Source organism: Janthinobacterium lyxosi (assembly GCF_051380665.1).
Taxonomy (GTDB): Bacteria; Pseudomonadota; Gammaproteobacteria; order Burkholderiales; family Burkholderiaceae_D; genus Janthinobacterium.
This window is the reverse complement of record NZ_JBNYXM010000014.1, coordinates 114464-163127: the sequence shown is the minus strand read 5'-3', so window position 1 is coordinate 163127 and position 48664 is coordinate 114464. Positions and strand designations below refer to the sequence as shown.

General features: G+C 60.3%; 45 protein-coding genes and 3 pseudogenes (1 of these 48 only partly in view). 39 read left to right on the top strand and 9 right to left on the bottom strand.

All coding sequences use genetic code 11. The features are described from left to right. A partial coding sequence (locus ACQ4WP_RS17110; RefSeq protein WP_436522667.1) for an integrase core domain-containing protein occupies positions 1 to 78 on the top strand: 78 nt, incomplete at its 5' end. 74 nt (positions 79 to 152) lie between these two features. Here the strand turns inward: ACQ4WP_RS17110 and ACQ4WP_RS17105 are convergent. Then, positions 153 to 2579, bottom strand: a complete 2427-nt coding sequence (locus ACQ4WP_RS17105) for a membrane-bound PQQ-dependent dehydrogenase, glucose/quinate/shikimate family (RefSeq protein WP_436522645.1) — start codon at positions 2577 to 2579, stop codon at positions 153 to 155. Positions 2580 to 3215: 636 nt separating this feature from the next. On the opposite strand from ACQ4WP_RS17105, the gene ppa reads away from it, so the two are divergent. Continuing rightward, the gene (gene ppa, locus ACQ4WP_RS17100; RefSeq protein WP_436522643.1) at positions 3216 to 3758 is read left to right on the top strand and encodes an inorganic diphosphatase; all 543 of its coding nucleotides are present in this window, start codon (positions 3216 to 3218) and stop codon (positions 3756 to 3758) included. A 50-nt stretch (positions 3759 to 3808) separates the two neighbouring features. Here ppa and ACQ4WP_RS17095 read toward each other — a convergent pair whose 3' ends face one another. Beyond that, positions 3809 to 4942: a GNAT family N-acetyltransferase gene (locus ACQ4WP_RS17095; protein ID WP_436522665.1), complete on the bottom strand. Its 1134-nt coding sequence runs from the start codon at positions 4940 to 4942 to the stop codon at positions 3809 to 3811. Between the two features lie 90 nt (positions 4943 to 5032). Here ACQ4WP_RS17095 and ACQ4WP_RS17090 point away from each other — a divergent pair, with 90 nt between their 5' ends. Beyond that, on the top strand, positions 5033 to 6649 hold the full coding sequence (locus tag ACQ4WP_RS17090; protein WP_436522641.1) for an NAD+ synthase: 1617 nt from the start codon (positions 5033 to 5035) through the stop codon (positions 6647 to 6649). A 41-nt stretch (positions 6650 to 6690) separates the two neighbouring features. After that, complete coding sequence (locus tag ACQ4WP_RS17085) at positions 6691 to 7029, top strand: P-II family nitrogen regulator (RefSeq protein ID WP_034758685.1); 339 nt, start codon at positions 6691 to 6693, stop codon at positions 7027 to 7029. 25 nt (positions 7030 to 7054) lie between these two features. Here the strand turns inward: ACQ4WP_RS17085 and ACQ4WP_RS17080 are convergent, their stop codons facing one another. The 3 genes from ACQ4WP_RS17080 to trxB form a co-directional block, all read right to left on the bottom strand. Next, positions 7055 to 7684, bottom strand: coding sequence for a trimeric intracellular cation channel family protein (locus ACQ4WP_RS17080; RefSeq protein WP_099393029.1), 630 nt, complete (start codon positions 7682 to 7684; stop codon positions 7055 to 7057). 121 nt (positions 7685 to 7805) lie between these two features. Next, on the bottom strand, positions 7806 to 8480 hold the full coding sequence (locus tag ACQ4WP_RS17075) for a Smr/MutS family protein (RefSeq protein ID WP_436522638.1): 675 nt from the start codon (positions 8478 to 8480) through the stop codon (positions 7806 to 7808). Positions 8481 to 8487: 7 nt separating this feature from the next. Continuing rightward, on the bottom strand, positions 8488 to 9441 hold the full coding sequence (trxB, locus tag ACQ4WP_RS17070; RefSeq protein WP_436522636.1) for a thioredoxin-disulfide reductase: 954 nt from the start codon (positions 9439 to 9441) through the stop codon (positions 8488 to 8490). Positions 9442 to 9656: 215 nt separating this feature from the next. On the opposite strand from trxB, the gene ACQ4WP_RS17065 reads away from it, so the two are divergent. The 4 genes and pseudogenes from ACQ4WP_RS17065 to ACQ4WP_RS17050 all read left to right on the top strand — a co-directional run. Continuing rightward, entirely contained in the window at positions 9657 to 12017 is a 2361-nt protein-coding gene (locus tag ACQ4WP_RS17065) for a DNA translocase FtsK (RefSeq protein WP_436522634.1), read from the top strand. Positions 12018 to 12022: 5 nt separating this feature from the next. Continuing rightward, positions 12023 to 12679: an outer membrane lipoprotein chaperone LolA gene (gene lolA, locus ACQ4WP_RS17060; RefSeq protein ID WP_436522632.1), complete on the top strand. Its 657-nt coding sequence runs from the start codon at positions 12023 to 12025 to the stop codon at positions 12677 to 12679. 70 nt (positions 12680 to 12749) lie between these two features. Then, a complete protein-coding gene (locus ACQ4WP_RS17055) occupies positions 12750 to 14057 on the top strand; it encodes a replication-associated recombination protein A (protein WP_436522630.1) in 1308 nt (435 codons plus the stop codon). A gap of 187 nt (positions 14058 to 14244) precedes the next feature. Then, positions 14245 to 14482, top strand: a pseudogene (locus ACQ4WP_RS17050) (DDE-type integrase/transposase/recombinase); the annotation flags it as partial. 65 nt (positions 14483 to 14547) lie between these two features. Here the strand turns inward: ACQ4WP_RS17050 and ACQ4WP_RS17045 are convergent. Beyond that, positions 14548 to 15405: an IclR family transcriptional regulator gene (locus ACQ4WP_RS17045; RefSeq protein ID WP_436522628.1), complete on the bottom strand. Its 858-nt coding sequence runs from the start codon at positions 15403 to 15405 to the stop codon at positions 14548 to 14550. A 181-nt stretch (positions 15406 to 15586) separates the two neighbouring features. Between ACQ4WP_RS17045 and ACQ4WP_RS17040 the strand changes: the two genes are divergently transcribed. The 27 genes from ACQ4WP_RS17040 to ACQ4WP_RS16910 all read left to right on the top strand — a co-directional run bounded on the left by ACQ4WP_RS17040 (position 15587) and on the right by ACQ4WP_RS16910 (position 43902). Then, positions 15587 to 16660, top strand: a complete 1074-nt coding sequence (locus ACQ4WP_RS17040; RefSeq protein WP_436522626.1) for a 2-dehydro-3-deoxygalactonokinase — start codon at positions 15587 to 15589, stop codon at positions 16658 to 16660. Positions 16661 to 16720: 60 nt separating this feature from the next. Beyond that, positions 16721 to 17869, top strand: coding sequence for a galactonate dehydratase (dgoD, locus tag ACQ4WP_RS17035; protein WP_436522624.1), 1149 nt, complete (start codon positions 16721 to 16723; stop codon positions 17867 to 17869). 233 nt (positions 17870 to 18102) lie between these two features. Continuing rightward, on the top strand, positions 18103 to 19020 hold the full coding sequence (locus ACQ4WP_RS17030) for an arabinose ABC transporter substrate-binding protein (RefSeq protein WP_436522663.1): 918 nt from the start codon (positions 18103 to 18105) through the stop codon (positions 19018 to 19020). A gap of 123 nt (positions 19021 to 19143) precedes the next feature. After that, on the top strand, positions 19144 to 20670 hold the full coding sequence (gene araG / locus ACQ4WP_RS17025) for an L-arabinose ABC transporter ATP-binding protein AraG (protein WP_436522622.1): 1527 nt from the start codon (positions 19144 to 19146) through the stop codon (positions 20668 to 20670). Continuing rightward, complete coding sequence (gene araH / locus ACQ4WP_RS17020) at positions 20667 to 21623, top strand: L-arabinose ABC transporter permease AraH (RefSeq protein ID WP_436522620.1); 957 nt, start codon at positions 20667 to 20669, stop codon at positions 21621 to 21623. Before araG ends, araH begins: the two co-directional genes overlap by 4 nt. A gap of 42 nt (positions 21624 to 21665) precedes the next feature. Continuing rightward, entirely contained in the window at positions 21666 to 22442 is a 777-nt protein-coding gene (locus ACQ4WP_RS17015; RefSeq protein WP_436522618.1) for an SDR family oxidoreductase, read from the top strand. Positions 22443 to 22489: 47 nt separating this feature from the next. Further along, the gene (gene araD, locus ACQ4WP_RS17010; RefSeq protein WP_436522616.1) at positions 22490 to 24223 is read left to right on the top strand and encodes an L-arabinonate dehydratase; all 1734 of its coding nucleotides are present in this window, start codon (positions 22490 to 22492) and stop codon (positions 24221 to 24223) included. A 14-nt stretch (positions 24224 to 24237) separates the two neighbouring features. Then, positions 24238 to 25134 (top strand): SMP-30/gluconolactonase/LRE family protein, encoded by an 897-nt coding sequence (locus ACQ4WP_RS17005; RefSeq protein ID WP_436522614.1) that lies wholly within the window; start codon positions 24238 to 24240, stop codon positions 25132 to 25134. Between the two features lie 23 nt (positions 25135 to 25157). After that, a complete protein-coding gene (locus ACQ4WP_RS17000) occupies positions 25158 to 25811 on the top strand; it encodes a bifunctional 2-keto-4-hydroxyglutarate aldolase/2-keto-3-deoxy-6-phosphogluconate aldolase (protein WP_436522612.1) in 654 nt (217 codons plus the stop codon). Positions 25812 to 25875: 64 nt separating this feature from the next. Beyond that, positions 25876 to 26772: a dihydrodipicolinate synthase family protein gene (locus tag ACQ4WP_RS16995; protein ID WP_436522610.1), complete on the top strand. Its 897-nt coding sequence runs from the start codon at positions 25876 to 25878 to the stop codon at positions 26770 to 26772. 14 nt (positions 26773 to 26786) lie between these two features. After that, positions 26787 to 27827, top strand: coding sequence for an aldose epimerase family protein (locus ACQ4WP_RS16990; RefSeq protein WP_436522608.1), 1041 nt, complete (start codon positions 26787 to 26789; stop codon positions 27825 to 27827). Between the two features lie 380 nt (positions 27828 to 28207). Beyond that, positions 28208 to 29218 carry a zinc-binding alcohol dehydrogenase family protein gene (locus ACQ4WP_RS16985; RefSeq protein WP_436522661.1) on the top strand — a complete coding sequence of 337 codons (1011 nt, stop codon included), beginning with the start codon at positions 28208 to 28210 and terminating at the stop codon, positions 29216 to 29218. Positions 29219 to 29221: 3 nt separating this feature from the next. Continuing rightward, complete coding sequence (locus ACQ4WP_RS16980) at positions 29222 to 30358, top strand: mannitol dehydrogenase family protein (RefSeq protein WP_436522606.1); 1137 nt, start codon at positions 29222 to 29224, stop codon at positions 30356 to 30358. Beyond that, entirely contained in the window at positions 30355 to 31296 is a 942-nt protein-coding gene (locus ACQ4WP_RS16975) for a sugar kinase (protein WP_436522604.1), read from the top strand. The genes ACQ4WP_RS16980 and ACQ4WP_RS16975 overlap by 4 nt, the downstream gene beginning before the upstream one ends. A gap of 66 nt (positions 31297 to 31362) precedes the next feature. Beyond that, a complete protein-coding gene (locus tag ACQ4WP_RS16970) occupies positions 31363 to 32277 on the top strand; it encodes a GntR family transcriptional regulator (RefSeq protein WP_436522602.1) in 915 nt (304 codons plus the stop codon). A 34-nt stretch (positions 32278 to 32311) separates the two neighbouring features. Next, positions 32312 to 32644, top strand: a complete 333-nt coding sequence (locus ACQ4WP_RS16965) for a UxaA family hydrolase (protein WP_436522600.1) — start codon at positions 32312 to 32314, stop codon at positions 32642 to 32644. Next, the gene (locus ACQ4WP_RS16960; RefSeq protein ID WP_436522598.1) at positions 32641 to 33864 is read left to right on the top strand and encodes a UxaA family hydrolase; all 1224 of its coding nucleotides are present in this window, start codon (positions 32641 to 32643) and stop codon (positions 33862 to 33864) included. Before ACQ4WP_RS16965 ends, ACQ4WP_RS16960 begins: the two co-directional genes overlap by 4 nt. A gap of 14 nt (positions 33865 to 33878) precedes the next feature. Beyond that, positions 33879 to 34889, top strand: a complete 1011-nt coding sequence (locus tag ACQ4WP_RS16955; RefSeq protein WP_436522596.1) for an aldo/keto reductase — start codon at positions 33879 to 33881, stop codon at positions 34887 to 34889. Further along, on the top strand, positions 34886 to 35716 hold the full coding sequence (locus tag ACQ4WP_RS16950) for an amidohydrolase family protein (RefSeq protein WP_436522594.1): 831 nt from the start codon (positions 34886 to 34888) through the stop codon (positions 35714 to 35716). Before ACQ4WP_RS16955 ends, ACQ4WP_RS16950 begins: the two co-directional genes overlap by 4 nt. Positions 35717 to 35748: 32 nt before the next feature. Then, the gene (locus tag ACQ4WP_RS16945; protein ID WP_436522592.1) at positions 35749 to 36063 is read left to right on the top strand and encodes an L-rhamnose mutarotase; all 315 of its coding nucleotides are present in this window, start codon (positions 35749 to 35751) and stop codon (positions 36061 to 36063) included. 55 nt (positions 36064 to 36118) lie between these two features. Next, a complete protein-coding gene (locus ACQ4WP_RS16940; RefSeq protein ID WP_436522590.1) occupies positions 36119 to 36874 on the top strand; it encodes an SDR family oxidoreductase in 756 nt (251 codons plus the stop codon). 42 nt (positions 36875 to 36916) lie between these two features. Then, positions 36917 to 37783 carry a fumarylacetoacetate hydrolase family protein gene (locus tag ACQ4WP_RS16935; RefSeq protein WP_436522588.1) on the top strand — a complete coding sequence of 289 codons (867 nt, stop codon included), beginning with the start codon at positions 36917 to 36919 and terminating at the stop codon, positions 37781 to 37783. Positions 37784 to 37902: 119 nt separating this feature from the next. Then, complete coding sequence (locus ACQ4WP_RS16930) at positions 37903 to 39459, top strand: sugar ABC transporter ATP-binding protein (protein WP_436522586.1); 1557 nt, start codon at positions 37903 to 37905, stop codon at positions 39457 to 39459. 101 nt (positions 39460 to 39560) lie between these two features. Continuing rightward, the gene (locus tag ACQ4WP_RS16925; protein WP_436522659.1) at positions 39561 to 40535 is read left to right on the top strand and encodes an ABC transporter permease; all 975 of its coding nucleotides are present in this window, start codon (positions 39561 to 39563) and stop codon (positions 40533 to 40535) included. Between the two features lie 89 nt (positions 40536 to 40624). Then, positions 40625 to 41557: an ABC transporter substrate-binding protein gene (locus tag ACQ4WP_RS16920; RefSeq protein ID WP_436522657.1), complete on the top strand. Its 933-nt coding sequence runs from the start codon at positions 40625 to 40627 to the stop codon at positions 41555 to 41557. Positions 41558 to 42297: 740 nt separating this feature from the next. Beyond that, positions 42298 to 43524: a maltoporin gene (locus tag ACQ4WP_RS16915; RefSeq protein WP_436522584.1), complete on the top strand. Its 1227-nt coding sequence runs from the start codon at positions 42298 to 42300 to the stop codon at positions 43522 to 43524. A 198-nt stretch (positions 43525 to 43722) separates the two neighbouring features. Then, positions 43723 to 43902 carry a transposase gene (locus ACQ4WP_RS16910; RefSeq protein WP_436522582.1) on the top strand — a complete coding sequence of 60 codons (180 nt, stop codon included), beginning with the start codon at positions 43723 to 43725 and terminating at the stop codon, positions 43900 to 43902. Between the two features lie 98 nt (positions 43903 to 44000). Here the strand turns inward: ACQ4WP_RS16910 and ACQ4WP_RS16905 are convergent. Beyond that, positions 44001 to 44324: pseudogene (locus tag ACQ4WP_RS16905) on the bottom strand (IS5/IS1182 family transposase); the annotation flags it as partial. Between the two features lie 213 nt (positions 44325 to 44537). Here ACQ4WP_RS16905 and ACQ4WP_RS16900 point away from each other — a divergent pair. After that, a pseudogene (locus ACQ4WP_RS16900) lies at positions 44538 to 44702 on the top strand (recombination factor protein RarA); the annotation flags it as partial. A 2-nt stretch (positions 44703 to 44704) separates the two neighbouring features. On the opposite strand, the gene ACQ4WP_RS16895 reads toward ACQ4WP_RS16900, so the two are convergent. Continuing rightward, a complete protein-coding gene (locus tag ACQ4WP_RS16895) occupies positions 44705 to 45439 on the bottom strand; it encodes an NAD-dependent epimerase/dehydratase family protein (RefSeq protein ID WP_436522579.1) in 735 nt (244 codons plus the stop codon). Next, positions 45436 to 45726 (bottom strand): DUF2917 domain-containing protein, encoded by a 291-nt coding sequence (locus ACQ4WP_RS16890; protein ID WP_436522577.1) that lies wholly within the window; start codon positions 45724 to 45726, stop codon positions 45436 to 45438. Before ACQ4WP_RS16890 ends, ACQ4WP_RS16895 begins: the two co-directional genes overlap by 4 nt. Before the next feature lie 180 nt (positions 45727 to 45906). Between ACQ4WP_RS16890 and ACQ4WP_RS16885 the strand changes: the two genes are divergently transcribed. The 3 genes from ACQ4WP_RS16885 to serS all read left to right on the top strand — a co-directional run. After that, on the top strand, positions 45907 to 47328 hold the full coding sequence (locus tag ACQ4WP_RS16885; RefSeq protein WP_436522575.1) for an aminotransferase-like domain-containing protein: 1422 nt from the start codon (positions 45907 to 45909) through the stop codon (positions 47326 to 47328). A gap of 149 nt (positions 47329 to 47477) precedes the next feature. Then, the gene (locus ACQ4WP_RS16880) at positions 47478 to 47681 is read left to right on the top strand and encodes a hypothetical protein (protein ID WP_436522573.1); all 204 of its coding nucleotides are present in this window, start codon (positions 47478 to 47480) and stop codon (positions 47679 to 47681) included. 146 nt (positions 47682 to 47827) lie between these two features. Next, positions 47828 to 48664, top strand: partial view of a serine--tRNA ligase gene (serS, locus tag ACQ4WP_RS16875; RefSeq protein ID WP_436522571.1) — the 5' portion only. It continues 453 nt past the right edge of the window; 837 of the gene's 1290 nt are visible here — the first part of the coding sequence; it begins with the start codon at positions 47828 to 47830; the stop codon falls past the right edge of the window.

The window sequence follows — 48664 nt, the reverse complement described above, 5'->3', positions numbered from 1 at the left end:
GTGCGGATATACAACCAGGAACGGCCGCATATGGCCCTGCAATACAAAACGCCCGATGCGGTGCATCGGGCGTTCTAACAGCAATAAATACTGTCAACCTATTTTAGGACTGGACATGCACTCCATGGCGGAGTGCGCTCAGGCTTACGCTCTTACTTCTTCGGCACGGCAGTGCCTTCCGGCAAGGCATACGCGATCAGGGTGTCGCTCATCTTCGTGCCCAGCGAACCGTGGCCGCCGGCCATGATGACGACGAACTGGCGTCCCGACTTGTTCGAGACATAGCTCATCGGCGTAGCCTGGCCGCCGGCTGGCAGGCGGGCTTTCCAGATCACTTTACCGTTGCTGACATCGTAGCCTCGGATGTAGTAGTCGAGCGTGCTGCTGAGGAAGGTCACGCCGCCACCCGTGGTGACCATGCCGCCCAGGCTGGGCACGCCCAGTGGCAGGGGAATCGGCACGGGACCGCTATCGCGCGTGGTGCCGTTCTTGTGCATCCACACTTTTTTCATGGTGCGCAGGTCGACGGCGGCCACATAGCCCCACGGCGGTGCCTGGCATGGGAAACCCAGCGGCGACAAAAAGGCCTTGATTTCCACGGCAAACGGGACGCCCGTCTGTGGCTGCAAGCCCATTTCGCCACCGGTGCCGCCCTTGGCCGTGGTCTCGGCGCGCGGCACGAGTTTTTCCAGGAAGCCCATGTAGTCGGGATTGACGATCAACAACTGGCGCACGGGGTCGATGGCGGCGCCGCCCCATTCGAAGATGCCCAGCGGGCCCGGCGAGATGACGGCGCCCTTGCCAGCCGTTTGCGGCGTGAACGGGCCTTCATAGCGGCGTTCCTTGAAGATGATGCGGCAAGCGAGCTGGTCGAACGGCGTCGTGCCCCACATGTCCGCTTCGCCGATATTGCGTTCAGGCAAGAAGGTCAGGGCCGAGAACGGCTGCGTGGGCGACAGGGTGTCGCCAGCGGCAGGATTGCTCGTTGGTACGGGTTTTTCCGGCGCCGGCACGACCAGGCTGCCATCGCGGCGATCGATCACATAGATGTCGCCGCGTTTTGTCGTGGCCACGACCGATGGAACTTTGCCTTTCGGCGTGTCGATGTCGACCAGCGAAGGTTGGCCGCCGATATCCATGTCCCAGATATCGTGGTGCACGGTCTGGTAAGCCCAGCGCACTTTACCGGTCGCCAGGTCCAGCGCGACGATGGCGCTGTTGAATTTCTCGCCATTTTTGTTGCGGTTGCCGCCCCAGGTATCGGGGGTTTCATTGCCCATCGGAATGTACACCATGCCCAGTTTTTCATCGATGCTGGCCACGCCCCAGGAATTGGGCGAATTGTTGGTGTAGTTCTTGCCTTCAGGGAAGGGCTTGGTATCTTCCGGCGTGGCGGGGTCCCAGTTCCACAGCAGCTTGCCGGTGACGGGATCGTAGCCGCGGATCACGCCCGATGGCTCTTGTGTCGAATGGTTGTCCGTCACGCTGGCGGCGATCACGGCCACGTTTTGCGCCACGGCCGGCGGCGAAGTTGGCATCAGGAAACCGCGCTTGATCATGGCCATGTTTTTATACAGGTTGACGACGCCGTTGTTGCCAAAGCTCTTGCACGACTCGCCCGTATCGGCGTTGACGGCGATCATGGTGCCGTCCATGGTCGGCGCCAGGATGCGGCGCGGGCATTCCATGCTGGCAGCTTCGGGTGCCGGATTGTTCTTGGTGCGGCCCGCGTTGACGTCCCAGTACGCTACGCCGCGGCAGATCATGTGCTGGTAGCTGGCCGCATCGCGGTTGATCTTCGGATCGTGACGCCAGATTTCCTTGCCCGTGTCCGGATTCAGGGCGATGACGATATTGTGTGGCGTGCACAGGTACAGCATGTCATTGACCTTCAGCGGCGTGACTTCGTTGGCGATCTCGCCCGGGTCGTTCGGACCCTTGAAGTCGCCCGTGTGGTAGGTCCAGGCTTCTTTCAGACCAGAAATATTGGCCGGCGTGATTTGCGCTGCCGGGGCATAGCGGTCGCCATAGCCGGAACGGCCATACGCGGACCAGTCGTTGTGCTCGACGCCGGGCGCCAGGGCGCCGGTGGCCGTGGCCGCCATGTTTTCGGCAGGCACCTCGCCATGCAGGTCATGGTAGTCCTGGAACAGGGCGATGACGCCGGCGAGGACGGTCAGGGCCACGGCGGCGCTCAAGGCCATCTTGCCCACTTGCGGCTGTTTCGCTACGGCGGGTGGCGCCAGGCGGCGGCTGACGAAGGGCAGCAGCAGCCAGACGGCGGCGGCAAACCAGATGTCGAGGCGCGGCAGCAATTGCCACCAGTCGAATTTCACTTCGATGACGGACCAGATGAGGGTGGCGAGCAGCAGCAGCGCCATGAACGGTTGCGCGCTGCGCTTGCCCTGGAACACCAGCACGCCTGCGATCAGCATGCCTATGCCGGCCAGCAAGTAGTACCAGGAGCCGCCGAGCGTGGCCAGCCAGATGCCGCCGCCCAGCAGGGCGAGGCCAAACAGAATGAAAATAACGCCGGTGACCTTTAATAAAGGCCCGGACCGGAAAGAGGGAATCATCATATTCCTTTTTGCAAGGATTTATCGGTGGCGCGTTGAAAGTGCCATATTGAATTCAGGGAAGGCGTCGATTGCAGAATATACAAAGTTTGGAATCACCAGAATGTGATAGTTTATCAGAATTGTTGATTGTCTTCTGGTCGTGCCATTTTTTGGTGGGGCCGCTATTTGAATCAAATGAATACTTCAAATAAAAACAAATATTATGCTGGATGAGGAGTTTATCGGGCTGGCAGGTCGCCTGCGGGGAATGGTCGGGGGGTATTGAAATGGCAGCGTCATAATGGGGGATGCAAGGTGGGGAGAATAATGGAAGACTGTTGTTATAAGTGGCTGCAAAAAATGCAATGCCGTTCATGATAACCATGTTTGTGGAATGGTGATATTGAAATGAGAATGCGAAGATATTCCGCCGACATTAATTCAAGGTGACGGTAGTATTACTTAAGTGTTTCTGCTTATTATTTCCGGCAGCCTGTTTATTCTCTCGCTGACAGGCTGCGCGTGCCTGTGGGCTGTGCATGGCACTGTTGTTGGCGTGAGGCGCAAATCGCAGGCGGGCCGCTGCTGCATCGCACAAGCTGCCTGTACTTCGCTATAATTACGCGGTTAAAACACCATCCGCTAATGAGGAACCCCATGAGTTTGAATAACGTCTCTTCCGGCCGCGACCTGCCGAACGATTTCAACGTCGTCATCGAAATCCCGATGAATGCCGATCCGATCAAGTACGAAGTCGACAAGGAAAGCGGCGCGATTTTCGTCGATCGCTTCATGGGTACCGCCATGCATTACCCGTGCAACTACGGCTACGTGCCGAACACCCTGTCGCCGGATGGCGATCCGGTCGACGTGCTGGTCATCACCCCGTTCCCGCTGATCCCGGGCGTGGTCGTGCGCTGCCGTCCTATCGGCGTGCTGAAAATGACCGACGAGTCGGGCGAAGACGCGAAAGTGCTGGCCGTGCCAGTCGACAAGGTCCTGTCGATCTATAGCCACTGGCAAAAGCCGGAAGACTTGAACGAACTGCGTTTGCGCCAGATCCAGCATTTCTTTGAGCACTACAAAGATCTGGAAAAAGGCAAATGGGTCAAGATCGACGGCTGGTATGGTCCTGAAGTGGCCAAGGAAGAAATCCTGAACGGCGTCGCCGCGTTCAAGGCTGATGCCGAAAAAGCATAAGAACACCCAGTAAAAAAACGCTCCCCGCCAGCAGGCCGGGAGCGTTTTTTTTATGCGCGAAACGGACTGTGCTCGTTCAATTCATCGAGGTAGGCATCGATGCCGCCCCGTTCGCGTTCGAGGAAGCGTTGTACGGCGTCGGCAAAGGCCGGGTGCGCCAGCCAGTGGGCGGACCAGGTCTTTTGCGGCAGGAAGCCGCGCGCCATCTTGTGCTCGCCCTGGGCGCCCCCTTCGAAGGTGGCGATGCCGTTGGCGATGCAAAACTCCAGCGGCTGGTAATACGCCGTCTCGAAATGCAGACAGGGTACGTGCTCGAGCGCGCCCCAATAGCGGCCATACAGGGTGTCAGCTGTATGGATCACCAGCGAGGCGGCAATGGCCCGGCCTTCGCGCTCGGCGATCACCAGTAAAATGTTTTGCGGCATGCTGGCACCGATGCGGCGGAAGAACTCCAGGCTTAAGTACGGCGACGAGCGATGTTCCGCATAGGTATTGCTGTAGCAGCGGTGGAATAGTTGCCAGTCGGCCTCAACAGCATCCACCCCGCGCACCTGGCGCAGCGTCACGCCCGCGTCCTGTACCTTGCGCCGCTCGGCGCGGATATTCTTGCGCTTCTTGTGTTCCAGGGTGGCGAGGAATTGCTCGAAATCCGCGTAGCCGGGATTGAACCAGTGAAACTGCACGCCACTACGCATCAGGTAGCCGGCTTGCGCCAGCTGGCGCGCCTCGCTCTCCGGCGGGAACAGGATGTGGCAGGACGAGACGGCGCTGGCTTGCTGCTGTGCCTGCAGGAAGGCCAGCAGGGCCGCGCGGGCCTCGCCATCGCGGGCCAGCAAGCGCGTGCCGCTGACGGGCGTGAACGGTATCGCGGACAACAGTTTCGGGTAATATTCAAGGCCATGCTGCTGATAGGCCTCGGCCCAGGCCCAGTCGAACACGTATTCGCCATACGAGTGCAGTTTCAGGTACAGGGGCAGGGCGGCGGCCAGCGCATCGCCTTGCCACAGCACCAGGTAATTCGGCTGCCAGCCCGTGTCTGCGCTGGCGCAACCGGACTCGTGCAGTGCGTGTAAAAAGGCGTAGGAAAGGAAGGGAGTGGCATCCGCCTGGCTTGCCAGTAGTTCAGACCAGGCCGCTTCGCCAATTTCAGCCAGGGTAGAGACGATAGCCGTGCGATAATTCATTGTTGTAGTGTGCATTCATCACTCTCGGGGCGCCGCCGTCGGCCTGCGCGCCCCTGTCTTGTTTAATAGAACGAAATATCCATCATCATCATGACAGTCAAAGTCGCAATTGCTCAAATGAATAGTACGGTCGGCGATCTGGCCGGCAACCGTGCCAAGATCTTCGACCTTTCCCGCCGCGCCTTTGAAGCGGGCGCCGATATCGTGCTCACGCCGGAACTGTCGCTGGTCGGCTATCCACCCGAGGACCTGTTACTGCGCAATGCATTCTACGCAAAAACGCAGGAAGCGTTTGCGGGGCTGGCCTTGGAGCTGGCCCAGTTCAAGGATTTGCACGTGGTGGTGGGCTTGCCCCTGCAGGATGAGAAGGGCCTGCGCCACAATGCCGCCTCCGTGCTGCTCAATGGCGAAGTGCTGGGCACCTACCGCAAGCACGACTTGCCGAACACGACCGTGTTCGATGAAAAGCGTTACTTTACGTCGTCGGACCAGGCTTTCGTGTTTGGCGTGAAGGGTGTGCGCTTCGGCATCAATATCTGCGAAGACACGTGGTTCGAGCACGCGCCGATGCGCGCCCGCGCGGCCGGCGCGCAAGTGCTGTTGGTGCCGAACGGCTCGCCGTACCACATGAACAAGCAGCATTTGCGCTATGAAACCATGCGCCAGAATGTCAGCGCGCAAGGCATGGCCCTGGTCTACGCCAACCTGGTCGGTGGCCAGGATGAACTGATTTTCGATGGCGACTCGTTCGTCATGGATGCGGCCGGCACGATGTGCGCCCAGCTGCGCCATTTCGAAGAAGACTTGCAGCTGGTCGAGTTCGCCGGCGCCACGCCCGTGCCGCAGCCGCTGGCCGCGCCGTTGACAACGGAGGCGCAGGTGTACCAGGCGCTGGTGCTGGGCGTGCGCGACTACATAGTCAAGAACGGCTTCCCGGGCGTGCTGATCGGCATGTCGGGCGGCGTCGATTCCGCCCTGACCCTGGCCATCGCCGTCGATGCGCTGGGCGCCGACAAGGTGCGCGCCGTGATGATGCCGTCGCAATTTACGGCCGATATCTCGTGGATCGATTCGCGCGACATGGTAAAACGCCTCAATGTGCGCTACGATGAAATTCCGATCAAGCAAACCTTGGACGCCTTCCGCGCTACCCTGGCTGACGAGTTCGCCGGACTGGCGGAAGACGCGACGGAAGAAAACATCCAGGCGCGCATCCGTGGCACCCTGCTGATGGCCCTGTCGAACAAGCATGGCAGCATCGTGTTGACGACCGGTAACAAGAGCGAGATGGCGGTTGGCTATTGCACTCTGTACGGCGACATGGCGGGCGGCTTTGCCGTCATCAAGGATATCGCCAAGACCCTGGTGTACCGCCTGTGCGCCTGGCGCAACAGTATCTCAAGCGTGATTCCCGAGCGCATCCTGACGCGCGGACCGTCGGCCGAGCTGCGCGCCGACCAGCTGGACCAGGATTCCTTGCCGCCATACGACGTACTCGACGGCATCATGCAGCTGTACATGGAAGAAAACCGGCCGATCGCCGAAATTGTCGAGGCTGGCTACCCGCCGGCCGATGTGGCCCGGGTCACGCGCCTGATCAAGATCAATGAATACAAGCGGCGCCAGTCGCCGGTGGGCATCCGCGTCACGCACCGTGGCTTCGGCCGCGACTGGCGTTATCCGATTACCTCCAAGTTTTACGAATAAGCAGCCATCTGTCCACAATCCAACAATTTTAAGGAGTAGCCATGAAACAGATTACCGCCATCATCAAACCATTCAAGCTAGATGAAGTACGCGAGGCCCTGGCCGATGTGAACGTGACGGGCTTGACCGTGACGGAAGTGAAGGGCTTTGGCCGCCAGAAGGGCCATACCGAGCTGTACCGTGGTGCCGAGTACGTGGTCGACTTCTTGCCGAAAGTCAAAGTCGAAGTGGTGGTGGACGATAGCGTGTCGGAGCTGGTGGTCGACGCCATCATCAAGGCAGCCCGCACGGGCAAGATCGGCGACGGCAAGATCTTCGTGCGCGACGTGGAACAGGTCATCCGCATCCGTACAGGCGAGACGGGCCCAGACGCGGTGTAAGTGTTCCGGCTTGGGCCGCTGATTTTCAGCGCCCCAGCCGCATGTCGAATTTCCAGCATATCAGGCGCAAGATCGTGATGCCGCTGGCGCTGGTCCACAGCGCGAAGTCATGCTCGGCGCCGAAGTGCATTTGCAGCAGGTAGGCCCAGCATCCGAAGAAGGCGCAGATGGCGTACGGTTTGCCGTCGCGAAACACCATCGGAACCTCGTTGCAGACAATGTCGCGCATCACGCCGCCAAAAATCCCCGTAATTACCCCCATCATGGACGCGATGAAGAGCGGCATCCCGGCGCGCGTCGCTTCGGCCACGCCCGCGATGGCGAACATGCCCAGGCCAATGGCGTCGGCCACGATGATCAGGCGTTCCGAGACGATCTGGCGCAAATGCTGGATCAATGGCGCGGCCGTCAGGGCCAGCACGAAGATGAGAATGGCGTATTCCTGGTGCGAAACCCAGAACAGGGGCCGCTTGTCGAGCAGGATGTCGCGCAAAGTCCCCCCGCCAAACGCCGTGATGAACGCCACGACGAACACGCCGACGAGGTCCATGCGCTTGCGGCGCGCTTCGATGAAACCGGAAAACGCGCCCACCAGGATAGCGATGACCTCGATGATCTTGATCAGCGAGCCAGGCGGCAATTGGGGTGGCATCATGGGCGGAGCGCTAGGACAGGAAATAATTGTCACAGGTTAACATGACACGGCCCCGAATGGTGACAAACGGGGCCGTGTGCAGTGCGGAACTTGTTATTGAATTGTGATCTTGCTGTCAAGGCTAGCGGATGGGCTGCAGGGCCGCTGAAAGTAAAACTACCAGCGCGCCATCGCCCCCTTCGGAGCGGCGCGCCTGGCAAAAGGCGATGACTTCATCCTTTTGCACGAGCCAGCTGTGCACCATCGATTTCAAGACCGGTTCCTGGCCTTTCGAGCCGAAACCCTTGCCGTGGATCACGCGCACACAGCGCAGCTTGCGCCGCGTCGCATGGCTGAGAAAGGCGCCGATGCCGTCGCGCGCCTCGTCGCGGCGCAAGCCGTGCAAGTCCAGCTCATCCTGGATGGGCCAGTGGCCCTTGCGCATCTTCTTCACCACGTCCGGTCCCACGCCGGGGCGGGCGTAATTCAGGGCCGGATCGTTTTCCAGGTAATGGTCGACCTCGAACAAGTCCGATAGCGACTCGCGCAGCACGGCCGCATCGTCCTCGTCCGGCGTCAGCTTGCGCGCCGGCTGCTGGGCGCTTGTCGCGCCCGCCTTGGGCAGGCTGGGCACGTAGCGGTCCGACTCGGGCAGGCGCTTGACGCCGCCGATGCTGGCCTTGAACAGATTGCTCTCCACGGCCTGCACCTTGACTTGCTGGACGCGCTCAGCCGCGGCTTGCGCGCGCGCGTCCGCTTGCTCCTTGAGCTGCTTGCTGACCGCTTTCAGGTCGGCAAAGTCTTTCATCGACGCCATGCGACGCTTACTCCTGGCCTTCCAGGTAGCGCTGGGCATCCAGTGCTGCCATGCAACCCGTGCCGGCGCTGGTGATGGCCTGGCGGTAGATATGGTCTTGCACGTCGCCAGCGGCGAACACGCCCGGCGCGCTGGTGGCGGTGGCCATGCCTTCCAGGCCCGTCTTGGTCTTGATGTAGCCGTTGTGCATTTCCAGCTGGCCTTCGAAGATGCCCGTGTTCGGCTTGTGACCGATGGCGATGAACACGCCATGCGCGCTCAACGCTTCGACCTTGCCGTCGATGGTCGATTTGATGTTCAGGCCCGTCACGCCGCCTTCGTTGCCCGTCACTTCGTCCAAAGTGTGGTTATATTTCAACACGATCTTGCCTTCGGCAACCTTGGCATTCAGGCGGTCGATCAGGATGGCTTCGGCGCGGAACTTGTCGCGGCGGTGGATCAGGGTGACTTTATTGGCGATGTTCGACAGGTACAGCGCTTCTTCGACGGCCGTATTGCCACCGCCGACGACGGCTACTTCCTGGTTGCGGTAGAAGAAACCATCGCAGGTGGCGCAGGCGGACACGCCCTTGCCCATGAATTGCGCTTCCGATGGCAGGCCCAGGTATTGCGCGGACGCGCCCGTGGCGATGATCAGCGTGTCGCACGTGTATTCGTGGCTGTCACCCTTCAGGCGGATCGGTTTTTCGTTGAGGAAGGTGGTGTGGATGTGGTCAAACACGATTTCCGTATTGAAACGCTCGGCGTGCTGCAGCAAGCGCTGCATCAGGTCCGGGCCTTGCACGCCCATCGGGTCGCCGGGCCAGTTTTCCACGTCGGTGGTGGTCATCAGCTGGCCACCCTGTTCCACACCGGTGACCAGCATCGGGTTCAGGTTGGCGCGGGCGGCGTAGACGGCGGCGCTGTAGCCGGCTGGGCCGGAGCCGAGGATCAAAACGCGGGCGTGTTTGGTAGTGGTCATGGGAGGCTTCTCTATGAGTGGGGTCTATCCGAATTGGGGACATACGCGCGAAGAACAAGGGTGTATTGCGCTTGCGCAAGCAATCCCGAATTATAGACCAAGCCGCCTGTAGCGACGAATCGTGGGGCCGCCCAGGGCATATATGGCTTAGAATACTTCCTTATTATGGGAAATTCCCTTTCAGAAACATTTTTCACCTTGCAGCGCTTCCCAGAATGACTAAACCAGCCCAGGCCAATCAAAATAGCTACACCCGTAAACCGGTCGAACGCCGGCCCCTGCCCAACCGGCTGGTGCGGCTGCTGTCCGAGGCGCGCTGGTTCGCGCTGGCCGCGTTCGCCCTGTATTTCGTGCTGATCCTGGCCAGCTTCAACAAGCTCGACCCAGGCTGGTCGCACGCCACCAACGTCGACAAGGTGGCCAACCTCGGTGGCAAGCTGGGCGCCACCTTCTCCGATTTGTTGCTGTATATCTTCGGCTTTTCCGCCTGGTGGTGGTGCGTGTGGCTGCTGCGCACGGTGTGGAATGGCTATCGCCGCCTGAGCCGCCGCTTTCTGCTGGAAGAGGAAGAGGTGGAGCGCGAGCACCATGTCGAGATGCTGATCCGCATCGTCGGCTTCTCCATCATGCTGATCGGCAGCATGGGCCTGGAATACCTGCGCATGGCGAAAAGCCTGCACGTGCAGTTGCCGCGCGAGCCGGGCGGCGTGCTGGGCCAGCTGGTGGGGCACTCGGCCCACGTGGCCTTCGGTTTCACGGGTGCCACCTTGCTGCTGCTGTTGCTGTTCGGCCTGGGCTTTTCCCTGTTCTTCCATGTGTCCTGGCTGCAAGTGGCCGAGCGCATCGGCGGCGCCATCGAAGACGCCTTCAACTGGTTCGTGCTGCGCTACCAGGACCGCGAAGACCGCCGCCAGGGCGAAGTGGCTGCCGTGCGCCGTGACGAGGTGGTGGTGATCGAGCGGGCCAAGCACGTGGAAAAACATGTGGCCGCGCCGCCGATGAAGATCGAGCCGCAAGTCGTGACGGTGGTGAAATCGGAGCGCGTGGAAAAGGAGCGCCAGGCCCATTTGTTCGAGGGACTCGGCGATGGCAAGTTGCCGCCTTTGTCGCTGCTCGATGAAGCGCCGCCCGTGGTGGAGACGGTCTCCGTGGAAACCCTGGAATTCACGAGCCGCCTGATCGAAAAGAAATTGTCCGACTTTGGCGTGGATGCCAAGGTAGTGGTCGCTTACCCCGGCCCTGTCGTCACGCGTTACGAAATCGAGCCGGCCACGGGCGTCAAGGGCAGCCAGATCGTGGGCCTGGCGCGCGACCTGGCCCGTTCGCTGTCGCTGACGTCGATCCGCGTGGTGGAAACCATTCCCGGCAAGAATTACATGGCGCTGGAGCTGCCGAATAGTAAACGCCAGATCGTGCGCCTGACGGAAATCCTCGGCTCCAAGGTCTACAACGATGGCGTGTCCAGCCTGACGATTGCGCTGGGCAAGGATATCGCCGGCAAGCCCGTCGTGGCCGACCTGGCCAAGATGCCCCACTTGTTGGTGGCCGGTACCACCGGTTCCGGTAAATCGGTCGGCATCAACGCGACGATTTTGTCGCTGCTGTACAAGTCCGACCCGCTCGACGTGCGCCTGATCCTGATCGATCCGAAGATGCTGGAAATGTCCGTCTACGAAGGCATTCCGCATTTGCTGGCGCCCGTCGTCACCGACATGCGCCAGGCGGGTCACGCGCTGAATTGGGCCGTAAACGAGATGGAACGCCGCTACAAGCTGATGAGCAAGATGGGCGTGCGTAACCTGGCCGGCTATAACGCGAAGATTGCCGACGCGAAAAAACGCGAAGAACACATTCCGAATCCGTTCAGCCTGACGCCGGATTCGCCCGAGCCGCTGGAAAAGCTGCCAACCATCGTCATCATCATCGACGAGTTAGCCGATTTGATGATGGTGGTGGGTAAAAAAGTCGAGGAATTGATCGCGCGTATCGCGCAAAAGGCGCGTGCCGCTGGTTTACACTTGATTCTGGCCACGCAGCGCCCATCTGTAGACGTGATCACGGGTTTGATCAAGGCCAACATTCCCACGCGTATCGCCTTCCAGGTATCGTCGAAGATCGACTCGCGCACCATTCTCGACCAGATGGGGGCGGAAGCGCTGCTGGGCATGGGCGACATGCTGTACATGCCGCCCGGTACCGGTTTGCCGATGCGTGTGCACGGCGCGTTTGTTTCCGATGAGGAAGTCCACAGAGTCGTCAGCTATTTGAAGCTGCAGGGCGAACCGAATTACATCGAGGGCATCCTCGAAGGCGGCACCCTGGAAGGCGATGGCGCCGAAGGCGGCGCGCCGGGCGAGGGTGGCGGCGAGGCCGATGCCTTGTACGACCAGGCGGTAGCGGTGGTGCTGAAAAACCGCCGCGCCTCGATTTCGCTGGTGCAGCGACATTTGCGCATCGGCTACAACCGCGCCGCCCGTCTGCTCGAGCAGATGGAGCAGAGCGGGGTGGTATCAACCATGCAATCCAATGGCAACCGGGAAATCCTGGTGCCGGCGGCCAGTGCCGAACAAGGGTAAACAGAATGAAGAACACGACTTTCGCAACAAAAATGATGATCGGCGCGGCCAGTGTCGCCTGCGGCCTGCTGTTCGCCGCCGGCGCCTCGGCCAGTGCGCTGGAGCAATTCAAGAGCTTTGCGGCCGGCACCAAGTCGGCCAAGGGCGAGTTCGTGCAGCGGCAAGTCAAGAAGGCGGACGCCAGCGGCAAGGCCAAGGTATCGACGCCGGCCAGCGGCACGTTCGAGTTTGCCCGCCCGGGCAAGTTCATCTGGACCTATCTGAAACCGTACGAGCAGCTGCTGCAAGCCGATGGCGACAAGTTGTATATCTACGACAAGGACTTGAGCCAGGTGACGGTGAAGAAACTGGGCGACGCGCTGGGTTCCTCGCCAGCCGCCATCCTGTTCGGCAGCAATGACCTGGAAAAGAATTTCACCCTGGCCGAAGCGGGTACGCGCGATGGCCTGGAATGGCTGAAGGCAACGCCGAAAGCCAAGGACACGACGTTTGATGAAATCACCATCGGCCTGCGCAATGGCGTGCCGGAAGCGATGGAATTGCGCGACTCGTTTGGCCAGACTTCGGTGCTGGCGTTCAAGAACTTCCAGAAAAATCCGGCCTTATCTGCCAATCACTTTAAATTTGTCATGCCTAAGGGCGCCGACGTGATTAACAATTGATTATTGACGTCCTGTTATTGACCGGCCTCGCAGCGATGCGGGGCCTTTGCATTCTTACCGGATAAATATTATGGCGGATCTCTTTTCCACCGCACCGCGCCAGCCGCTGGCCGAGGCCTTGCGGCCGAGCACCTTGAACGAAGTCATCGGTCAGACGCATCTGTTGGGCGTGGGCAAGCCGCTGCGCCTCGCGTTCGAGGCGGGCAAGGCCCATTCGATGATCTTGTGGGGCCCGCCCGGCGTGGGCAAGACGACCCTGGCGCGCCTGATGGCGAATGCCTTCGACAGCGAATTCATCGCCCTGTCGGCCGTGTTTGCCGGCGTGAAAGATATCCGCGCGGCCATGGACCAGGCCCGTCATAGCCTGGACCAGTTCGGCAAGCACACTTTATTGTTCGTCGACGAGATCCACAGGTTCAACAAGTCGCAGCAGGATGCCTTGCTGCCGTTTGTCGAATCGGGTCTGGTAACCTTCATCGGCGCCACCACCGAAAACCCCAGCTTCGAAGTCAATTCGGCGCTATTGTCGCGCGCGCAAGTGTATGTGCTCAAATCGCTCAACGAAGACGAGATGAAGCAGTTGCTGGCCAAGGCGCAGTCGACGGCGCTGACGCACCTGAGCTTCGACGAAGCGGCCGCCGATACCCTGATCGGCTACGCGGACGGCGATGCGCGGCGCTTTTTGAACTTGCTGGAGCAGGCCGAGACGGCCGCCAGCTCGACAGGGACGACCAAGATCGACGCGGCTTTTGTCGACAATGCGCTGACCCTGAACTCGCGCCGCTTCGACAAGGGCGGCGACAATTTCTATGACCAGATTTCCGCCCTGCACAAATCTGTTCGTGGATCGCATCCTGACGCGGCCCTTTACTGGCTGACACGCATGTTGGATGGTGGTGCTGACCCTCGATATCTGTCACGTCGTATCGTGCGCATGGCTTGGGAGGACATTGGACTTGCTGATCCAAGGGCTATGCAGATTGCTAATGATGCAGCCCTGACCTTTGAGCGTCTCGGAAGCCCAGAGGGGGAACTGGCTTTAGGGCAGGCCGTGATCTATCTGGCGGTGGCGGCTAAAAGCAACGCGGGCTACAACGCCTATAACCAAGCCAAAGCATTTGTGAAGAAGGACAAGAGCCGGGAAGTGCCTGTTCACCTGCGCAATGCGCCGACGAAGCTCATGAAAGAACTAGGCTATGGGCATGAATACCGATATGCTCATGATGAACCCAATGCTTATGCCGCTGGCGAAACTTATCTGCCTGATGACATGAAGGAACCTGGTTGGTATCAGCCAGTGCCTAGAGGTTTGGAGATGAAGATTGCGGAAAAGCTTGCTGTGCTTAAGCAGTGGGACGAGGAAGCGGGGAAGAAATAAATGGCGATCTCGCGCAATGTCTGCTGTTCAGCCTGCCGCAATATCAGTAGTTTCATCACATCAATTCCTGCGTCGTGCCTATCTGGCTTTGACAGCAAAATTGACGAACTACTTGACCCTCATTCACTCCGAAGAGTAAAAATTCACATCAAAGATTGCGCAATGCGAAGCGCTTCTTCAATCAAACGATAGGAGCGTGCCGATTTTCGCGCACCAGATCAAATACCTAAACTACATAGTGGAACAGGAGCATCGGGCCATCGAGCGGATGGCCAGGCCAATATTCAACTTTAAGTCATTCCGTTGCGCCGATAATTTTCTCACAGGCATCGAACTCATGCACATGATCCGCAACGGATGGCACAGTTGTGATGTCGTTCGCCGACCAATTTTATGCGCTGGCAGGAGTGGACCGTCCAGTTTGAGGGCAGCACTGCCATTCAGGGGAAATTTCGCCCTCTGATCAACAACGCGACAGAACCCGAAATGGTCAGGAAACATCAACATGCCCATCAAGCGTTCGACGGTTATTCTTCGTTGCGCTAGGTGCGCCCAACTCGGCGGAGATTTTGGAAGCAGCTTGCTTGACGGTGTCAATCAACGATTGCATGCGCTTGAGCGACATATAGGGTACGGTGCTGGAAACGCTGACCGCAGCCACCAGTACCTGGCCAGCATCGTAAATTGGCGCCGATACGCAACGAATCGACGGCTCATTGTCCTCTAGATCGAAAGCATAGCCACCCTCCGCATACTGGCGCATCCGGTCGCGGAACTCGGTCCAGCTGTGCTTTGGCACCAGCTTGGCTGCGCCAGCACTCGTCGCTACAGTGGCTTTCTGGTAAAAATATTTCCAATCGGTCTCCGGCATTTCCAGCATCAGTGCCTTGCCGACGCCGGTGGTCGCCAGTGGCATGCGATGACCGACCCTTGAGCGCATTTCCAGGCCTCGTTTACCTGGGATCTTGTCCAGGTAAAGCACATCGTCCGCATCGCGCAGGGCCAAATGGATGGTATCTCCCGACTGCTCGGCCAATTGATCGAGGTAAGGGCGCGCAGCGACCGCCAGCGATACCTCTTCACGTGCCTGAAAACCCAGCTCAATCAATTTCGGTCCCAGTACATAGCCGGCATTCGCCGTAAAACGCAAGTAGCGCTCCTGCACCAAGCAACTCGCCAGCCGGTGCGTCGTGCTGCGCGAGGTGCCGACTACCCGCGAAATTTCCATTAACTCGCGTGCACCGCCAGCGACCGCTTGCAGTACTGCCAACCCGCGCGTCAATGTTTGTGTGCCAGTTGGGGTGCCATTATTTTGATGGGTGGCGGTCGAACTAGAGGGTTTTGGCATTGTAAAAGTCTATATGGGAAATATGCATAGGATACCCGTTTCAACGAAAATCGGCGGGAAAATGGCGAATTTATGTAATAAATCCCACATATTGGTATTCAATATCATATATTGACAGCGGGTTTAACTTCACCTAGACTACGTCAAAATCCTTTCCACGGAAAACTTTCCAAACATGCCAATGAATCAGATACAGCATCAAACACAGCTAATCGCACTCGACTGGGGCACCTCGTCGTTGCGGGCTTATCGCCTTGGCGTGGATGGTCAGGTATTGGACTTGCGCTCGTTGCCGTGGGGCGTGATGCGGCTGCCGGAGGTCGCGCCGGTTAAAAAAAGCGGAGTGGATGATGCGGATGGCAAGGCGGGCTTCGAACTTGCCTTTGAGCAGGCTTGCGGCGATTGGCTGCGTGCCACGCCAGACGCTCCCGTGATCGCGGCCGGCATGGTCGGTAGCCGTGAAGGCTGGCGTGAAACACCCTATCTATCGATTCCGATTACTGCCGGCCAGATTGGCAGCACGCTCAATACAGTACGCACCCGTAGCGGGAAAGTCGTGCATATCGTGCCTGGCCTGATCCAGAACTCCGCGCTGCCCAATGTCATGCGTGGCGAAGAAACGCAAGTGATCGGTGCGCTCAGCATGCTCGATGCCGCTCAGGATGGGGCGCGCTCCGAGCAGGAGGAAACTCTGATCGGCTTGCCTGGCACTCATTCGAAATGGGTAGGAATACGCAGGCAGAGTGGCGACATGCAGAATCACATCACGCATTTCAGCACCTTCATGACTGGCGAGCTGTATGCCATGCTGTGCGCGCACTCCATTCTTGGGCGCGGCATGCAAACGGGCGACACTGGCGGTGATGATCATATTGCCTTCGACCGTGGCGTGCTGGTGGCGCAAACCTCGGCCGGACGTGCGGGCGTGTTGTCGACCATCTTCAGCACCCGTACGCTGGGATTGACGGGCGTACTCGATGGGGCTGGCCAGCGCGAATACCTGTCCGGGCTGTTAATTGGCCATGAAATTGCGGCTTTGAAAATCTTGCTGCAGGAGCAAGGCGAGCAGCTTCCACGCGTCATACTGATCGGTGATGCCGCCTTGTGCGGGCGTTACATGCGTGCCCTCAGGGCCCATGGCATCGAACAGATCGACGTGGCGGCGCAAGCGACTGAACGCGGCTTGTGGCAACTGGCGCTGGCGGCCGGTCTGCTGACGCGGGTTGCCGATAAAAGGGCCAGCAATAGAAGTTAAGCTGAATCATACAAAATGGCGCGGCATTGCGCCGACGTCACGACCAAGGAGAGCGCAGTAATGAAGATCACCAAGTTGACAACTTACCTCGTACCCCCGCGCTGGTGTTTTCTGAAGATAGAGACGGATGAAGGCGTGGTTGGCTGGGGCGAGCCTGTTGTCGAAGGCCGTGCCCACACCGTCGCTGCAGCGGTCGAAGAGCTGGCCGATTACCTGATCGGCAAGGATCCGCGCAATATCGAAGATCACTGGACGGTGTTGTACCGCGGCGGCTTTTATCGCGGCGGCGCCATCCACATGAGTGCCTTGGCGGGCATCGACCAGGCACTGTGGGATATCAAGGGCAAAGCCCTGGGCGTCTCGGTCAGCCAGCTGCTGGGCGGCCCGGTACGCGACAGCATCCGCATGTACTCCTGGATCGGCGGCGATCGCCCTGCCGATACGGCTGCGGCGGCCAAGGATGCCGTGGCGCGCGGCTTTAGTGCCGTGAAAATGAACGGTACCGAGGAACTGCAGTTCGTCGATTCTTATGCAAAAGTGGAAGCGACATTGGCTAACGTCGCTGCGGTGCGTGAAGCCGTCGGCCCGCATGTCGGCATTGGCGTCGATTTTCATGGCCGGGTGCACAAACCGATGGCAAAGATCCTGATCAAGGAACTGGAGCAGTACAAGCTGATGTTCATCGAAGAGCCGGTGCTCAGCGAAAATTATGAAGCGTTGAAGGAACTGGCCTCGCTGGGCTCCACGCCACTGGCCCTCGGCGAACGGCTGTATTCGCGCTGGGACTTCAAGCGCATCTTGAGCGAAGGCTATATCGATATTATCCAGCCCGACGTTTCCCACGCCGGCGGCATTACCGAGACTCGCAAGATCGCCACCATGGCCGAAGCCTATGACGTAGCGGTGGCACTGCATTGTCCGCTGGGACCGATTGCCCTGGCTGCCTGCTTGCAGGTGGACGCGGTGTCGTATAACGCCTTCATCCAGGAGCAAAGCCTGGGTATCCATTACAACGAGAGCAACGATTTGCTCGACTACGTGAAAAACCCCGAGGTGTTTGCCTACGACAAGGGCTACGTGACCATTCCGCAGGGGCCGGGCTTGGGTATCGAAATCAACGAAGAATATGTCAAGGAGCGCGCCGCTGTCGGCCACCGCTGGCGCAATCCGGTCTGGCGCCACAAGGATGGCAGTTTCGCTGAATGGTAGACACGCCATTTCCGGGCCAGGGGGCACCGGGGCGCTAGTGTCACGCTGATGAATGACTGGACCGGTGCTGTCGCGGCCATCGGTGCAGTGTTGCAGGACGCCCGACGTGGGGGAGTTGCCATAATGCAGCCCCGTTTTGACATCAATAAGGAGACGTTGACATGAAAAAAATAATTCTAAAAACAATCGCCACATTGGGTTTTGCCACGATGGCCCTGGCCAGCTAAGTTGCGCTGGCCGAGGACATCAAGATCGGCTTCCTGGTCAAGATGCCTGAAGAGGGCTGGTTCCAGGAAGAATGGCGCTTTGCCGAGCAGGCGGCAAAGGAAAAAGGCTTCAAGATCATCAAGATCGGCGTACCTAACGGCGAAAAAGTCATGAGCGCGATTGACAATCTCGCCGCGCAGCAGGCGCAAGGCTTTGTCATTTGCGTGCCCGATGTCAAGCTGGGAACGGCCATCGTAAACAAGGCAAAACAAGCGAAGCTGAAGTTTTCCACTGTGGATGACCGCCTGATCGACGGCAAGGGCAAGCCCATCGAAAGCGTACCGCACATGGGTATCTCCGCTTTTGAGATCGGTAAACAGGTCGGCACAGGCATGCTCGACGAGATGAAAAAGCGCGGCTGGAACATGAATGAAGTCGGTGCCTTGCGCATTTCCTTCGATGAACTGCCGACGGCCAAGGAGCGCACCAGCGGCGTGATTGAGGCGCTGACGGCAGCAGGCTTTCCGGCGGCCAATATCATTAATGCGCCGCAGGTGAAGACGGACACCGAAAGTGCCTTCAATGCCGGCAATACCGCCTTGCTGAAAAATCAGAAATTCAAGAAATGGCTGGCATTCGGCTTGAACGATGAAGCAGCGCTCGGTGCCGTGCGCGCCGCCGAAGGCCAGGGCATCAAGGCTGACAGCATGATCGCCATCGGTATCGGCGGCAGCGCTTCGGCCATCAGCGAGTTTGCCAAGAAAGATGTGACGGCCTTCCTGGGCACGGTCTTGATCAGCCCCAAGCGCCACGGCTATGAAACGGCGATGAATATGTACGAATGGGTGAAGAACGGCAAGGCACCGGCCGCTTTGACTTTGACCAGCGGCAAGATCATGTACCGCAATAACCAGAAAGAAGTCAAAGCTGAAATGGGTTTATAAGCACCATTGCAAGCGGGTTTGTGCCCGCCTGCAAACATAAACCAGGTTGCGCCGGAGCGCTGCGGTGGCCGGCGCCGCCCTTCATCCTGAAACAGCAGATCGCCCAGTGCGAGGAGACTGCCAGTGAGTCCATATTTACAATTTTTATCCATCAGCAAGCAGTTTCCCGGCGTGAAAGCCCTCGATGGCATTTCGTTTGACGTAGTCGAAGGACAAGTCCATGGTTTGATGGGCGAGAACGGGGCCGGGAAGTCGACTTTGCTCAAGATCCTGGGCGGCCAGCATGCGCCCACGGCCGGTCAGATCCTGATTGCGGGCCAGGAGCGGCGCTTCCATGGCGCCAGCGATTCGATTGCCGCCGGCATCGCGATCATCCATCAGGAATTGCAATATATTCCAGACATGTCGGTAGCCGACAACCTCATGCTGGGCCATTTCATTTCCAAGTTTGGCTATCTGCGCGAAGCGGCTGCACTGGAACTGGTCAGCTCGGAGCTGGCGCGCATGGGCGTCGATATCGACCCGCGTGCAAAGCTGCGCAACCTGTCCATCGCGCAGCGCCAGATGGTCGAGATTTGCAAGGCCTTGATGCGCGATGCCAAGATCATTGCCCTCGATGAACCTACCAGCAGCCTGTCCCATCGCGAGACAGAAATCCTGTTTCGCATGGTCGATGACCTCAAGCGCAAGAACAAGGCCCTGATTTACATCTCGCACCGCATGGACGAGATTTACCGTTTGTGCGATAGCTGCACCGTCTTCAGGGATGGGCGCAAAGTGGTGTCCTACCCCTCGCTCGGCACGGTATCGCAGCATGAGCTGATCAATCAGATGGTGGGGCGCGAAATTGCCGATATCTATGATTACCAGCCCCGTCCTCTGGGGCTGGAGATGCTGCGCGTCGAGGGTGTCCAGGGCAAGTCCGTGCCCCATCCACTGAGTTTCAAGATACGCCAGGGTGAAATTGTGGGCTTTTTTGGCTTGGTGGGTGCGGGACGCAGCGAATTGATGAAGCTGGTGTACGGCGCCGACAGGATGCATGCCGGAAAGATTTTTCTGCAAGGGCAAGAGTTGCAGAAGGTGAACATTCAAAACTCCATTGCCAGGGGCATCGTGCTGTGTCCGGAAGACCGCAAGGAAGAAGGCATCGTGGGTGGGCGCTCGGTGTCGGAAAATATCAACATGAGCGTGCGGCGCCACGATCGCAAGTTCCGCTTTTTCGTCGACGACATGAAGGAAGCCGCCACGGCGGACCGCTTCATTCAACTGTTGAAAATCAAGACGCCCAGCCGGTCGCAGGAAATTCGTTTTCTGTCGGGCGGCAATCAGCAAAAAGCCATTCTGTCGCGCTGGCTGGCCGAGCCTGACCTGAAAGTCATCTTCATGGACGAGCCTACGCGCGGTATCGATGTGGGCGCCAAACATGAAATTTACGCCGTGATGTATGAGCTGGCCCGCAAAGGCTGCAGCATCGTGATGGTATCGAGTGAATTGCCCGAGGTACTGGGCGTATCGGACCGTATTGTCGTGATGTGCCAGGGGCACATCGTGGGCGAGGTAAGCCACGATGAGGCCAATGAAAATAAGGTGCTTGCCATGGCTTTGCCTACAAGCGCTACCGCTTCAACATTGGAGTTTGAAACAATATGAATACACAGCCATCCTTGATGCGACGGGTGATCGCAGACTACACAGATTACAGCCTGCTGCTGATTTTTGTCGTCATGTTCGTGGTCCTGTCCCTGACCGTACCATACTTTTTTTCGCAGCAAAATCTGATAGGCCTGGGCCTGTCGGTTTCGCAAATTGGCATGGTCGCCTGCACCATGATGTTTTGCCTCGCTTCGCGCGATTTCGACCTGTCGATCGGTTCCATCGTGGCATTTGCCGGTGTGGTGTGCGCCATGGTGCTGAACAAAACCGACAGCATTGCCATCGCGCTGGCAGCCAGTCTGGCTTGCGGCATGATCGTGGGCTGGATTAACGGCGCCGTGATCGCCTATCTGCGCATCAACGCGCTCATTACCACCCTGGCCACCATGCAGATCGTGCGCGGCATGGCCTTCATTGCCTCCGATGGGCAGGCCGTCGGCATCACCAATGAAAGCTTTTTCAGCCTGGGCACCAGCATGCTCCTGGGCATTCCGACGCCGATCTGGATCACGGTACTGTGCTTCGTGGTGTTTGGCGTGATGCTGAACAAGACCGTGTACGGACGCAATACGCTGGCCGTAGGCGGCAATCCGGACGCATCGCGCCTGGCAGGCGTCAGCGTGACCAAGACCCGCGTGTACATCTTCCTGATACAGGGTGGTGTCGCCGCCCTGGCCGGTGTCATCCTGGCCTCGCGCATCACCAGTGGCCAGCCCAATGCGGCGCAGGGTTTTGAACTCAGCGTGATCTCGGCCTGCGTGCTCGGTGGCGTTTCCCTGATCGGCGGACGCGCCACCATCACGGGTGTCGTCGTGGGCGTGCTCATCATGGGCACCGTGGAGAACGTGATGAGTCTGCTCAACGTCGATTCTTTCTACCAATATGTGGTGCGTGGCACGATTCTGTTGCTGGCCGTGTTGATGGACCAACTCAAGAGCCGCGCCGAATGAGTACCGCCAACAAACTTAGCCCTTACTGCATCGGAAACTGACATGACGCATCGACTTGAAGGAAAAATTTGCATTGTGACCGGTGGCGGCCAGGGCATTGGCGCTGCGGTGGCGGACTGCTTTGGCCGCGAGGGCGCCAGCCTGGTGATTGCCGAACTCGATGAAGCGATAGGCGCAGCCAAGGTGCGCGAACTGTCAGCGCTGGGCGTGCCCGCCATGTTTGTGCGCACTGACGTGGCGCAAGCCGAGTCGGTGCAGGCCATGGTGGTGGCGACACTGGCGCGCTTCGGCCGCATCGACGTGTTGGTCAACAATGCGGGCATCAACGTGTTCCGCGAACCTTTGAAAACGACCGCCGAAGACTGGAAGCTGTGCATGTCGGTCGATCTCGATGGCATGTGGCACTGCTGCCAGGCGGCGTTGCCCGCCATGCTGGAGGGTGGCGGTGGCAGCATCATCAATATGGCTTCCACGCACTCGTTTTCCATCATCCCCGGCTGCTTTCCGTATCCGGTCGCCAAGCACGGCGTGATCGGTCTGACCCGCGCGCTGGCGCTCGAGTATGCGGCGCGCGGCGTACGCGTCAATGCCATTGCGCCTGGCTATATTGAAACGCGCCTCAATACCGAATACTGGAACAGCTTTGCCGACCCTGTCGCTGCCCGCCAGGCCACCTGTGACCTGCTGCCACCGAAGCGCGTCGGACGCCCCGAGGAAGTGGGCATGACGGCGGTTTTCCTTGCATCGGACGAAGCGCCATTCATCAACGCCAGTACCATCGTCATCGATGGCGGAAGATCGGTCGTGTATCACGACTGAGCGCGGCAGGACGGCATCGCATAATAAATATCTATATTGGAGACACCATGACAGCACCAAAAGATCCAACGCGCCGCCTGCGCTCGCAGGCCTGGTTCGGTGGCGACGACAAGGATAGCTTCATCCACCGCAGCTGGATGAAAAACCAGGGTTATCCGAATGACGCCTTTGATGGCCGGCCGGTGATAGGCATCTGCAACACCTGGTCCGAACTGACGCCGTGCAATGGCCATTTCCGCGACCTGGCTGAAGCTGTCAAGCGCGGCGTGCTGGAAGCCGGTGGCTTCCCGGTCGAGTTTCCCGCCATGTCGCTGGGCGAATCGAATTTGCGTCCGACCGCCATGCTGTTCCGTAATCTGGCCAGCATGGACGTGGAAGAATCGATCCGTGCCAATCCTATCGATGGCGTGGTGCTGCTGACGGGGTGCGACAAGACGACGCCAGCACTACTGATGGGCGCGGCCAGCGTCGATTTGCCGACCATCGTGCTGTCCGGTGGCCCCATGCTGAACGGCAATTATCGCGGCAAGCCTATCGGTTCCGGCACCGACGTCTGGAAGTTTTCGGAAGATGTGCGCGCTGGCCGCATGACTCCGGCCGATTTCAAGCTGGCCGAATCGTGCATGTCGCGTTCGACCGGGCACTGCATGACCATGGGCACGGCTTCGACCATGGCCAGCATGGTCGAGGCGCTGGGGGTGACCCTGCCGGGCAATGCGGCGATTCCGGCCGTCGATGCGCGGCGCAAGCTGCAGGCGCAAATGACGGGACGGCGCATCGTCGCCATGGTGCACGAAGACTTGAAGCTGTCGCAGATACTCACCAGGCAGGCGTTTGAAAACGCCATCATGGTCAATGGCGCCATTGGCGGTTCAACCAATGCGGTGGTGCATTTGCTGGCCATTGCCGGGCGCATCGGCGTCGACCTGACCCTGGCTGACTGGGACCGTTTGGGACGCGATATTCCCTGCCTGCTGAACCTGATGCCGTCAGGCCAGTACCTGATGGAAGATTTCTATTACGCGGGCGGCTTGCCCGTCATCATCCGCGAACTGCTGGGCAGCCTGCATGGCGAGGCCCTGACCGTGACTGGTGTCAGCTTGGCAGCCAATGTCGCAGATGCGGAAAATTTCAATCCAGACGTCATCCACCCGCTGGCCGCGCCATTCAAGGACGATGGCGGCATTGCTGTTCTGAAAGGTAATTTGTCGCCACGCGGCGCCATCATCAAGCCATCGGCCGCCACGCCAGCGCTGATGCAGCACCGTGGCCGCGCCGTCGTGTTTAACAGCATCGAACATTACAAGGCACGCATCGACAGTCCTGAGCTCGACATTGACGCCAGTTGCGTCATGGTGCTGCAAAACTGCGGCCCGAAAGGCTATCCGGGCATGGCGGAGGTGGGTAATATGGGTTTGCCGAAAAAGCTGCTGGAGCAGGGCGTGCGCGACATGGTGCGCATTTCGGATGCACGCATGAGCGGCACCGCGTTTGGCACCGTGGTGCTGCACGTTGCGCCGGAAGCGGCGATGGGCGGGCCGCTGGCGCTGGTCCGCGACGGTGACATGATCGATCTCGACGTGGCCGCGCGGCGCCTGCACCTCGATGTCAGCGATGAGGAACTGGCGCGCCGGCGCGCCGCATGGCGGGCGCCCGAGCCAGCCATGCGCGGCGGTTACCAGTCCATGTATATTCAGCATGTCTTGCAGGCCGATCAAGGTGTCGACCTGGATTTCCTGGTCGGCTGCCGTGGCTCCGCCGTGCCGCGTGAGTCGCACTGAGCATGGATGTTGAGATGAACGAGATGACACAACTTGCGCTGCTGGTCGATGCCCGCAACACGCTGGGTGAAGGCGTGCTGTGGTGTGAGCGCAGCGGGCGCGTGTACTGGACCGATATCGGCGCGCAACGGCTGCATTGCCATGGCACCGGCACTGGCGTGCATGATACGTGGGAAATGCCTGAACGATTGTCCTGTTTTGCGCTCACGCAAGATGAAAATATCCTGTTGCTGGGACTGGCATCAAGGCTGGCTTTTTTCAATCTGCGTACCCGGGCCGTGACCGAGATCTGCGCGGTAGAGGCCGAATTGCCAATGACGCGCGTGAATGACGGCCGTTGCGACCGCCAGGGCCGCTTCGTCTTCGGCACCATGGACGAGCGGGAAGACAAGGAGGCGACCGGCAGTTTTTACCGGCTCAATGGCGACCTGACGCTGGAGCGCCTGCCCCTGCCGGGAATCGCCATCGCCAACAGCATCTGCTTTAGTACCGATGGCAGCGCCATGTACTTTTGCGACTCGGCCGAGCGCATCATCTACCGCTGGGATGGTTATGCGCGCGGCGATGCGACGCAGCTCAGCGTCTTTGCCGGTGCCGACGCCGGTTCGGCTGCGCCCGATGGCGCGACTATCGACGCCGATGGCTTCCTGTGGAGCGCGCAATGGGGCGGCGCCCGCATCGTGCGTTATGCGCCAGATGGCAGCGTCGAGCGCACCGTGTCCGTGCCCGTGTCGCAGCCAAGCTGCGTCTGCCTTGGCGGCGCGCTGCTTGACGAATTGCTCGTGACGACGGCGCGCGAGTCGCTGCCGGCCGCCATGCTGGCCAGAGAGCCGCTTGCCGGTGGCTTGTTTCATGCACGGCTCGAGGATGTACGCGGCTTGCCCGAGGTGCGCTTCGGCGGCCACGTTTAACTATTTCAAAGGACGGAAACCCCATGTTGAAACACGCAATTTTTCAAGGCATCCTGGAGCGACGCATGGTGGCGATCGTGCGCGCCGGAAGCACTGACGCGGCATTGCAAATCGCCGAAGCCTGTATTGCCGGCGGCATCACGGCGCTCGAGGTGGCCTTCACCACGCCCGATACGCTCGACGTGATCAAGACGCTGCGCCAGCGTCATGGCGCCGATGTGATGCTCGGCGCCGGCACCGTACTCGACCCCGAAACGGCGCGCCTGGCCATCCTGGCCGGCGCCCAGTTCATCATCTCGCCCAGCGTCAACGTGGACACCATCCGCTTGTGCCAGCGCTACCAGGTGCTGGCCATGCCCGGCGTGATGACGCCGACCGAGATCGTCACGGCGCTCGAAGCGGGGGCGGACATCATCAAGATATTCCCGGCAGAAGTGTTCGGGCCCGCGTACATCAAGGCACTGCGCGCACCGCTGCCGCAAGCGCCATTGATGCCGACGGGTGGCGTCAGCGTGGAAAACCTGGCCGCCTGGTTCGACAATGGCGCGCTGGCGGTCGGCATCGGCAGCAGCCTGACCGGTCCGGCGGCAAACGGCGATTACCAAGCCGTGACCCAGCGTGCACGGGCCTTCGTCGAGCAGCTGGCGTTGATCAAGCAGGGCTGGTCAGGAAACTGATACGCGGCCAGTATGCGAGGGCATCAGCGAGCTTTTACCTAATGAGAGACAGCATGGAGTCAGCATGACAAATTATCACGGCATTTATCCGATTCTGTATGCATTCTTCCAGGCCGATGGCGCGCTGGACCGCAACGCCATGCGGGCCCAGGTCGAGGCAAGCATACGTCATGGCGCGCACGGTATCGCCATCCTCGGCCTGGCGACCGAAGCCAACAAGCTGTCGACTGGAGAACGACGCCAGCTGATGGAATGGGCGGCCGAGGATATCGCAGGCCGCGTACCGCTGGCCGTGACCATTAGCGAGCCCAACATTGCAGAGTATGTGGCGTTTGCCAAGGCGGCGGCCGGGCTGGGCGCGGACTGGCTGGTGCTGCAACCGCCTGCCGGGCGCAGCGTGCCTGAATCTGAATATATCCGCTTTTTTGGCACAGTGGCCGATGCCTGTCCGGTGCCGGTGGCGATCCAGAACGCCGCGATGTATCTGGGCACGGGCCTGTCGGATACGGGCTTGAAAACCCTGGGCCACAACCATCCCAACGTCAGTATCTTGAAGGCCGAAGGTTCTGCTGCCGCGATCGGCCAGACCATTGAAACCACGGAAGGCATGTTCACCGTCTTCAATGGCCGTGGCGGCCTGGAGTTGCCGGACAACTTGCTGGCTGGCTGCGCCGGACTGATACCCGCGCCCGAGTGTTTCGATGTGCAGGTCAGGATATACAACTTGATGCGTGAAGGCGGCGCGGACAATCAGCAGCAGGCGCTGGCGCTGTACCGCGAGATACTGCCGCTGATTGTGTTCCTGATGCAGTCCATCGATAATTTCCTGTGCTACGGCAAGCGCCTGACGGCGCGCCGCCTTGGGCTGGGGCAGGTGTTCGACCGCGCCCCGGCCCTGGCGCCGAGCGCATTTGGCCTGGCGACCTTGCAGCGTTATGGCGACCATCTGCCGGCCTGGTAAGTGTGGGGTCGAGCATGGAAGTCTGGCATGAAGCACTCGACGCGGATGCACCTGGCTTGTTTCGCATGCATGTGCGCGGAGAGCGGGTCTGGCTGACCTTCCTGAATGTCGGCGCGCGCGTGGAACGCTGGCGCCGCCTGAACAAGGACGGTGCTTGGATCGACCTGTGTCTTTTCTATCCGGACCCCCGCTGTGCGTTGGCGGACCAGGTATGCATGGGTGTGACGGTGGGGCGATTTGCCAATCGTATCGCCAGGGGCGAGTTTCCACTGCATGGAAAAACGGTGCGCCTGGAGTGCAACGACGCGGGTAAACACCATATTCACGGTGGCGCGCAGGGCTTTGGCCAGCGCCTGTGGCAGCTGAAAAGCATGGACCGGAACGGCGTGACCTTCAGTTTGCATTCCCCCGATGGCGACCAGGGCTATCCGGGAGCCGTGGACGTGGTGGTGCATTATGCGCTGGAGTCCGAAGAACAGCTGCGCATCGTGCACCAGGCCCAGTGCGCACAAGATACGGTCATCAATACCACCAGCCATGTTTATTTCAACCTGCATGGGGTGTCGCACGCAGAGGGTGCGTCGCCACAGCATGGTGTCATGGATCACCAGTTGCAGATTATGGCGGACCACTACCTGCACGACCGTGGCGATTTTGTCCCTTCCGGGGCGGTGCTGCCGGTCGATGACACCGCTTTTGACTTTCGGGCGCCTCGTGCCTTGTCCGGGCAAGTGGCGCGCATGCCTCATGGCCGCCTGAACACCACGTATGTGAACCGCCAGCGCGCGCCCCGTCACATGTGGGCACACGTGAGTGCGCCAGGTTCTCCGTGGACACTCAGCGTGGGAAGCGATGCACCCGCTGCCATTTTGTATAACGGATTTGCCCTGTCCAGGGAGCAGACGTTTGGCCTGTATGAACCGTTGGCCGGATTGTGCATTGAGCCTCAACACTATCCTGACTGCGTCAATCATCCGCAGTGGCCATCGGCTGCATTGAGTCCTACGCACGCGTATTCGCGCACCATCATTTATCGATTGGCAGAGAGAACATGAGGCATATCGCCAGCCCTGTTGTTGCGTTGTCCGGCGTTCTCCCGAGATCGTTCTCTGCGCGCAATGTGCGGCAGGATGCTTGCAGAATCGACTCGTATCAATTTTTGAAAGAATTCGTTGACCTTCATTTTTTTGTACGGTATATTTATAAAACCATGCGGATGACTTTGCTCGGCTGACTTTCCAGGGTGGCAGGCAGGGACAGTTTTCTGAGAAAGCCCATCCTTGCAAGCTTATCTTCGCTTAGCTTGGGCAATGTAGCCAAATCGTGGTGTGCCGATGACATGAAAGATGCTGTTAAAGACAGCATTTTTTTAACGATCAAATTGTACGTTAAATATAATAATCAACATAAAAACCGCAGCAGGAGACAGCTAATGATGAAAAGTGTCGTATGTGATACGCCCGGCACGCTGCGCATGGAGCAGCGTCCGATTCCCGTGCCGGAGGCCGGCGAGGTGCTGGTACGCATCCGCCGCATCGGCATTTGCGGCACCGACATGCACATCTTTCGCGGCACCCAGCCTTTTCTCAGCTATCCACGCGTGATGGGGCATGAACTGTCTGGCCAGGTGGTATCGGCCCCGGATGGATCGGCATTGGCCGCCGGTGACCAGGTGTACGTGATGCCCTATCTGTCCTGCGGCACCTGCGTCGCCTGCCGCAAGGGCAAGACCAACTGCTGTACCCGGATCGAGGTGCTGGGCGTGCACCGCGACGGCGGCATGAGCGAATACCTGGCGCTGCCGGAGCGTTTCGTGTTCAAGACCGAGGGCATTTCGCTGGACGATGCGGCCATGATCGAATTTCTCGCCATCGGCGCCCATGCGGTCACGCGTGGTTCGGTTCAAGCCGGAGACAATGTGCTGGTGGTGGGGGCCGGCCCGATTGGCATGGCGGTCATGCTGTTTGCCAAACTGAAAGGTGCCAGGGTGACGGTGCTTGATGCTCGCCAGGATCGGCTGCAATTCTGCCGCGACACCTTCGGCATCGAGCGCACGGTGCAAACCGGTCCGCAGGACAAGGACCAACTGGCCGCCTGCAGCGACGATGAGTTCTTCGACATCGTGTTCGACGCTACTGGCAATATCAAGGCCATGGAGCGCGGCCTGGAATTTGTCGCCCACGGCGGCACCTACGTGCTGGTGTCCATCGTGCGCGATATTCTGTCGTTCTCCGACCCTGAATTCCACAAGCGAGAAACCAGCCTGCTTGGCAGCCGCAACGCCACTGCAGCCGACTTTGAGGAGGTGGTGGCGGCAATGAAGGCAGGCCTGGTGCCGACTGCGCTACTCAATACCCACCGTACCACGCTGGATGAATTCACGACGGTGCTGCCGCTGTGGATGGAGCCGTCGGCCGGCGTGATCAAGGCGATTGTCGAGATCTGAATCATGCTCAATCCCGTGGTCAACCCCATCCTCCAATTCGGCACCAGCCGCTTCCTGCAAGCGCATGCCGACCTGTTTATCAGCGAAGCGCTGGAAAGCGGCACCGCCCTGGGTGCTATCACGATCGTGCAAAGCACCGGCAATCCTCACAGCGCGCGCCGGATCGATGCTTTCAAGCAGCCGGGTGGTTTTCCTGTACGTATCCGGGGATGGCAAGACGGCGCCGCGGTCGACCAGGAGAGGCGCGTGGTGTCGGTGACGCAGGCGCTGCAAACGAGCCGCGACTGGCCGCGCATCCGGGCCGAGGCTGCCAGCGGCGTGCAGGTGATACTGTCAAACACGGGTGACGCCGGTTATGCCTTGTCGGCAGAGGACCATGCGGGGCTGCTCGATGGCGATATCGCGCCGCAAAGCTTCCCGGCCAAGTTGCTGGTGCTGTTGCATGGCCGCTTCCTGTGCGGTGCTGCGCCGATCTCGATCTTCCCGTGCGAACTGGTGGCCAACAATGGTACGGTGCTGCGCGAACTGGTACTGCAACTGGCGCGTGACTGGCAGTTGGACGCTGCGTTCGTATCATGGCTGGCCGAAGGCTGCGTGTGGGTCAATTCGCTGGTTGACCGCATCGTTTCCGAGCCACTCGATCCAATCGGTGCCGTCGCCGAACCCTATGCCTTGTGGGCCGTCGAGGCGCAGCCGGGCATGCTGCTGCCATGTAGCCATCCGCAACTGGTGGTGACTGACAGCCTTGAACTTTACGAGCGGCGCAAGCTGTTCCTGCTCAACCTCGGCCACACCTTCTTAGCCGAGCAGTGGCTGGCAGCAGGTGGGCCGGAAGACCTGACGGTGCTGCAGGCGATGGCCGATCCGGCCATGCGTGAACCGCTGGAAGCGGTGTGGGCGGACGAGGTGCTGCCGCTGTTCGCCGCCCTCGGCGAGGCGCAGGCCAGCGGCGACTATCTGCAGCAGGTGCGCGACCGTTTCAACAATCCCTTCCTGGCGCATCGCCTGGCTGATATTGCGCAGAATCACGGGCAGAAGAAGCAACGCCGTTTTGGCCCGCTGCTGGCCCTCGCTGCGCAACTGGGACTGGATCTGCCACAGCGCCGTCTGCGGGCTGCCATGGAAGGAGTGCCAGCATGAAGCACGCCATGCAATTCTGGGCGATCGGCGAATGCATGCTGGAGCTGCGCCAGGGCGGCGAGAACGTCCTTCACACCAGTGCCGCCGGCGATACCTATAACACCGCCGTTTATCTGAAGCGCCTGCTGCCCGCGCTGACCGTGGTCTATGTCAGCGCACTTGGCGACGACGCCATGAGCGGCAGTATTCGTGCCCAGATGCGCGGCCATGGCATCGATGAACGGCTGCTTGACATCTTGCCCGGCCAGTTGCCTGGCCTGTACCTGATCGAGACCGATGAGGGCGGCGAGCGTGGTTTTCGCTACTGGCGCGCGCAATCTGCGGCGCGCTCGATGCTGGGCGCGGCGCACCTGGAGCGCTTGTACGCAGCACTGCCCACCTGCGGCGCGCTGCTGCTGACTGGAATCACACTGGCGATCCTCGATGATGGGCGCCGTGCCGCGCTGCTGGAACTGGCCGCCAGGGTGCGAGAGCAGGGTGGCTGGGTGCTCCTGGACAGCAATTACCGCCCCGCGTTGTGGCAGGCCGATGTCGCCCGCCATTGGCTGGCGCGGGCACTCAAGATCAGCAGCCATGCCCTGCTTAGCGCCGACGACGAGGCGCTGCTGCACGGCGATGCCGACGCTGCGGCTACGCTGGCCAGGGTGCTGCGTTCCAGCGAGGCGGAAGTGGTGATCAAGATGGGCGCGCAGGGCTGCCTGCTGGGCGGGGCTGGCTTGCCGGTACTTGAGGTGGCGGCGACGCCGGTGAATGTGGTCGACACGACTGCGGCCGGCGACAGTTTCAACGCCGGTTACCTGGCTGCGCGCTGGTCCGGCCGGGCGCCGAAAGCGGCTGCGGAGCTGGGCGGGCGGCTGGCGGCGGCAGTGGTGGGCCATGCCGGCGCCATCGTTCCGCAATCGGCCATGCTACAAACTCTGATGGATATTCAGCTTTGATATCGACTAAAATGACAACTCGACCAAAACTCTCTGACGCTTCTATTACAGCGGCTGCCGAACCCCATGTCCAAACCAGCGACCGTATTCAAGCGGTGCACCAATCTGCTGTTGCAATTCCTGGCCGAGAATGTGGCGGTGGGCGAGATGCTGCCCACGGAGCAATACCTGACCACGATCTGCCAAGGCAGCCGCACCGCCGTGCGCAGCGCGATCACCTACCTGAACACGCGGCGCCTGATTGCCAGCCTGGCCGAGCGGCGTTTGCTCAGGAAGCCGATTCCCGGCGACTATTTCGACATGGCCGAGCTGCAGTCTGGCGCGGAACGGATACAGCAGGTCTTGATGGAGCGCGTATACCAGCGCGACATGCCGCCCGGGGCCGAGTTCTCGGAGGCGGAACTGGCGCGCGAGGCCGGTGCCAGTACCGTCAGCGTGCGCGAGTTCCTGATCGGCTTTTCGCGCTTCGGCCTGATCGAAAAGAAACCACGCGGCGGCTGGCGCCTGTGTGCCTTCGACCGCTCGTTCGCGACCGAGCTGGCCGATATGCGGCGCATGTTCGAACTGGCTGCGGTGGAACAGTTTGCGGCGCTGCAGCACAACGATCCGGCCTACAAGGAACTGGCCCGGCTGATCGTCCAGCACGAGAAGCTGGAAGCGAAGATCGATACCCGTCACAGCGCATTTCCAGCGCTGGACCGCGAATTTCATACCTTTCTGATCGGCCTGTTGAACAACCGTTTCGCGCAGGGCTTCTACGACATCGTTTCCTTCGTCTTCCACTATCACTACCAGTGGGACAAGGGCGAGGAAATGGGCCGCAACAAGTATGCGCTGCAGGAGCATCTGGCGATCTTGCGCGCACTCGCAGTGCACGACGTGCCCACAGCGCTGGCCTGCATGCAAGAGCATCTCACTTCATCGCGCCGCACCATGCTGCAATCGATCGGCGTGCGCGAAAAGGCGCAGGCCCAGGGCTGACGCCTACTGCCGCCTTCCATCGGGAGGGCGTGCCATGCTGAACACTCCAGTTTCAGACGTCTTGCTGATGTCCGCCGGGGACAATTGCGTGATCGCCCGCACCGCCTTGAAGAAAGGCGAACGGGTGCTGATCGACGAGGCTCCCTTCGTGCTGTTGCAGGACATCGCCATCGGCCACAAGCTGGCGCGGACTCCGCTGGCAGTGGGTGACAAGGTGTTGCGCTATGGCGCCATCATCGGCAGCGTTACGCAGCCGATCTCCATCGGCGAGCATATCCACACCCACAACCTCGAAAGCGACTACATCCCGACTTTCACCCTGGGCCAGGACGGCCAGCACTTCCTGGAAAAGGACGGCGCCAAATGAACGCTCCTGATACATTCCCGCAGCTTTCCGGTTACCTGCGCGCCGATGGCCGCAAGGGCATCCGTAACATCGTGGTAGTGGCCTATATGGTCGAATGCGCGCATCACGTGGCGCGCCAGATGGTCAATGCCTTCCCCGGCCAGTCCGTGCACCTGATCGGCTTTACGGGCTGCTTCCCGAATGAATATGCCGACCAGGTGATGCGCCGCCTGCTGACGCATCCGAACGTCGGTGCTGTGCTGCTGGTGTCGCTGGGTTGCGAAGGCTTCAATAAATACGGCTTGAGCACGGCGGTGGCCGATAGCGACCGCCCCGTGCATACCATCACGATCCAGGAAAACAGCGGCACGCGCCCAAGCGTGAAGAGTGGCGTCGAATGGATAGGCTGGGCGCTGGAACACCTGGCGCAGCAAGTGCGCGTGCCTATGGCGCTGGGCGAACTGGTGATTGCCACCATCTGCGGCGGCTCCGATAGCACCAGCGGCATTACCGCCAACCCGGCCGTCGGCGTGGCCTTTGACACCTTGATCGACGCCGGCTGTCCCTGCATCTTCGAGGAGACCGGTGAACTCGTGGGCTGCGAGTACCACATGCAGCGGCGCGCCGTAAGCCCCGGCTTGGGCGACGCCATCGTAGAAACCGTGGCCAAGGCGGCCAGGTATTACACCATCATGGGACACGGCAGTTTCTCTCCCGGTAACGCCGACGGCGGCCTGACTACACAGGAAGAAAAGTCGCTGGGCGCCTACGCCAAGAGCGGATCATCGCCGATCGTCGGCATTTTGAAGCCGGGCGACCAACCGGCTGGCGGCGGCCTGTATCTGCTCGATGTAGTGCCCGATGGCGAGCCGCGTTTCGGTTTTCCAAACGTGTCCGACAATGCGGAAATTGTCGAACTCATTTCCTGCGGCGCCCACATCACCTTGTTTACCACCGGCCGCGGCTCGGTGGTCGGCTCGGCCATCTCGCCGGTGATCAAGGTGTGCGCCAATCCGCAAACCTTTGAACGCCTGGCTGACGACATGGATGTCAACGCCGGCAAGATACTTACCGGCGAGGCCAGCCTGGAAGCGGTGGGCGCCGAGATTGTTGACGCCGTGCTGCGCGTGGCCAACGGTGAATTGAGCCGCTCGGAAGACCTTGGACACCAGGAATTCGTGCTGACGTATAAGCAATTTGACGCGCTCGGGCCGGGCTGTTTCCCGCTGCGCGCGGCCTGAACGGAGAAGATGCGATGAACGTGACCGACACCGTGCCGTTGCCGCGCAGCGGCCTGCCGCTGACCCGGCTGGGTATGGGCTGCGCGCCGATTGGCGGCCTGTATCAAGCCTGCAGCGCCGCAGACGCGCGGGCCGCAATCGATGGCGCATGGGAGCTTGGCCTGCGCTATTTTGACACCGCACCATTCTATGGCTACGGCCTGTCCGAGCACCGGCTTGGGGAAGCGCTGCGCGACCGGCCGCGGGGGCAGTTCGTCATCAGCAGCAAGGTCGGGCGCCTGATGCAAGCTGACGCCAGCGTGCAGCCCGGCGACGACGGATGGGCGGCGCCGCTGCCTTTCCGGCCGTATTTCGACTACAGCTATGACGCTATCATGCGTTCGTACCAGGATAGTCTGCAGCGCCTAAGCCTGGCGTATATCGACATCCTGTTCGTACACGACATCGGCCGCGCCACGCACGGCAATCTGCGTGAGCACTACTGGCAGCAATTGACCAAGGGCGGCGGTTTTCGCGCGCTGGACGAGTTGCGCCGTAGCGGCCAGGTGAAAGCCATTGGACTAGGCGTCAACGAGGCACAGGTAGTGTACGAGGCGATGCAGGAATGCGATCTCGATTGCACCTTGCTGGCCGGACGTTACACCTTGCTTGAGCAGGCATCGCTGTCGCCGTTGCTGGAGGCATGCGAGCGGCAAGGCAACGCGATTGTGATTGGCGGACCCTTCAATTCCGGCGTCCTGGCCGGCAATGGCAAGTTCAATTATGCCGATGCACCGCAAGAAATCATGCAACGAGTTGGCCAGTTGCAGCAGGCCTGTGCAGAATTCGGCGTGCCGCTACAGGCTGCAGCGCTGCAGTTCCCGATGGCGCATCCGGCTGTGGTGTCATGCATACCCGGTGGCCAGGACCTGGTGCAGTTGCGCCAGAACGCGGCGTGGTTTGCCCAGCCGATTCCGGTCGAATTGTGGCAGGCGCTCAAGCTGCGCGGCCTGATCGATGAACGCGCACCGGTACCGTGTCCATGAAGCGCATCGACGCCCATCAGCATTTCTGGCACCTGGCTGACCGCGTGGGCAGCTGGCCGCCGGCGGAACTGGAAGCGATCTACCGCGACTTCCTGCCGCAAGACCTGGCGCCGCAGTTGGCCGCACACGGCATCGACGGCACGGTGCTGGTGCAGTCCTTGCCCAGCGTGGCAGATACCTGCTTCCTGCTGCAGTTGGCGAAGGTATCGCCGTTTGTACTTGGCGTGGTTGGCTGGGTGGATCTGAAGGCAGCCGACGCCGCGTGGCAGATCGCCGCGCTGGCCGAAGATACGACTTTGAAGGGACTTCGGCCGATGCTGCAGGATATCGATGACGAGCGCTGGATCGACGACCCGACCCTGGAGCCGGCAATTGCAGCGATGCTGCGCTGCGACCTTTCTTTTGATGCATTGGTGTTGCCGCGTCATTTACCCGCCTTGCTGTCTTTCGCGCAGCGCTACCCCACTCTACGCATCGTGATTGACCACGCTGCAAAACCGCCGATTGCGAGCGGGGATTACGCGGCCTGGGAAGTGGACATACGGCGGCTGTCGGCGCTGCCGCAGGTGTATTGCAAGCTGTCTGGCATGCTTACCGAGGCGGGGCCTGGATGGGCGCTGGCCGATTTGCAGCCGTATGCCAGTGTCGTGCTGGAAGCGTTCGGGCCACGACGGGTGATCTGGGGTAGCGACTGGCCGGTGGTCAATCTGGCGAGTGATTATGCCGGCTGGATACAGGCGAGTGCATGTTTGCTGGATGGCTTGAGCGAGCGGGAAAAGGCACAGATCCTTGGTTTGAATGCGATACGTTTTTACCATCTCGACTGAACTGGAACGGAGCGGCAATGCAAAGAATGGGCATGGTGATCGGTATCGAATCTACACGTATCGACGAATACAAGGCGCTGCATGCGGCGGTCTGGCCGCAGGTGCTGGAACGGCTGCAGCAGGCGCAGGTGCGAAATTACACGATCTTCCTGCGCGAGCCGGAAAACCTGCTGTTTGGCTATTGGGAATATCACGGCCAGGATTTCGCCGCCGACATGGCACTGATCGCGGTCGATCCCGAGACGCAGCGCTGGTGGAGTGTCTGCACGCCGTGCCAACGGCCGTTCGAATCGCGCCAGGCCGGCGATCACTGGGCAATGATGGAAAACGTGTTTCATATGGATTGAACTGTAATTGGGCAGCGCAAAAATAAGCGGCGCGCCCACACTGGAGGAGACAAACATGACGGACAGATTGAAAGGCAAGACAGCGCTGGTGACGGCGGCCGGGCAGGGCATAGGCCGTGCCACCGTGGAGGCCTTCTTGCGCGAAGGCGCGCGCGTGATTGCCACTGATATCAACGAGGCCCAGCTGGCGCAATTGGCCGCGCTGGAAAACTGCCGCACCAGCCGGCTGGACGTTACCGACGCTGCGGCCATCCTGGCCCTGGCCGCCAGCGTCGGCCCGATCGACGTGCTGTTCAACTGCGCCGGTTATGTCGACGGCGGCACTATCCTCGAATGCGACGAGGCGGCATGGGAGGCGTCCTTCAACCTGAACGCCCGCTCGATGTACCGCATGATGCGCGCCTTCCTGCCCGGGATGCTGGGTAAGGGCGGCGGCTCTATCATCAACATGGCCTCGGTTGCCTCCAGCGTCAAGGGCGCGCCGAACCGCTTTGTCTACGGCGCATCGAAAGCGGCGGTCATTGGCATGAGCAAATCGGTGGCCGCTGATTTTGTCACGCGCGGCGTACGCTGCAACGCTATCTGTCCCGGCACCATCGAGTCGCCTTCGCTCAAGCAGCGCATCGAGGCGCAGGCGCGCGACAGCGGCAGCAGCGTGGCCGCTGTCGAAGCAGCCTTCGTGGCCCGCCAGCCCATGGGCCGCGTTGGCCGCGCCGAGGAAATCGCCGCCCTGGCGGTGTACCTAGCCTCCGACGAATCTGGCTTTACCACCGGCATGGCGCATGTGATCGATGGCGGCTGGACCACTTGAAGAATTGCATTTAAATTAATATCATAAGAAGAAAGAGACAACATGAAACTGATGCGCCATGGAGCCAAAGGCTCGGAAAAACCTGCCCTGATCGACGCTGACGGCCAGTTGCGCGACCTGTCTGGCGTGCTGCCCGATATCAGTGCCGCCATCCTGGGCCGCGACGGCCTGGCAACGCTGGCCGCGCTCGACATTCATAGCCTGCCGGTGGTGACGCAGCCGGGAAGGATTGCGCCACCGTATGCGGGCATCGGAAAATTCATCTGCGTCGGCCTCAATTACGCCGACCACGCGGCCGAATCGGGCATGCCTGTGCCACCGGAACCAGTGCTGTTCATGAAGGCCATCAGCGCCGTCATCGGTGCCGAGGATGCGGTGGTGCTGCCAAAGGATTCACGCAAGAGCGACTGGGAAGTGGAACTGGGCGTGGTGATCGGCACCCGCGCGCGATATGTGTCGGAAGCCGATGCACTCGATCATGTGGCTGGCTATTGCGTGGTGAACGACCTGTCCGAGCGCGAGTACCAGCTCGAGCGCGGCGGAACCTGGGACAAGGGCAAGGGCTGCGATACGTTCGGGCCGATCGGCCCATGGCTGGTGACGGCCGACGAGGTGCCGGATCCGCAAAATCTGAAGTTGTGGCTGGAGGTGAATGGCCGCCGGGTGCAGGATGGCAGCACCAGCACCATGGTGTTCAGCGTGGCGAACCTGGTCAGCTATATCAGCCGCTTCATGACGTTGAACCCGGGCGACATTATCAGTACCGGCACGCCGCCGGGCGTCGGCATGGGCCAGAAGCCGGCGCCGGTGTACCTGAAGCCGGGCGACACCATGCGGCTGGGCATCAGTGGCTTGGGCGAGCAGCGCCAGACGGTGCACGCCTGGAGTGCAGAGTTGATTGATGGCTGAATCAGCGGCCTCACTGGCTGGACTTTATTTATCTTAAGCTGATTGTCACGCGCCGGTGGCATCACGATGCACAGACATCGCCGCCGGCAGATCAGTTACCGAGCTCTTGGAGGAGACATATGCAGAGCGTTAGCGTTCTCGAGACCGGCGGCCGCCTTACGAATGGCCCGCCGCCGGAAATACTCACATTGAACAATGTCAGCAAACGCTTTCCCGGCGTGCTGGCGCTGGACCGCGTCAGCTTCAGCCTGCGCCGCGGCGAGGCCCATGCGCTGTGCGGCGAAAACGGCGCGGGAAAATCCACGCTGATGAAGGTGATGAGCGGCGTCTACCAGGCCGACGAGGGCGAGGTCATCTACAAGGGCAAGCCCTGCCGCTTCATCAGCAGTGTCGACGCGGAGGCGGCCGGCATCGCCATCATCCACCAGGAACTGAACCTGGTGCCGCACCTGACGGTGGCAGAGAATATTTTCCTGGCGCGCGAGCCGAAGCGCGGCATCTTCGTGCACCGGACGAAGATGCGGGCCGACGCGCAGGCGCTGCTGGACCGGCTCAAGCTGCGCATCGATCCGAACCAGCTGGTCAAGTCGCTGTCGTGCGCCCAGCAGCAGATGGTGGAAATCGCCAAGGCCCTGTCGCTGAACACTGAAGTGCTGATCATGGACGAGCCGACATCGTCGCTGACCGAGAGCGAAACCGGGCAGCTGTTCGAGATCATCAATGACCTTAAGCGCAACGGCGTGAGCGTGGTGTACATCTCGCACCGGCTCGACGAATTGAAGCACATTATCGACCGTGTGACCGTCATGCGCGACGGGAAGTTCGTCTGTACCGACGATTTCACCAATATCTCGCTCGACACCATCGTGGCGAAGATGGTGGGCCGCACGCTCGATGAAAAATTTCCGGAGCGGACCTCGGTGCCGACCACGGAGGCGCTGCTGACGGTGAAGGACCTGGTGCGCCCGGGCGTGTTCGGGCCGGTCAGCTTCGACCTGCGACGTGGCGAGATCCTCGGCTTCTCGGGGTTGATGGGGGCCGGCCGCACTGAGGTGGCACGCGCCATCTTCGGCGCCGATCCGGTCGCCAGCGGCGCCATCTATCTGGGCTGCGAGGAGGTCAACATCAAGTCGCCCATCGACGCCATCGGCCATGGTATCGCCTACCTGTCGGAGGACCGCAAGCAGCACGGGCTGGCGATCCGCATGTCGGTCGCGGCCAACCTGACCCTGACCAATATGGCGGCGGTGTCGAACCGCTTCGGCTTCATCGACTTCGCGCGTGAGGAAGCTGTGTCGAAGCGCTACATCGAGGCGCTCGGTATCAAGACACCATCTTCGAAGCAGGTCGCCAAGAACCTTTCGGGCGGTAACCAGCAAAAGATCGTCATCAGCAAATGGCTGTTTCGCGATTCGAAGATCATCTTTTTCGACGAGCCCACGCGTGGCATCGACGTTGGCGCCAAGTTCGCCATTTACCAGTTGATGGACAAGCTGGCTTCGGAAGGCATTGGGGTGGTGCTGATCACCTCCGAGCTGCCCGAGATCATGGGCATGACCGACCGCGTCGCCGTGTTCCATGGCGGGAAAATCACCGGCATCGTCAATACGCGCGATACCACTCAAGAACAAATCATGCACCTGGCCTCTGGCAGCGGTGCGGGGAGCATAGTATGAACGGACCACTCGATATGACCGCCGGCAGCCAGAGCGTGGCGACTAGCCAGCCGCCGTTGCCGCCGGCCGGCGGCGCCACTGCCGGCAAGCCGCGTTTGCGCATGAACAAGGACATGATCCAGAAGTTCGCGGCGCTGGGCAGCCTGTCGATCCTGCTGCTGGTGTTTTCGCTGACCAGCAACGCCTTTTTTTCGGTCAGCAACGGCATGAGCGTGGCGCTGCAGGTGACCTCGATCGGCATCCTCGGCATTGCCGCCACCTGCGTCATCATTACCGGCGGCATCGACCTCAGCTCCGGCTCGGTGCTGGCCCTGTCCGGCGTGGTCGCGGCGCTGCTGGTGAAGGCCGGCGTACCCGTGGCGCCAGCGATGCTGGGCGGGGTGCTGACCGGCGCCATCTGCGGCGCCATCAATGGCTTTTGCATCACCCATTTGCGGCTGCCGCCTTTTATTGCCACGCTGGGCATGATGCTGATCGCGCGCGGGGTGGCGCTGCAGATCACCGGCGCACGCGCCATCTCTGGCCTGGGCGAGGACTTCGGCGTGCTGGGCAACGGCGTGCTGTTTCGCATCGAGGCCGACAACGGCGGCCCCTTCCCCGAAGTGATCTTCCCTGGCATTCCGTATCCGGTAGTGCTGATGTTCGTGCTGGCGATCGTGGTCTCGGTGATGCTGAGCCGGACCACATTCGGCCGCCATATCTACGCGGTCGGCTCGAACGCCGAGGCGGCGCGGCTGTCTGGCGTAAAGGTGAACCGCGTGACGCTGATGGTGTACGTGATCTCGGGTGCGCTATCGGGCCTGACCGGCTGCGTGCTGATGTCGCGCCTGGTGACGGCGCAGCCGAACGAAGGCGTGATGTACGAGCTCGATGCGATCGCCAGCGCGGTGATCGGCGGCACCTCGCTGATCGGCGGCATCGGCAGCATTTCCGGCACGGTGATCGGTTCGTTCGTGATCGGCATCTTGCGGAATGGCCTGAACATGAACGGCGTATCGAGCTTCATCCAGCAAATCATTATCGGACTGGTCATCCTGATGACCGTCTGGATCGATCAGAAGCGCAACCGCAACTGAAGTAGCAAGGCAAAGGTAGTCAAGGCAGCTCCCGTTTTATCTAACCCTATAATTAATAAAAGAGGATGACAATGAAAACCATCAAAACCATGTCGCTTGGCCTGCTTGCAACGGCGCTTGCCCTGTCGACCGGCGCCGCGCTGGCGGCGCCCGAGATCGCGGTGATCGTCAAGACCACCAATTCGAATTACTGGCAAAACGTGCAGAAAGGCGCTGCCGCCAGCGCTGCCGGCGCCAAGGGCTACAGCATGACTTTCCAGGGCCCGGCCTCGGAGTCGGCCATCGCCGACCAGGTCAGCATGGTGGAGAACGCGGTCACCCGCAAGGTGGCCGGCATCGTGCTCGCAGCCTCCGATCCGGACGCACTGGTGCCGGCACTGAAGAAGGCATGGGAAGCCAAGATTCCCGTAGTGCTGATCGATTCGATGGTGTCGGATAGCGGCAAGAAGTACTACCAGTCCTTCCTGTCGACCGATAACGAGGCTGCTGGCGAGGCAAGCGCCAAGGCGCTGATCGGCAAGATCGGCACCACCGGCAAGATCGCCGTGATGTCCTACGTGGCCGGCGCCGGTTCAGAGACCGGGCGCGTGGGCGGTTTCAAGAAATACATCGCCAAGAATTCGCAGCTGCAGATCGTCGGCACCTATTATTCGCAGTCGCAAATGGCCACGGCACTGAACCAGACCACCGACGTGCTGGCTTCCAACCCCGACCTGAAGGGCATTTTCGGCGCCAACGAGCCGACGGCCGTGGGCATGGGCCGCGCACTGGCGCAGTCCGGCAAGTCGGGCAAGGTGGTTGGCGTCGGTTTCGATGGCAACGAGGACCTGAAGAACTTCGTCAAGGACGGCACCCTGTACGCGACAGCGGTGCAGGGTTCCTATTCGATGGGAGCACTGGGCGTGAAAACGCTGATCAGCGTCATCGAGGGCAAGAAGGTCGCACCTTTCGTCAACACCGGCGTGGTCCTGGTGACCAAGGCCAACGTCGATTTGCCGGAGGCAAAGAACGTCCTGTATTGAGGCGGGGAACGATGTGCGCTGGCTTGACGCTGGCAGAGCAGCGTAGCGGCCCTACGGCCTGAACCAGTTGGTACTTGCGCAGCAATGCTGTTCGCCTGGCGCCTGAAGCGGCTGCATCAGTCTTCCTGCGATGTCTGGAAACCAGGCCAGCGTTGCATGCATGCCTTGGCGCCTGATGGCGCCAAGGCATGCACCGCCGCGTTCCGATGCGGCGGTGTCCTTTGCCGCGTATTCAACAGCCATGATTCCATTGCGCCAGTTGTCGCGTAACCGCGAGGGTACGCGACGACTGGCAACGACAATTCATCCGCCATGACCTCCGCACAATCTTGAATTCCTGACGCGTTTTCCATCAATCGTGATCACCTTGTTTTGCGCCTAACGTGCCTGCCTGAGCCAATCTGGCGGTCCCGTTTTCGCGGCCAAAAAATTTCTTCTGCATGACACTTTGCCTTTTCTGATAACCATCTATCGGAGAACAATGCACATGTCAATTAAAAATAAATCCCATATATAGGTATTAAATATCATATGTTGACAATTATTTTTACTTGAAATAAAGTGCATCACGGTTTGAATTGCCGCATTTTGACAAAGCTGCCAGCGGCAGGATTCAATTTGCATGGCAAGAAAAGCCAGAAATTGCCGCCACGCGGCAAACGATGTGCTGCCTCAAGGACAGCACACGCTCACTGAGCAGCAGTCATAGCTGCTCTACACCCACAGGAGACGATAGCTGCATGAAAACTACTAAAAAAGTACTGCGTAAAAGCACTTTGTTGATCGGTTCGATAGCCTTGGGGATGGCTTTCGGACATGCATCAGCCAGTGACGCCGAGGGTGAATTCCACGGTTATTTCCGCGCCGGCGTCGGCAGCAATTCCAAGGGCGGCAGCCAGGCCTGTTTCGGTCTTGAGGGCGTGCCGAAATACCGTTTCGGCAACGAGTGTGATCTTTACGGTGAGTTCGGCTACACCAAGGAATTAGCCAAGGCCGGCAACGGCGCCAGCTTCGTCGGCACCGTGATGGCTTCGACCTACAGCCCCAGTTCTGACATCGGCGACAACCACATGGATCTGGCGCAGATGTTCGTAGAAGCCAAGAATGTTCCGTTCCTGAAGGGGGCCACGGCCTGGGTCGGCAAGCGCTACTATGACCGCCCCGATATCCACGTCCTCGACTTCAAATATCTGCATGGCGATGGCGTCGGTGCGGGTGTCGCCGGCGTCAGCGTGGGACCCGGAAAATTCAGCTATGCGCTGTTCCGCAACGATGTCGACAAGACCGTTGCCGCGACACGCCACAGCTTTATTTACGAAGGCATTCCAAGCAACGCGAACGGCAGCGTGAAGCTCGATGCCACCGTGATTCGCGGCGATGACCAGAAGAGCGACGTGGCCAAGGTTGCCAATGGCTGGTCTTTCTCGGTGGTCCACAAGCAGGAGAAGGTACTGGGGGGTGACAACACTCTGGCCCTGCAATACGGCAGTGGTTCGGGTATCAAGATGGGTGGCACCGATATCCATGTAACATCCGACATCAAGCGCCTGCGCGTGTTCGACAACATGATCTGGCAAATAACGCCGGACTTTAGCGGTTCACTGGTCGGCGTCTGGCAGCGCGACAAGAGCGACGCCGGCAACACGACATGGACGTCGATCGGCGTGCGCCCAGTGTATGCGCTGGATGAAAATTTCAAGCTGATCCTGGACCTGGGGCACGACAATATCAAGCCCGCCAATGGCGGTGCTGCCCAGAAACTGACGAAGCTCACCTTTGCGCCTACCCTGGCCATGGGCAGGGGATTCTGGGCGCGGCCGGAGTTGCGCGCCTTTGTCACTTACGCCAAGTGGAACACGGCTGCGCAACTGGCCGCGACACCGGAAAGCAGCTTGTCCAGCACTGGCGTGTTCGGTAGCTCGAGAAGTGGAACTTCTGTTGGAGTACAAGTGGAAACCTGGTTCTAAGGTTAGGAGAGGCGCCACCCGCTGGTAGCGCCTTTTCATTGCGCCCGCCACAAGCACGGGTCATACTCCATTTTAGAGCGCGCTAAAAGTAGAGGTTAAGCGACCAGGTCAAGCTTCTGTTTTGGTGTGATGCAAGCAAGTGAATCGCCACGACCATTGTAGACACTCCTGAACCATCATTTAGGTAAAGGAGAAATTATGAGTGGGAAGCGTTACACAGAAGAATTTAAGGCCGCTGCAGTCAAGCAGCTTGTTAATCGTGGCCACCCAGCGGCCGAGGTCGCTGAGTGGCTTGGTGTCAGTATCCACAGCATCTATGTGTGGACAAAGCGATATGGTGGGCCCGAAGTCGAGCGCAAAGCCCAGCACCCAGTCTGATGAGATGCGGCGACTGACGGCCGTATTGAAGTGCGTTACCGAGGAGCACGATATCTTGAAAAACGCTGCGGTGTACTTTGCCAAGACGTCCGGGTAAGCACCAGGCCCGAAGCGGCATCGACGCCGACCTGTGCCTTCATGCCAGAGTGCCAGTCAGTGCCATGCTTCTACTGGTGCATATCCGGATCACGCTTGCCATCCTTGTTCTTGGTCGACGGAGATGCTGCAATCAATAGCATGCGCGCGCGGCCAATCGGTGGCGGACCGGCGCCTTCAACCTTCGGATAGAACGGCTCGATGAGTTTGTGCAGCTTGCCCCATGGCGTCACGCCGTCGATCTCGGCGAGGAAGCGGTCGCGCCACGTCAGTTTTTTCTTTGCGGCGTATTCGAGGTCGGAGAAGCTCTTTGCATGATCGATCATGGGCTGTCGCGGTAGCGTTATTGTCTCAGGTCAGATCGCAGCAGGGAATGGGGGCGATGAATTGATCGGTGTTTTCCTAGTGGCATTTTGGCTGTTTATAAGAGAATGTTGCTCCAGTTTTACAGGGTATGGCAGGCCAGGGCCGGTTTGCAATGTGAAGGGCGCCTAAGGCAGTGTTTCTTTGGATAGCACGATCAAAAGAGATGAGGGTGTTACGCGCATGACGAGCCCGATGCCTGCGCGGCCGGCGAAACCTATTTCCCGGACGGCATGGCGGAGCCAGGCTGGTATCAGCCCGTGCCACGCGGGCTGGAAAGTAAAATAGCCGACAGGCTGGCCTGGCTGCGCGAGCTGGGCAGTAAAGCCGGCAAGGGCTGAGGCTACACCAGTAATATAAAACCGTCATCCTGCGGCGTGTAGCCGACCAGCTGGCGCGTCGCCGCGATCGACAACCGTTTATAGCGGTTGTCCGACACACCATGCACGACGTGGTAGCCGGCCGGCACGTCGGCGGCGATGCAGCGGGCCAGCAATTGCACCACGTCGCGCTCGCTGATGAAGGCGGCGATGTCGCGCGCGCTGTGCTGTTGACCTGGCGTAAAGTTGGCCACGTTGGCGATGCGCACGGCAATCGCCGTCATGCCATGCTGGTGCGCGAACGCGGAGGCCACGCCTTCGCCGAACGCCTTGCTGGCGCCATACATGTTGGCTGGCCGGGCCGGCATGCTTTCCTGCACTTGCATATCCAGCGGATAGCCCTCGATGGCTTGCGCACTGCTGGCGAACACGACTCTTTTCACCCCTTGTGCCTGTGCCGCGCGGAAGATGTTATGCGTGCCGATGATGTTCGGCTGCAGCAATTGCGCATCGAAATCGGCGCTGGCGTGCGGCACGCCGGCCAAATGCAGCACCACGTCGGTGTCGGCGCAGGCGGCCAGGCAGGCGGCATAGTCGCCGACATCGAGTGGCATGGATGGGCAGGGCGCTTCGGCCAGCTTGCCTGTGTGCAGGTCGGCCAGGCGCAGGGAGAATTCCCCGTGCCGGCGCTTCCAGAAAGCGGTGCCGATGATGCCGGCGGCGCCCGTGACGAGGACGCGCAGTGGTGCTTGAATCATGTATTCCTTGTATTCAGTGTGTGAGGCAGTGCCAGGTTCAGCCAGCGCAGCAGGGTGGGCCGGGGTGCGGCGGTCGCGTGCACGCGGATGTGTCCGCTACCCACGGCTTCGACCAGCACCAGGCCGTCATTCGGTATCGTGTAGCGTTCGCCGCTGCGCAGCACGCAATCCTCGAACTGGGCATAGGCCGTGATCCACGCCGTGCCGGACAGGCATTCGATGACCTTGGCGTGCGCTTTTTCCAGGCGCAAAGGCCGTTCGCTGCGTAATTCGTGGTCGGTATGCATGGCATCGCTCCTGTTGTGCTGACAGGAACAGCTTAGGCGCTTGCGGTGAACCATGACAGATGCAGGAAATAGAAATTGTCATGAATACAGTGTCCCTTGTCGTACACTGTGCTTGTCAAAAAATTGGGCAACTGTATCTGTGCCGGCCCCGCGCGGCAGCCGCATACTAAAGGGATGAACATGAGCGCGCATTTGAATCTGTACGAGCACCTGGCCAACGAGCTGGGTGCCTTGATCGACTCGCGCGTGTTTGCGCCCGGTGACCGCCTGCCGTCGATCCGCCACCTGGCGCAGCAAAAGCGCATCTCCATTAGTACCGTGATGCAAGCCTTGCGCCTGATGGAAGACCGGGGGCAAGTCGATGCGCGGCCCCAGTCCGGCTATTTCGTGCGCCACCGGGCGCCGCGCCGGCCCTGCAGCGCCGACGCCCAGCACTTGAAGGAGCCGGCCTTTGTCGGCATCAACAATCTCTTGATGCGCGTGCTGAAGGACAGTGAGACGGCGAATATCGTGCAGCTGGGCACGGCCTGGCCGCCCGATGAAATCCTGCCCATCAAGCGCATGCAGCGCACCATCAGCGCCGTGGCGCGGCGCGAGCCCGCTTTATTGAGCAAGGTTAGTTGCTACGACGTCAGCGAAAGCAATTTCTTGCGCCAGGTCGCGCGCCGGGCGCTGGACTGGGGCAAGCTGGATCCGCACGAAATCGTCGTGACGAATTCCTGCACGGAAGCGATCAGCCTGTGCCTGCGCGCCGTGGCCAAGCCGGGCGACACCATCGCCATCGAGTCGGCCACGTATTTCGTGCTGCTGCAGATGATCGAAAGCCTGGGCATGAAGGCGCTGGAAATCCCCACCGACCCGAAGACGGGGCCGTCGCTCGACGCGCTGGAGCTGGCCCTGCGCGCCGGCCTCGTGCAGGCCTGCCTGTTCGTGCCGAACGCAAATAATCCCCTGGGTTGCGTCATGCCGGAAACAAACAAGAAGCGGCTGGCGGGCCTGCTGTCGGAGTTCAATATTCCGTTGGTGGAAGACGATGTCTACGGCGACCTGTGCTTTGCCCCGCAGCGGCCTTGGCCCGTGAAAGCCTATGATACGAGTGGCAACGTCTTGTTGTGCTCCTCGTTTTCCAAGGCCATCACGCCCGCGTCGCGCGTCGGCTATGTGCTGGCCGGGCGCTTCGCCCAGGAAGTGGCCTTGCTGAAAACCGTGTCGAGCGGCGCCACCAGCCATTTCTTCCAGGCCGTGCTGGCCGACTTTCTGGAAGGCAGCAGCTACGATCAGCAGCTGCGCAAGATGCGGCGCACCCTGGTGCAGCGCATCGCCCGCATGTCCGACGCGGTGGCGGCCAGCTTTCCGCTTGAGTGCATGCTGTCCGAGCCGCAGGGCGGTTTCGTGCTGTGGGTGCAGATGCCGCCGCAAATCGATGCGCTGGCCCTGCATGGCCAGGCCATCGCCGATGGCGTGGCGTATATGCCGGGTCAGCTGTTCTCGGCCTCGGGCAAGTTCGGCAATTATCTGCGCCTCAATTGCGGCAATGCCTGGACGCCGCGCATCGAGCAGGCCATTGGCCGCCTGGGCCGCCTGGTCAAGGATTCCTTGTAACTATTCTTCGCGCTTCAGTCCCTGTTTTTCACCGTTCGCTCCCTGTTTTTCGCCGCTGGTCGCAAGCCGGTGGCGTTGTTTGTCGCCGTTGGCTAAAGTACCACCATACCAGCAGCAGTCAACGACGCAAACTAACCAGGAGTAACATCATGAACGCACTGAAAAACATGGAAATCACCTTTGTCGCCGCCGCCATCATCGCCATCGGCGCCAGCTTCGCCAGCGCCGGCGCGAATACGGTGGAAGTGAGCGCCAGCAGCACCGTGATCGCCCAGGCTGCGGACGGCAAGATGCCCGTCGTCACCGTCAGCGCCCGCCGCCTGAGCGCTGCCGAAAAAGCCGCCTTTATCTGACAGTAGCCTGAGCACCAGCCGTAAAGCGGGCGCGAGTGCCCAGCCATGCTGCCATGACGATGGCCAGCCATGTGCAAAACTCATAAAGAACTGAACGGGTCTTGGTACAATGAGTGCTTTCGATACATCGGCACCGCCATCCACCCATGATAGATATCCAACTTCTCCGTAAAGACATCGCTACTGTTGCCGCCCGCCTGGCAACGCGCAAATTCCAGCTCGACGTGGCAGGTTTCAATGCCCTCGAAGCTGAACGCAAGGCGATCCAGACGCGCACCGAAGAGCTGCAGGGCAAGCGCAATGCGCTGTCCAAGCAAATCGGCATGTTGAAAGGCAAGGGGGAAGACACCTCGGCCGTGATGGCGCAAGTGGCTGGCCTGGGCGATGAACTGAAAGCCGATGAAGCGGCCCTGACCCTGGTGCAAGCCAAGCTGAGCGATTTCATCATGGCCGTGCCGAACCTGCCGCACGAATCGTCGCCCGTGGGCACGGACGAGTCGGGCAATGTGGAAGTGCGCAAGGTCGGCACGCCGCGTACCTTCGATTTCGAGGTCAAGGATCACGTCGACGTGGGCGCCCCGCTGGGCCTCGATTTCGAAGTGGCCACCAAGCTGACCGGTTCGCGCTTCTCCGTCATGAAGGGTGGCATCGCCCGCCTGCACCGCGCGCTGGCGCAATTCATGCTCAACACGCACGTGGACGAGCATGGCTACACGGAATGCTATACGCCGTACATGGTCAATGCCGATTCGCTGCGCGGCACGGGCCAGCTGCCGAAATTCGAAGCCGATCTGTTTTCGGTGAAAAAAGGCGGCGCGGAAGGCGAGGGCGAGACCTTCTACCTGATCCCCACCTCGGAAGTGTCGCTGACCAACATCGCCCGCGACGAAATCCTCGCGCTCGATCAACTGCCCCTGAAAATGACGGCCCACACGCCATGCTTCCGCTCGGAAGCGGGCAGCTACGGCCGCGACACGCGCGGC

Bases quoted from the DNA above. Each gene is read 5' to 3' on its own strand.
- ACQ4WP_RS16910 (WP_436522582.1), top strand. From the start codon at position 43,723: ATGAGTGGGAAGCGTTACACAGAAGAATTTAAGGCCGCTGCAGTCAAG.
- ACQ4WP_RS16950 (WP_436522594.1), top strand. From the start codon at position 34,886: ATGAAGCGCATCGACGCCCATCAGCATTTCTGGCACCTGGCTGACCGC.
- ACQ4WP_RS16945 (WP_436522592.1), top strand. From the start codon at position 35,749: ATGGTGATCGGTATCGAATCTACACGTATCGACGAATACAAGGCGCTG.
- ACQ4WP_RS16970 (WP_436522602.1), top strand. From the start codon at position 31,363: ATGTCCAAACCAGCGACCGTATTCAAGCGGTGCACCAATCTGCTGTTG.
- ACQ4WP_RS17105 (WP_436522645.1), bottom strand. From the start codon at position 2,579: ATGATGATTCCCTCTTTCCGGTCCGGGCCTTTATTAAAGGTCACCGGC.
- ACQ4WP_RS16985 (WP_436522661.1), top strand. From the start codon at position 28,208: ATGAAAAGTGTCGTATGTGATACGCCCGGCACGCTGCGCATGGAGCAG.
- ACQ4WP_RS16885 (WP_436522575.1), top strand. From the start codon at position 45,907: ATGAGCGCGCATTTGAATCTGTACGAGCACCTGGCCAACGAGCTGGGT.
- ACQ4WP_RS16990 (WP_436522608.1), top strand. From the start codon at position 26,787: ATGGAAGTCTGGCATGAAGCACTCGACGCGGATGCACCTGGCTTGTTT.
- ACQ4WP_RS16920 (WP_436522657.1), top strand. From the start codon at position 40,625: ATGTCGCTTGGCCTGCTTGCAACGGCGCTTGCCCTGTCGACCGGCGCC.
- araD (WP_436522616.1), top strand. From the start codon at position 22,490: ATGACAGCACCAAAAGATCCAACGCGCCGCCTGCGCTCGCAGGCCTGG.
- ACQ4WP_RS17075 (WP_436522638.1), bottom strand. From the start codon at position 8,480: ATGGCGTCGATGAAAGACTTTGCCGACCTGAAAGCGGTCAGCAAGCAG.
- ACQ4WP_RS16965 (WP_436522600.1), top strand. From the start codon at position 32,312: ATGCTGAACACTCCAGTTTCAGACGTCTTGCTGATGTCCGCCGGGGAC.
- ppa (WP_436522643.1), top strand. From the start codon at position 3,216: ATGAGTTTGAATAACGTCTCTTCCGGCCGCGACCTGCCGAACGATTTC.
- trxB (WP_436522636.1), bottom strand. From the start codon at position 9,441: ATGACCACTACCAAACACGCCCGCGTTTTGATCCTCGGCTCCGGCCCA.
- ACQ4WP_RS16960 (WP_436522598.1), top strand. From the start codon at position 32,641: ATGAACGCTCCTGATACATTCCCGCAGCTTTCCGGTTACCTGCGCGCC.
- araH (WP_436522620.1), top strand. From the start codon at position 20,667: ATGAATACACAGCCATCCTTGATGCGACGGGTGATCGCAGACTACACA.
- ACQ4WP_RS16995 (WP_436522610.1), top strand. From the start codon at position 25,876: ATGACAAATTATCACGGCATTTATCCGATTCTGTATGCATTCTTCCAG.
- ACQ4WP_RS16880 (WP_436522573.1), top strand. From the start codon at position 47,478: ATGAACGCACTGAAAAACATGGAAATCACCTTTGTCGCCGCCGCCATC.
- ACQ4WP_RS17045 (WP_436522628.1), bottom strand. From the start codon at position 15,405: ATGCCAAAACCCTCTAGTTCGACCGCCACCCATCAAAATAATGGCACC.
- ACQ4WP_RS16935 (WP_436522588.1), top strand. From the start codon at position 36,917: ATGAAACTGATGCGCCATGGAGCCAAAGGCTCGGAAAAACCTGCCCTG.
- ACQ4WP_RS16930 (WP_436522586.1), top strand. From the start codon at position 37,903: ATGCAGAGCGTTAGCGTTCTCGAGACCGGCGGCCGCCTTACGAATGGC.
- ACQ4WP_RS17005 (WP_436522614.1), top strand. From the start codon at position 24,238: ATGAACGAGATGACACAACTTGCGCTGCTGGTCGATGCCCGCAACACG.
- dgoD (WP_436522624.1), top strand. From the start codon at position 16,721: ATGAAGATCACCAAGTTGACAACTTACCTCGTACCCCCGCGCTGGTGT.
- ACQ4WP_RS16895 (WP_436522579.1), bottom strand. From the start codon at position 45,439: ATGATTCAAGCACCACTGCGCGTCCTCGTCACGGGCGCCGCCGGCATC.
- ACQ4WP_RS16980 (WP_436522606.1), top strand. From the start codon at position 29,222: ATGCTCAATCCCGTGGTCAACCCCATCCTCCAATTCGGCACCAGCCGC.
- ACQ4WP_RS17080 (WP_099393029.1), bottom strand. From the start codon at position 7,684: ATGATGCCACCCCAATTGCCGCCTGGCTCGCTGATCAAGATCATCGAG.
- ACQ4WP_RS17000 (WP_436522612.1), top strand. From the start codon at position 25,158: ATGTTGAAACACGCAATTTTTCAAGGCATCCTGGAGCGACGCATGGTG.
- ACQ4WP_RS17055 (WP_436522630.1), top strand. From the start codon at position 12,750: ATGGCGGATCTCTTTTCCACCGCACCGCGCCAGCCGCTGGCCGAGGCC.
- ACQ4WP_RS17015 (WP_436522618.1), top strand. From the start codon at position 21,666: ATGACGCATCGACTTGAAGGAAAAATTTGCATTGTGACCGGTGGCGGC.
- ACQ4WP_RS17095 (WP_436522665.1), bottom strand. From the start codon at position 4,942: ATGAATTATCGCACGGCTATCGTCTCTACCCTGGCTGAAATTGGCGAA.
- ACQ4WP_RS17040 (WP_436522626.1), top strand. From the start codon at position 15,587: ATGAATCAGATACAGCATCAAACACAGCTAATCGCACTCGACTGGGGC.
- ACQ4WP_RS16915 (WP_436522584.1), top strand. From the start codon at position 42,298: ATGAAAACTACTAAAAAAGTACTGCGTAAAAGCACTTTGTTGATCGGT.
- ACQ4WP_RS16955 (WP_436522596.1), top strand. From the start codon at position 33,879: ATGAACGTGACCGACACCGTGCCGTTGCCGCGCAGCGGCCTGCCGCTG.
- ACQ4WP_RS16940 (WP_436522590.1), top strand. From the start codon at position 36,119: ATGACGGACAGATTGAAAGGCAAGACAGCGCTGGTGACGGCGGCCGGG.
- ACQ4WP_RS16975 (WP_436522604.1), top strand. From the start codon at position 30,355: ATGAAGCACGCCATGCAATTCTGGGCGATCGGCGAATGCATGCTGGAG.
- ACQ4WP_RS17085 (WP_034758685.1), top strand. From the start codon at position 6,691: ATGAAACAGATTACCGCCATCATCAAACCATTCAAGCTAGATGAAGTA.
- ACQ4WP_RS17065 (WP_436522634.1), top strand. From the start codon at position 9,657: ATGACTAAACCAGCCCAGGCCAATCAAAATAGCTACACCCGTAAACCG.
- lolA (WP_436522632.1), top strand. From the start codon at position 12,023: ATGAAGAACACGACTTTCGCAACAAAAATGATGATCGGCGCGGCCAGT.
- ACQ4WP_RS16890 (WP_436522577.1), bottom strand. From the start codon at position 45,726: ATGCATACCGACCACGAATTACGCAGCGAACGGCCTTTGCGCCTGGAA.
- ACQ4WP_RS16925 (WP_436522659.1), top strand. From the start codon at position 39,561: ATGAACAAGGACATGATCCAGAAGTTCGCGGCGCTGGGCAGCCTGTCG.
- ACQ4WP_RS17090 (WP_436522641.1), top strand. From the start codon at position 5,033: ATGACAGTCAAAGTCGCAATTGCTCAAATGAATAGTACGGTCGGCGAT.